Here is a 56,363-nt window from a genome sequence, read left to right as displayed (position 1 = left end):
ATGCCGGAGCCCGCGCCGACGATGAGTGCGCTCTCATAGGGAAAGTCGGTCATGATGTCTTCCTCGATGGATCGTCCCACAGGCGTAAGACGTCGGAACGACTTGCGCTACTGCCCGGCCGACACTTCGTTCTGCGATGGACAAGCAAGATGAGATGGCGTCTGCTCCTGCAGTGGTTCACCGCGGCGGATTCGTGCTCTCGATTTTTTTTCAAGAAAAGACGGCGCAACCGCAAAATTTGACGTTTACGCAAACGTCAATATTTTGTAAGACGGTGCCCAAGACCGGCGCTACCCGGTCAGCCGAATGGGAGGAATTTGAGAGATGCCAGTCTACAAGGCCCCGGTGAACGATACGCTCTTCGTCCTGAACGACGTGCTGGGTCTCGAACGCTATAACAATCTGCCGGGTTTTGCCGACGCGACCCCCGATATGATCGAAGCGATCCTCGGCGAGGCCGGAAGGGTTGCCGAGGAAGCTCTCTTTCCGCTGAACTATTCCGGCGACCAGGAAGGCTGCAACCGTCACGACGATGCCAGCGTCACGACGCCGAAGGGTTTCAAGGAGGCCTATAAAGCCTATCGCGAAGGCGGCTGGATCGGCCTTGCTGTGCCGGAGGAATTCGGCGGCCAGGGGCTTCCCTATACGCTGCATACCGCCGTCGGCGAATATACGTCGGCTGCCAACATGTCGCTGATGATGTATCCCGGCCTGACGCAGGGCGCGATCGCCGCACTCCTCGTCCACGGTTCCGACGAGCAGAAGGCCACCTATCTGCCGAAGATGGTTGATGGCACCTGGTCCGGCACCATGAACCTCACCGAGCCGCATTGCGGCACCGATCTCGGCATGCTGCGCACCAAGGCGGTGCCGCAGGCTGACGGCAGCTACAAGATCTCCGGCCAGAAGATCTTCATCTCCGCCGGCGAGCACGACCTGACCGACAATATCATCCATCTGGTGCTGGCCCGCATCGAGGGTGCGCCCGAGGGCACCAAGGGCATCTCGCTCTTCATCGTTCCGAAATTCCTCGTCGGCAAGGACGGCGCGCCGGGCGCCCGCAACGCTGTCTCCTGCGGCGCGATCGAGCACAAGATGGGCATCCACGCCAACGCCACCTGCGTGATGAATTACGACGAGGCGACCGGCTTCCTGATCGGCGCCGAAAACCGCGGCCTCAACGCCATGTTCGTGATGATGAACGAGGCCCGCCTGATGGTCGGCCTGCAGGGCATCGCCATTTCCGAGATCGCCTATCAGAACGCCGCCAGCTACGCCCGCGACCGCATCCAGGGCCGCTCGCTGTCCGGCCCCAAGGCGCCGGACAAGAAGGCCGATCCGATCATCGTCCATCCGGATATTCGCCGCACGCTGATGACCATCCGCGCTTTCAACGAGGCCGGCCGCGCCTTCCTGCTCTGGACCGCGCTCAAGTCTGATATCGCCCACCGCGCTAGCGACGAGAAGGAGCGCCAGACGGCCGACGATATTCTCGGCCTCGTCACCCCGATCCTCAAAGGCGTGATGACCGACAAGGGCTTCGATCACGCCGTCATGGCCCAGCAGGTCTTCGGCGGCCACGGCTATATCGAAGAACACGGCATGAGCCAGTATGTGCGCGATGCCCGCATCGCCATGATCTATGAGGGCGCCAACGGCATTCAGGCGCTCGATCTCGTCGGCCGCAAGCTCGCCTTGAACGGCGGCCGCGCCGCCATGGCCCTCTTCAAGGAGATCGGAGATTTCTGCGAGGAGAACCGCAGCAACGAAAAGCTCTCCTTCTTCACCAAGCATCTGAAGAAGGGCTTGAACGACGTCCAGGGCGCGACCATGTGGTTCATGCAGAACGCCATGGCCAAGCCCGACAATGCCGGCGCCGGCTCGACCGACTACATGCACCTCTTCGGCCTCGTCATTCTCGGCTATATGTGGGCGAAGATGGCCAAAGCCGCCGAGGACGGCCTTGCATCCGGCGATGCCGCCCGCGAGGATTACCTGAAGAACAAGCTGGTCACCGCCCGCTTCTTCATGGAACGCCTGATGCCGGAAACCGCGCTTCGCAAGGCCCGCATCGAAGCCGGTGCCGACACGATGATGGAACTGGCCGCCGAAGCGTTCTGACAGCGAACTCTCTTCTCCCCAGCGGGGAGAAGATGTCCGAAGGACAGATGAGGGGGTGCGCCGCAGGCGCGTCTTTCTTCTGGCTCCGGCTTTGCCGGAGATCCCCTCATCGCCTCGCTTTGCTCGGCACTTCTCCCCGCTGGGGAGAAAAGGGAAAAACGAAATTCACCGGCGCCGCCCGCGCCGTCAGGGAGACGAGACAATGACCGAGGTTTTCATTTACGACCACGTGCGCACGCCGCGCGGCCGCGGCAAGAAGGACGGTGCCTTGCACGAGGTGCCTTCCGTCCGCCTCGCGGCAAAGACGCTGGAGGCGATCCGCGACCGCAACGGGCTGGACACGGGCACGGTCGACGACATCATCATGGGCTGCGTCGATCCGGTCATGGATGCCGGCGCCGTCATCCCCAAGGCCGCCGCCTTCGAAGCCGGTTACTCCACGAAGGCGCCCGGCATGCAGATCTCCCGCTTCTGCGCCTCCGGTCTCGATGCCGTCAATTTCGGCGCCGGCAAGATCGCGCAAGGGGCCGACGATATCGTCATCGCCGGCGGCGTCGAAAGCATGTCCCGCGTCGGTCTCGGCATGTCCGGCGGCGCCTGGTTCATGGACCCTTCCGTGAATTTCCCGGCCTATTTCATGCCGCAGGGTGTCTCGGCCGATCTGATCGCCACCAAATACGGCTTCAGCAGAACCGATGTCGACGCTTACGCGGTCGAGAGCCAGAAGCGCGCCGCCCATGCCTGGGAAAAGGGCTGGTTCGACAAGTCGGTCATCCCGGTCAAGGACCAGAACGGCCTGACGATCCTGGCGAAGGATGAACACATGCGCCCCGGCACGGATATGCAGGCGCTCGCCTCCCTCAATCCGTCCTTCCAGATGCCCGGCGAGATGGGCGGCTTCGAGGCCGTCGGCATCCAGGCCCATCCGGAGATCGAGCGCATCAACTATGTCCACCATGCCGGCAATTCCTCCGGCATCGTCGATGGCGCCAGTGTGGTCCTGCTCGGCTCCAAAGCCGGCGGTGAGAGCATGGGCAAAAAGCCGCGTGCCCGCATCAAGGCTTTCGCCAATATCGGCTCCGATCCGGCCCTGATGTTGACCGGGCCAGTCGACGTCACCGAGAAATTGTTGAAACGATCAGGCATGAGCCTTGCCGACATCGACCTCTTCGAGTTGAACGAGGCCTTCGCTGCCGTGGTGCTGCGCTATATGCAGGCCTTCGACGTCGACCATGACAGGATCAACGTCAACGGCGGCGCCATCGCCATGGGCCATCCGCTCGGCGCCACCGGCGCGATGATCCTCGGCACGGTGCTCGACGAACTTGAACGCCGCGACCTCAACACCGCGTTGGTGACGCTCTGCATCGGCGCCGGCATGGGCACGGCAACGGTTATCGAGAGGGTCTGACGATGGGCTTCAACACCGGCACGATCGAAACCGAATATGCCGAGGTCACCGAGCACTGGTCGCCCCGCGTCATCGCCGATCTCAACGGCCAGAGCGTCAAGCTCGCCAAGGTTCAGGGCCAGCTCACCTGGCATTCGCACCGCGACGAGGACGAGCTTTTCCTGATCTGGAAGGGGTCGCTTACCATTGAATATCGCGACCGCCCGCATGTGCATCTGAAGGCCGGCGATTTTCACGTGGTGCCGAGGGGTGTCGAGCATAATCCTATTGCCGAAGAGGAATGCTGGATCGTGCTTTTCGAGCCGTCGCAGACCAAGCATACCGGCGATGTCGTCACCGAAAAGACGAAGACCTTAGACGCGCAGCGCAGCCATTTGCCGGCCTGATCGGGGAGGAAACCCAATGACCTACACCAATTTCACGCTCGAAACCGACGCCGACGGCATCTCTCTCGTCACCTGGGACATGCCCGGTAAATCGATGAACGTCTTCACCGCCGAGGTGATGGCCGAACTTGACGCGATCATCGACGCCACGACCGCCGATGCCGCCGTCAAGGGTGTCGTCTTCACCTCGGGCAAGTCCTCCTTCTCCGGCGGTGCCGATCTGTCGATGATCAAGTCGATGTTCAGTTCCTATCAGGAGGAGAAGGCAAAGAGCCCAGAGACGGCCGTGCAGAACCTCTTCGGTCTGGTCGGCCGCATGAGTGGCCTGTTCCGCAAACTCGAAACATCGGGCAAGCCCTGGGTGTCCGCCATCAACGGCACCTGCATGGGCGGCGCCTTTGAACTGTCGCTCGCCTGCCACGGTCGCGTCGCCTCCAATGCCAAGAGCGTCAAGATCGCGCTGCCCGAAGTGAAGGTCGGTATCTTCCCCGGCGCCGGCGGCACGCAGCGTGTGCCGCGGCTGGCGAACGCCCAGGATGCGCTGCAGATGATGACGACGGGCCAGTCGCTGACCGGCTCCCGCGCCAAGGCGATGAACCTCGTGCATCAGGTGGTCGAGCCGGATCAGCTCATCCCGGCCGCCAAGCAGATGATCAAGGATGGCCTGAAGCCGGTCGCTCCCTGGGACGAGAAGGGTTTCAAGGCACCGGGCGGCGGCATCTGGACGCCGGCTTCCGCCCAGCTCTGGCCGGCAGCCCCGGCAATCTTGCGCCGGGAAACATCGGGCAATTATCCGGCAGCGCTTGCCATTCTGAAATGCGTCTACGAAGGCCTGCAGGTCCCGTTCGACACCGGCCTGAAGATCGAGCAGCGTTACTTCACCGAGGTGCTGCAGACCCGCGAAGCCTTCTCGATGATCCGTTCGCTGTTCATCTCCATGCAGGAGCTCGGCAAGGGCGCCCGCCGCCCGGCCGGTCATGCGAAGACCGAGCTGAAGCATGTCGGCGTCGTCGGCGCCGGCTTCATGGGCGCCTCGATCGCTTATGTCACTGCCGCCGCCGGCATTCCGGTGACGTTGATCGACCGCGACACCGAAGCGGCGACCAAGGGCAAGACCGTCTCCGAAGGCCTGGTCAAGGATTCTGTCGGTAAGGGGCGTCTTACGCAGGATGAAGCAGCTGCACTGCTCTCCCGCATCACGCCCTCGGCGGACTATGCCGACCTTGCCAATGCCGATCTCGTCATCGAGGCGGTGTTCGAGGATCGCGAGGTGAAGAAAGCGGTCATCGAGGCGGTCGAAGCCGTGCTGCCGGAAGGCGCGATCTTCGCCTCCAACACCTCGACCCTGCCGATCTCCGGTCTTGCCAAGAATTCGAAACGCCCTGCCGATTTCATCGGCATCCACTTCTTCTCGCCTGTCGAGAAGATGATGCTGACCGAGGTCATCCTCGGAAGCGACACCGGCGACAGGGCGCTGGCCGTTGCTCTTGATTATGTCGCAGCCATCAAGAAGACGCCGATCGTCGTCAACGACACCCGCGGCTTCTTCGTCAATCGTTGTGTGCTGCGTTACATGTCCGAAAGCTACGACATGCTGATCGAGGGCGTGCCGCCTGTCATGATCGAGAATGCCGCCAAGATGGCCGGCATGCCGGTCGGTCCGCTGGCGCTGAACGACGAGGTCGCCATCGACCTCTCGCTGAAGATCCTCAAGGCGACGGTCGCCGATCTCGGCGAAAAAGCCATCGACCCCAGGCATATGGACCTCATCTCCCGCATGGTGGAAAAGGAAGGCCGTTTCGGCCGCAAGAATTCCAAGGGCTTCTACGACTATCCGCCGAAGCCGGCGAAGAAGTCCCTCTGGCCCGACCTCAAGACCTTCTACCCGCAGCAGCAGGCGGACGAGGTTGACGTCAACGTGCTGAAGCAACGCTTCCTCGTCACCATCGCGCTGGAAGCCGCCCGCACGGTCGAGGAAGGCATCGTCACCGATCCGCGCGAAGCGGATGTCGGTTCGATCCTCGGATTCGGCTTCGCGCCCTATACTGGCGGCGCGCTGAGCTATATCGACGGGATGAGTGCGAAGGTTTTCGTGGAACTGGCTGAAAAGTTAGCTGGTACTTACGGAAGTCACTTCAAGCCGACGCCGCTGCTGAAGGACATGGCAGCCACAGGCGAGACGTTTTACGGTCGGTTCGACCCCTATGCGAAGGTGGGGAAGGCGGCTTAGGCCGCCTTTAAAGCTGTGCAGCTTTTGCCGGGGTTCAAACGTTGAGTGGGGCAGGTGGCGATGGCAATCTGAACCGCAATCAACCCACGCTTCGCTGTCACTCGGACCGGACCGCCCATGCAACCGTCAACCGACATCCTCGCCTTCGCCGATCCGATGGAGTGGGAATCCTGGCTCTGCGTGCATCATGCGGCATCGACCGGCGCCTGGCTGAAGATCGGTAAGAAAAATCCGAAACGAACTCTCATCACCATCGACGAGGCGCTGGATGTGGCGCTCTGTTACGGCTGGATTGACAGCCAGCGCAAGGGGTTTGACGCGCATTCCTACCTGCAGCGTTATTCGCCCCGGCGCGCCAAAAGTCCGTGGTCCAAGCTCAATGTCGATCGTGTCGCAGCACTTGCAGAAACCGGGCGCATGCGGCCGGCGGGCCTTGCCGAAGTCGCTGCCGCCAAAGCCGACGGACGATGGGCTGTCGCCTACGCTCCGCAACGCGATGCCGGCCTGCCGGACGATCTGGCGGCGGCGCTCGCTGAGAACGCTGCCGCCGGCGCTGCCTTTGCGCGGCTCGACAAGACCGGCCAATATGCAATCGTCCTGCCGCTCCTGAAGGCAACGACCCCGGCAGTGCGGGTCGCCCGCCTCGGCAAGGCGATCACCAGATTGACGCAGGCCGAATAGACGGTATTTCAGCTTCTGCAAAAAATCTCGCCCTCGGTTTTCGGCGCAGCGCGGCAGGCAAAGACCCGTCCGCGGTGTCTGAAACGTCACCGATTTCCCTAGCTGCGGCCTTGTCACGGACACAATTTCCGATTACATATCCGCGCATCGATCTTGCTAGATGAACTTTGAAACGGCCTCGTGTCGTTCCTGGCGAACTTCCTCCAAAATCGGTTTTCATCGCCGCTTGGCATTTATCCGAGCTGCATTCTTCTATGAACGATTCGAAAAGGATATCGTCATGAGCACTGGTACCGTAAAGTGGTTCAACGCAACCAAGGGCTTCGGCTTCATTCAGCCGGATGACGGCGCAGCCGACGTTTTCGTCCACATCTCCGCCGTTGAACGCGCTGGCATGCGCGATCTCAAGGATGGCCAGAAGCTGTCTTACGAGCTCGTCCGCGACAACAAGTCCGGCAAGATGTCGGCAGACCGCCTCCAGGCGGCCTGAGCCTTCAAGGCTCTAAATATCATCTCCGGATCGTGACCACGGATGTACTGGCACGGTTCGTTGAGATAGCAGGGAAGGTCGGGTTAACCCGGCCTTTTTTTGTGTCTGGTTGGCTGATATTGTGCCCTTTCCCAAGAAATGCGTCCGCGACACCCCCCTCTGCCCTGCCGGGCATCTCCCCCACAAGGAGGGAGATTGGATCGGCGCGATGGTTTCCCCAAACAACTGGCCGTCACATGAATCGTAAATTGAGGGCGAGGCATGGCTTCTTGCCAATCTCCCCACCTGTGGGGGGTCCGAAGGACGGGTCGAGACGCGTGGCTCGACCCCGGGCCCGGCAGGGCAGAGGGGGGCGGCCACGGCACGACCCTAAAGAATCTTTGGTAAGTCCCTCAACCGCCAGCCGGCTCGCCACCCTCCAGCATCTCCATGACCCGCGCCATCACCGCCCGCGCCGCATCGAGTTCGGCTGACGTAAACGATGCGCCCAGCCCGTCGGCCCATCCGGCTTGGGCGATCTCGATGACGCCGAGCCGCGCCGCCCCTTCTTCCGTCAGTCGCACCAGCTTGGCGCGCTGGTGCTGCGGGTTGTCGGCATAGGCGATCAGACCTTCGCTCTCCAGCACGTCGGCAAGCCGCTGTACGCCCTGGCGGGCGAGGCCGAGCGCGCGGGCGATCTGCGCCACCGACATGCCGCCGCGTCGTGCCGCGGCCAGCACCTGCCAGCGCGCGCTGGTTTGTCCCGCCGGCTTTGCCAACTGGTCGCCCGCCGCCGTCAGATGGCCGGCGAGGCGAAGAGCGGTGATGGCGAAAGCGGAAAAGGCATCCCCCTCCATTGTCCGCTCCGGTCGATTTTGTTTGACAACATGTTGTCGATTTTGTATCTCATCCATAATGACAACATATTGTCATATGCGGATACTGAAGGCAACGCCGAAGGAGGAGAGCGCCATGAAGAAAACCTACAAGGGAAGCTGCCATTGCGGCAAAGTGCACTACGAGGTGGACATGGACCTCGAGGAGGGCACCGGCCGCTGCAATTGTTCGATCTGCGCCAAGCGCCGCTATTGGGGCGCCAACGTCAAGCCGGAGGATTTCCGGCTGATGTGCGACCGGGCGGAAACGTCCGACTATCAGTTCAACACCATGAGTGGTCATCACCGCTTCTGCCGCACCTGCGGTGTGCCGGCCTATGGCGACGGTTATGTCGAAGCGATCGGCGGCGCCTATGTCTCGATCAACATCGCCTGTCTCGACGATATTACCCCTGAGGAACTGGCAGCACTGCCGGTCCGTTACTCCGACGGCAGGCACGATGCCTGGTGGAACGAACCGGCGGTGACGAGTTATCTCTGACGCAATTCCAAAAGCGCGCAGTGGTTCTATCGCTAATGTCGGATCCTCGTCCTCCCCTTCGTCCTCTGTCCATAACGGAAAAAGGAGAACGACCGTGAAAGACGAAGCGAATGCGAAGATTGAGGAAGAGGCGATCATCGCCATGCTGATGATGCGGGCCAAGGCGCTGGGTGAGAAGAACGCCAGCGATGCGCTTTCCTACGAGACCGAGGATGAGATCGAATTTTCGCTGGCGCCACCGCTGGTCGGCAATGGCAAGGATGAGGCGAGCCTGCAGGCCTGGTTCGATACCTGGGAAGGCCCGATCGGCGGCGATGTACGCGATGCCAGACTGACGGTTGGCGAGGATGTCGCTTTCTGGAGCGGCCTCACGCGCATGACCGGGACCAAGACCGATGGCGCCGCCGTCGATCTCTGGTTCCGCCAGACGCTTGGCCTCGTCAAGCAGGATGGCCGATGGCTGGTTGCCCACCAGCACGCCTCGGTACCCTTCGCCATGGATGGCAGCGGCCGGGCGCTGCTCGATCTCAAGCCGTGAAGAATCTCAGGCAGCACTTCCCGCGATCTTCCGCCGGTCGGCGCGAATGCTCATCAATCCGACGCCCATCAAAAGCAGGATCGCCGTCGCATAGATATCGGTCGTCAATGCGTAACCGGCCGATTTCGCCAGGAACCCGGCCAGGATCGCCGGCAGGCTGAAGGCGAGGTAGCTCTGGACGTAGAAGGCCGATAGCAGCCCGGCCCGCTCGTCCGGTTTGGCAAGCGGCATGATGGTGCCGATCGACCCGAGGAAATTGGTGCCGAAACCGACGCCGGTAAAAATCGTGCCGACGAGCAGCAGCGGCACATTGGCAAGATGCACGCCGGCAACGACCGTCAGGATGCCGAGCGTCTTGGCCGACACGCCGAAAGTGAGATTGGCCGAGGCCGTCCTGCTGCGCCTGATATAGACGGCGATTGCTCCGCTCACCATCAGCGCGGTGACGACGGCCCCGCCCGTCAGCGGCGCCCGGCTGCCGGTTGTGCTGGCGACCAGCGACGGGACCAGCGAGAGATAGAAGCCGGCAAGCGTCCAGTTGGCGATATTGATCGGTGTCACCAGCGAGAGTGGCCGCTTCACCTGCTTGGGAATGGTGACCCGCGGTATCAGCGAGCCGAGCGCGCCCGGCCGCGTGCCACCGGTCTCGCCTGTCAGCCAGATGGCAGCCGCCTGCAGCATGAAGGCGACAAACAACAGCGCATAGACCAGATGCATCGGGAAGGGGCCGTATTGGATCAGGGCGCTGGTGCCGACTGCGCCCACCGCCATGCCGCAAAGCGGCGCGATCGAGTTGACGATCTGGCCCTTTGCCCGGTCGACATCGACGAGCGCCGCTCCGATCGAGGCGCCGGCGATCCCGGTTGCCAGCCCCTGCACGATCCGCGCCGCGATCAGCCAACCGGGACCGCTTGCGACAACAAAGAGCGCCATGGCGACGATTTCGAGCACGAGGGCGAAGAAGATCACCGGCTTGCGGCCGAGGTGGTCGGAGATCGAACCGGCGATCAGCAGCGCCGCCAGCAGCGCAAAGGCGTAGACCGCGAAGATCACCGTGATCAGCACCGGCGAGACGGAAAAGCTTTCCTGATAGACCCGGTAGAGCGGCGTCGGCGCCGCGGAGGCGCCGAAGAAGGTCGCGAGTGTCAGCGCATGAAAGCCGATCGAGGGGCGTGGCGAATTCTCGGTGGATTTGGCTGCGGCGAACATATATAAGCCTCTTAAAGCTAAGCCGTTGCGTTAGCTTATGTAGAGCAGGCATTTCGTAAAAGCAAATTCTTTGCATTAATAGGTCTGTCAAAGATTTTGAACCATTGGTGTCAAGGGGCGAAAGTCGGGTTGCACGCATGACAGTGAAAGAGAATCTCCGTCCGGGCGGCAGAAGCGCCCGGGTTCAGGCATCGGTGCACAAGGCGGTCCGCGAGCTGATGGCCGAGATGAGCCGCGCCGACGTGACGATCCCGCTGATTGCCGGCAAGGCGGGGGTAACGCCGTCGACCATCTATCGCCGCTGGCGTGACCTGCAGGAGCTTCTTGCCGATGTCGCCGTCGATCGGCTGCGGCCGGATATGCAGCCGATCGATGCCGGCAGCGGCAAGGCCGATCTCGAAACCTGGGCCGAGCAATATGCCGAGGAAATGTCCTCCGGCCCGGGCCGCGAGATGATCCGCGACGTGCTGGCGGCGCAGGCGGGCGCGAATGCCTGTAAATGTAGCGAATATACCCGCCAGCAGATCGACGTCATCGCCGAGAGGGCCAAGGCCCGCGGCGAGGCCTTTCCGGATGTCGAGCGCGTCATGGACCAGGTCGTGGCGCCGATCATGTACCGCATCCTGTTTGGCGATGTACCGGCGACAAAGCGTGTGCGCGATCTGGTTGCGCGTGTCATGAGCACGACGGACTAAGAGCAATTCCAGCAAAAGTGTGTAGCGGTTTTCCGTCTGGAACTGCGTGAAAACAAAGAGATAGAGCATCTCCGTGATCCAGAGAAAAACGGAAATGCTCTAAGTTTGCTCTTACTCCGCGGCGGCGCGCTTGATGCCGGAAATCTGGGTGATATAGGCGCGCAGCGCCGCCGGCCGCACCGGTTTGTGCTGAACGGCGATACCGTGTCGCTCGGCCTCGCTGCGCACCTCCGGCGTGCGGTCGGCCGTGATCAGCAAAGCGGGAATATCGGCGCCGAATTGCCGGCGCAGATGCAGGATCGCGGCAATGCCGGTGCCGTCGCCGAGATGGTAATCGGCGATGACGATGTCAGGCGGTCCCTCCTGGCCATCGACGGCGGTGACCTCGGCGAGGCAATTGAGCGACTCCGCCTCGCAGCCCCAGCCGCTGATCAAGAGCCGCATGCCTTCGAGGATCTTCGGCTCGTTGTCGATGCAGAGGATTTTCAACCCGCTCAGCGGCTGGCCGGGACGGTCGGCGGGCGCAACCGCTGCTGCGGCCGCGGCCGGGCGCGAGACGTCGAGCGGCATGGCAATGCGGAATTCCGTGCCCTTGCCATGCGTGGACTGCAGCTCGACCGGATGGTTGAGCACCCGGGCGATGCGGTCGACGATCGACAGGCCGAGCCCGAGGCCGGAAGCGGTTTTCGCGCCTTCGTCCAGCCGCGCGAATTCCTTGAACACGGTGCGGAATTTCGACGGCGGGATGCCGATGCCGGAATCGATCACCTGGATGATCACCTGGTTGCCGCGCCGCCGCGCCCCGACCACCACCTTGCCGGTGATGGTGTATTTGATGGCGTTGGAAACCAGGTTCTGCACCAGCCGGCGCAGCAGGTTGGGATCGGAGCGGACGCGTAGCGAAGTCGGCATGACCACCAGCTTCAGCCGCTTTTCGCGGGCGATCGGCGCAAAATCGGTCTGGATACGCTCCAGCAGGTCGGAGAGCGCGACGGAGGCGAGCCGCGGCCGCATGGCGCCGGTATCGAGCCTGGAGATATCGAGCACCGCGCCGAGAATGGTTTCGACCGATTCCAGCGCGGAATCGATGTTGCGCACGATCGGGCTGTTCTCGGATTGCGCCATGCGCTCGACCAAGGCCGAGGAATAGAGCCGGGCGGCATTGAGCGGCTGCAGGATATCGTGGCCGGCGGCGGCGAAAAAGCGTGTCTTGCCGATATTCGCCTCGTCGGCAGCGGCGCGCGCCTCGCCGAGCTCGCGATTGACGCGGGTAAGCTCGGCCGTACGTTCGGCAACGCGCTGCTCCAGCGTCTCATTTGCCTGTTTCAGCGCTTTGTCGGCACTGACGCGCTGGGTGATGTCGGTGAAGGTGGCGACGATGCCCTTGTCGGGCATGGCGTTGGAGCGCACCTCGATGATCCGCTCGCCACCGCCGAGCACCAGCGAGAAAGGTTTGTCGAGCGTCAGGAAATGCCGCACCGTCTGGCTGAGATCGCCGGGCGCGATATCGCCGCGCTGGCTGAGCGTGGTGACGATTTCGGACAAGGGAAAACCGACCTGGCCGGCATTCTCAGGCAGGTCCAGCAATTGCCGGAAACGCCGGTTCCAGATCGTCAGCCGGTTGGAACTGTCGAAGACCGCAATGCCCTGGTCCATCTGCGAAAGCGCCGTCTGCAGCATGTCCTGGTTATATTGCAGCGCCTCGCTCGCCTGGTCGAGCAGCCAGGCGGTGTCGGAAGAGGCATCCTCGATCTTCTGCAGGATCAATGACAGCACCAGCCGGGCCGAGGACGAGCCGATGGCGCTGCCGAGCAGCTGTTCGCTGAAATGGATGAGCGCCATATCGGCCGGCTGCTCGTCTTCCAGCTTGCGGCCGGAGCTTTGTTCGTAGGTCGTCAACGAGCGCTGCATGCGCTCTTCGCCGAGATAGCGCGAGATCGCCGCCTTGAGATCGCCGACGCTGATGCGGGTCTTCCAGCCGCGCGTGGCAAATTGCGAGCGCGAATGCCGCTTGACGAAGATGCCGGCCTGGATGCGCTCCAGCGGCTTGGCGTTGCGGGTGAGCGAGCCGACGACGAAGAAGGCGCTGTTGACCAGCAGGCTCATCGCCGTCGCATTGACCAGCGGATCGGCGTCGGGCGCGGTGAACAGCGTGGTCCCGGGAAAGATGAAGCCGAGCACTGCGCTCGCCACATAGGAATAATCGGGGCCGCCGAGCGAGGGCAGGAACAGCAGGTAGATCCAAATGACGAAGCCGGAGGTCAGCCCGAGGATCGCGCCGCGCGCGTTCGCCCGCCGCCAGATCAGCCCGCCGAACATCGCTGGGGCGATTTGCGCGATCGCGGCGAAGGAAAGAAGGCCGATCGAGGCAAGGCCGGCGGTGCTGTCGGTCGAGCGGTAATAGGCGTAGCCGAACAGCAGCACCGCGAAGATGGCGCTGCGGCGGATGTTGAGCAGCGTCTTGGCGAAATTGTCGCGCTGGCCGGCGCGGCCGGCGAGTTTGCGCCTGAGGAAGATCGGCATGATGATGTCGTTCGACACCATGATCGACAGTGCGACGGAATCGACGATGACCATCGCCGTTGCAGCGGAGAAACCGCCGATGAAGATGATCAGCGAAATAACGGGCATCTGGCCGGCAAGCGGCAGCGACAGCATGTAGAAATCGGCATTGCCGGTGCCGCCGAAGGTCAGCAGCCCGCCGATCGCCACCGGCAGCACGAAGAGATTGATGGCGATGAGATAGGTGGGAAACAGGAAGCCTGCGAGTTTCAGCTGTTTCGGGGTTCGGTTTTCGACAACCGTCACGTGGAATTGCCGCGGCAGCAGGATGATCGCAAAGGCCGACAAGACGATCAGGGTGATCCAGCGGCTGATCGGCGTATGGTAGCTGAGCGCCGACATAACCAGCTCGTTGTCGACGGTCTTGCGCCAGAGATCGGTCGGACCGTCGAACAGAAACCAGATGACGCAGACGCCGGCCGTCAGGAAGGCGACGAGCTTGACCACGGATTCCATCGAGACGGCGAGGATCAGGCCATCCTGATGCTCCGTCGCATCCGTATGCCGCGTGCCGAACATGATGGCGAAGCAGGCAAGCACCAGAGTTGCGGCGAGCGGCAGGTCGAGGAAATAGAGATTGCCGCTGCCGATGCCGTAATCGGACGGATTGACCATGGCGCTGACGGTGCTGGAGATCGCCTTGAGCTGCAGCGCGATATAAGGAATGGCTCCGATCAGCGAGATCAGCGCGACGATCGTGGCGACCGTCGGGTTCTTGCCGTAGCGCGCGGCGACGAAATCGGCAACCGAGGTGAGCTTCTCCGCCTTGGCGAGCTCTATGATGCGGCGAAGCAACGGCATGCCGAGCGTGAAGACCAGGATGGGGCCGATATAGATGCCGGCAAACTCCAACCCGCGCTGCGCCGCAAGCCCGACGCTGCCGAAATAGGTCCAGGAGGTGCAGTAGATCGCAAGGCTCAGCGCATAGACCACCGGCCATCCGCCCAGAGTGCCCTGGCCGCCTTGCGGCGTGCCCGGGCCGCCTTGCGGCGTGCCCTGGCCGCGGTTCTTGCGGTCGCCATAGCTTGCCACGGCGAAAAGCAGGAGCAGATAGCCGAAGGCAGACGCGAATATAACCCAGCCTGGAAGCATTGACCCTCCGCCGGCGGAAAACCCGCCGGGACCTCCCGCAACGTGGGCAGCTTAAGTCATTTCAGAAGCTTTGAAAATTCCTGGCCGTCTAGGCCTTAAGTCAAAGACCGCACGGGGTATCCCCAAACAATTACGATTGCCGATTGATTAATTGCGATGAAGATGTAGCTAATAAATTCCATTGCATATCTTTGAAATGGATCGAAGGGAGACGGATCCGATGCTCAATGAGTTCAAGGCCTTTATCGCCCGCGGCAATGTCATGGATCTTGCAGTCGGCGTCATCATCGGCGGCGCCTTCGGTGGCATCGTCAAATCTTTGGTGGATGACCTTATCATGCCGATCGTCGGCGCCATTTTCGGCGGTTTCGATTTTTCGAATTACTTCCTCCCACTGTCGTCGGCCGTCAACGCACAGTCGCTTGCCGCCGCCCGCGAGCAGGGAGCGGTGTTTGCCTATGGCAGCTTCCTCACCGTGCTCATCAACTTCCTCATTCTCGCCTGGATCATCTTTCTGATGGTCAAGGGCGTGAACACCCTGCGCGCCCAGGTCGAGCGCCAGGAAAAGGTGGCACCGGAAGAGCTGCCAGCGCCGCCGGCAGATGTTCAGCTGCTGACGGAAATCCGCGATCTTCTCGCCACGCGCCCGACGGCTTGATCCGGGCTGGAGCCCGTCCGCTTCGGCCGGGCTCATTCATCACGAAAATCGATATGCCATCACTGGATGTCATGGGATTTGCCGGCGCAAATCCGCTATGAAGGCGGAAACCGGAGATATGCATGTCGATCGTCAGCAGCCTTAGCCCGCGCGCCCTGGCGGCGCCCGAAAGCGGGATCGTGGAACTCGTCAACTATGCCCGTGGCCGCGAAGGCCTGCTGCCGCTCTGGGTGGGTGAGGGCGATCTGCCGACCCCCGATTTCATCAGCAGGGCGGCGATGGATGCGCTTGCTAGCGGCGAGACCTTCTACACCTGGCAGCGCGGCATTCCGGAGCTTCGCCAGGCGCTTTCGGATTATTACGACAGACATTTCGGAATCCGGCTTCCGGTCGAGCATTTCTACGTCACCGGTTCCGGCATGCAGGCGATCCAGATCGCCGTGCAGGCGCTGACCTCGCCGGGCGACGAACTGGTTTACTTGTCGCCTTCCTGGCCGAACATTGCCGCCGCTCTCGAGATAGCAGGTGCGCGCTCGCTCAGTGTCGAGCTGCAGTTCGAAGGCGGCAAATGGGCGATCGATCTTGACCGCATCGAATCCGCGATCACCCCGAAGACCAAGGGCATCTTCATCAACACGCCGTCGAATCCGACGGGTTGGACGGCAACGAAACAGGACCTTGTCGATATCCTGGCGCTTGCCCGCAGGCACGACCTCTGGATCATGGCGGATGAAATCTACGCCCGCTACTATTTTGCCGGCGGCCGCGCGCCCTCTTTCCTCGATGTGATGGACGAGGGCGACAAGATCATCTTCGTCAATTCCTTCTCGAAGAACTGGTCGATGACCGGCTGGCGCGTCGGCTGGATCGTAGCACCGCCTGAAATGGGCCAGGTGCTCGAAAACCTCATCCAGTATTCGACATCGGGGGTAGCGCAGTTCATGCAGAAGGGCGCCGTCGCAGCCCTTGATCAAGGCGACGATTTCGTCGCTGCCAATATCGCCAAGGCGGCCCGCTCCCGCGATATTCTCTGCGATGCGCTTGTCGCCACCAACCGCGTCGAGACGCTGAAGCCGGATGGCGCGATCTACGCCTTCCTGAAGATCGACGGCGTCGCCGACAGCCGCAAGGCAGCGCTCGACATCGTCGACAAGACAGGCGTCGGCCTTGCTCCCGGCACCGCTTTCGGACCGGGCGGCGAACTCTTCCTGCGCGCCTGTTTCCTGCGTGATCCCACGCAGGTGGCGATCGCGGCCGAGCGCCTCTGCGACTATATCCTCAAGCTCTGAGAACCATCGGCCGCAAGAGCTATCGTTGCGGGTGGCCGGATCCATTTTGTGCCGCAATCGCCGGATCGATAAAACTCTAGCAAAGCCCGAAATCGGCCTCTAACCACGACTCCAAACATACCCGTTCAAAGGCCTTCCAAAGGCCGTTCGATAAGAAAATTGGAAAGAAAAACCGGCGCCTGATGCCCCTGCTTATAAAAACGAAAGCAGGGATGCGGGACATGGCGGTTTTGGTGACGGGCGGGGCCGGTTATATCGGCAGTCACATGGTTTGGGCGCTGCTCGATGCGGGCGAGGATGTGGTCGTGCTCGACCGCCTCTCCACAGGCTTTCGCTGGGCCGTGGCGCCGGCGGCGCGTTTCTATCTCGGCGACGTTGCCGATCCCGACATATTGAAAAAAGTCTTCATCGAAAACGACATCGAGGCGATCATCCATTTCGCCGGCTCCGCCGTCGTCCCGGTTTCGGTCGCCGATCCGCTCTCCTATTACGACAACAATTCCGGCAAGACCCGGGCGCTGCTGAGCGCTTCGGTCAAGGCCGGTATCCGCAACTTCGTCTTCTCCTCGACGGCGGCCGTCTACGGCCAGCAAAAGACCGATCTGCCGGTGAAGGAGACGGCCCCCCTCAATCCGGAAAATCCTTACGGCCAGTCGAAGCTGATGACCGAGTTCATGCTGCGCGACGCCGCCGCCGCCTATGATTTCAACTATGTCGCGCTTCGCTACTTCAACGTCGCCGGCGCCGACCCGCACCACCGTGCCGGCCAGTCGACCTCAGGCGCCACGCACCTCATCAAGGTCGCCTGCGAGGCAGCGCTCGGCAGGCGCGACAGCGTCAACGTCTACGGCATCGATTATCCCACCCATGACGGCACCGGCGTGCGCGACTACATCCATGTCGGCGATCTCGTCGATGCACATCTGAAAGCGCTGCAGCATCTGCGCAGAGGCAAGGGCTCGCTCGTTGCCAATTGCGGTTATGGCAGCGGCTATTCCGTGCTCGACGTGCTGAACATGGTCACCCGCTTGCATGGACATTCCTTCAAGATCCACATGGCGCCGCGGCGCGCCGGCGATTCGGCAAGCGTCGTCGCCGACGCTTCGCTCGCCCGGCAGGTGCTCGACTGGAAGCCCAGATACGATTCGCTGGAAACCATCGTCCAGAGCTCGCTCGATTGGGAACTGTTCCTGTCGAACAAGAATGTCGACGACCTGCACAGCATCCACCGGGCACTCGCCGCCGCTTCGTTCTGATCCAGGAGCCCGTTTACCATCCCCGCGCCTGCGGGGTCTGCATGCGTAACGTGAATAAGGAAAAATCAAGCTTTCTCTGGCTGGCTCGGGCCAACGGAAAAGAGACGATGAAGAACTTTCTGGCCTCATTGCAGCTGCAAAAAGACAATCCGACGCTTCTGCTGGCGCAGTTCAGGGCCCTGTCGTCGCAGATCCCCATTCTCTATGTCCTGCTGATCATCAACGCCCTTGCGGTGGCGATCACCCACCTCAAATCCGCGCCGCTTTGGCTTTCGCTCTACATTCCCGTGGCCCTGAGCGTCGTCTGTGTCTTCCGTCTCTGCTGGTGGGAGATCCGGGGCAAGGAAGATGTGACCGCCGATCGGGCCTACAGGCTGATGAAGGTGACGATATCGGGGGCCGGCATCCTGGCCGTCGCTTTCGGCGGCTGGGCGATCGCGCTTTACCAATATGGCGATGCTTCCCAGCAGGGTCAGATTGCCTATTTCCTCGTCGTGACGGGCATTTCCTGCATCTTTTGCCTGATGCACCTGCCGATGGCGGCAGCGCTGACCACGGTCATCACCTTCTCGGCCATGGTCGCGACCTTCTTGTTCTCAGGCAATCCCGTTTTCGTGGCGACGGCCATCAGCGGCCTCTTCCTGATCCTGCCCTTCCTCAGGGTGATCAACAGCTATTTCCAGAATTTCGTCGGTCTGGTGCAATTGACCGAAGAACTGAAGAAGAAGCAGGCGGAGGCCGAGGAACTGAACCTCGTCAACAGCCGCAATGCGCTGCATGACCAGCTGACAGGCCTTGCCAATCGCCGCAGCTTCTTTCTCTCGCTGGAAAAACGGCTGCAGAAGGATCCGTCCTCGCCACCCGTCCTCGGCATTCTCGATCTCGACGGCTTCAAGCCGGTCAACGACGTCTTCGGCCATGCCGCCGGGGATCTCGTGCTCAAGGAGACGGCCCGCCGCTTCGTCGCGCTGGTCGGCGAAGAGGGCATCGTCTCCCGTCTTGGCGGCGATGAGTTCGGCATCATCTTCCCCTGTTCGATGACACGCAAGGCGATCGCCGATCTCGGCCTGGCGCTCTGCGCGGCCGTCCGTGACCCTTTCGAAATTCCCGACGGCTCCGTCCGCGTTTTCGGCTCCTGCGGCATCGTCTATCCCGATATCGGCACATACACCGCCGAGGATCTCTACGAGAAGGCGGATTTCGCCCTCTACCAGGTCAAGAGCAAGCGCAGCAGCGGCGTCGAGTTCTTCTCGGCCGACCACGAGAAGATCCTGACGCAGCGCTACCTGATCGAACTCGAGCTGCAGGCGAATGATTTCGCCAAGGAATTGAAACTCGAGTATCAGCCGATCGTCGAATTGAAGAGCGGCCGCGTCGTCGCCTACGAGGCGCTCGCCCGCTGGGACAGCGCCCGCTTCGGCCGCATCAGTCCAGACGCCTTCATTCCGGCGGCCGAGCGCACGGCCGTCATCGGCCGCATGACGCGCATCCTTTTCGCCAAGGCGCTCGAAGCGCTGGCGATCATTCCACGGCATTTGAGGCTGTCCTTCAATCTCTCGGCGCGCGATATCTGCGACCACGAGACCTCGATGGCGCTGCTGGCCATGATCACCCGCTCCGGCATCGATCCCAGGCGTATCGAATTCGAGATCACCGAGACCGCGCTGCTCTCCGATTTCGACACCGCCGACCAGGTGATCACTATGCTGCGCGCTGCCGGCATCTCGATCGCGCTCGACGATTTCGGCACCGGCTATTCGAGCCTCAGCCATATTCATCGTCTCGGCTTCGACAAGCTGAAGATCGACAAGTCCTTCGTGATGAATTTCGATCGTGACGCCCGTTGCATGAACATCACCCGCTCGGTCGCCAATCTCTGCCAGAATCTCGGCATCGCCTCCGTCGCCGAAGGCGTCGAAAGCGAAGAGATCGCCGAGGGATTGAAGGCGATGGGCGTGCGCCTGGCGCAGGGCTATCATTTCTCGCGGCCGCTGCCGCTGGAACTTGCCATCGACTACGCTCTCAGGTGCGAGGCCGAAGCCTCTGCCCGCAATTCGCTGTCTGCCTGAACCAATCTCCCGACCGGTCTTGAATCGACTGGAGCGAAGCTACGTCGTCGTCTATTCATGGTCGTAACAGATGAGGTGAACCATGCAGGACGGCGAAGTCATCATTGAGCGGAGGGGGACTGCTGCTATCATCCGTCTCAACCGGCCGCGGGCGCTGAACAGCCTGACGCTGCCGATGATCCGCACGATCACTGCGACCCTTCACGACTTTGCCGGAAGTTCCGAAGTGGCGAGCGTCGTGATGATGGGGGAGGGCGAACGCGGCTTCTGTGCCGGCGGCGATATCCGCGCCCTGCATGAGAGCGCCCGCGCCGGCGATGGCCTCGCGGCAAGCTTCTGGCGTGAGGAATTCCGCCTCAACCATCTGATTGCCACCTACCCCAAACCCTATGTCGCGCTGATGGACGGCATCACCATGGGCGGTGGCGTCGGCCTGTCGTCGCACGGCCGCCACCGCATCGTCACCGAGCGCACGCGGCTTGCCATGCCGGAAACCGGCATCGGCTATGTCCCGGATGTCGGCGCCACCTGGCTGCTGCCGCGTGGCCCCGGCGAAGCCGGAACATGGCTCGGCCTGACAGGGCTCGATATTGGTGCGGCCGATGCGATCCACGCTGGGCTTGCCGACCTTCAGATCGCCTCGTCGCGGCTCGGCGAAGCGATCGATGCTCTCTCCGCCCTGCCGCGCGCCAGCTCGTCCGGCGATGTCGATGCCGTGCTGCAGGCGCTTTCTGAGCCTCAGGGAGAAAGCCGGCTCAGGCAGAACGCGGCGACGATCGATCGCGCATTCCGTTTCGACAGCGTCGAGGAGATCCTGGCAGCGCTTGCCGAGGAGGAAGGCGAATTCGCCGCCGAGACGCGCCGGGTGCTGCTGACGCGTTCGCCGACCAGCCTGAAGCTCGCTTTGCGGCTGCTGAGAGCCGGCCGTCGCAGCGCCTCGCTTGCCGAATGCCTCGGCCGCGAACTCGGCGCCTGCCTGCAGATGCTTGATAATCCCGATTTCTTCGAGGGTATTCGCGCCGCCGTCATCGACAAGGACCGCAATCCGAAATGGTCGCCGGCGTCAGTCGATGCCGTGGAGTCAGCAAGGGTCGAATTTTTCCTGAAACCGGCCGAGCCGCCGCTTTCACTCTGAACTCTATCCGGTTATCGCCACATGCCGCGCATGCGGGCGCCGACATCGATGCGCACCTGCCGCGCTTGGGCTTGAGCGGCCTCCGATTTCCCCTGCGGCCAGCTGCAGGCCTCGAAGAACTGCAGCAGGGTCGCGGGAATGAAGCGGCTGCGTGAGGCATAGACGTGCCGGTCGCCCTGTGAATTCTGCCCGTAGGTGAAGAAGCGTTGCGGCACGACGAGGTCGAGACCATCCCGGGCGCGCGTCATGGCGACATAGAGCAGCCGGCGTTCCTCTTCGATTTCAGCGGTGGTGCCGACGGCGAGATCGCTCGGTATGCATCCGTCGACGACGTTCAGCATGAAGACCCTCGTCCATTCCTGGCCCTTGGCGGAATGGATCGTCGACAGGATGAGGTAGTCTTCGTCGAGAAGCGGCACGCCCGCCTGGTCGCTGGTCGCATCCGGCGGATCGAGCGTGAGCTCGGTGAGAAAGCGCTCGCGCGAGGCATAACCGCTAGCGATCTGCTCGAGCTGCAGCAAGTCGGCCTGCCGCGTCGCTGCGTCCTCGTGCAGCCGTTCCAGATGCGGCGCGTACCATTGCCGTGCCAGGCCGATTTCCGCCGGCCAGCCGGCCTTGCCGGACTTCAGCTCCTGCAGCATCGAAACGAACATTGTCCAGTCCTCGCCGGAGCGCGGTGGCGCCGGCATGGCGGCGAGAGCAGAGATCGGACTGGCATCCTCGGCCATCAGATCGAGCGTCTTCTGCGCCGTCGACGGCCCGACGCCCGGCAGGATCTGCATCAGCCGGAAGCCCGCCACCCGGTCGCGCGGGTTCTGCGCGAAGCGAAGGGCGGCCAGCATGTCCTTCACATGCGCGCTGTCGAGAAACTTCAGCCCGCCGAACTTGACGAAGGGAATGTTGCGCCGGGTTAGCTCGACCTCCAGCGGCCCGCTGTGATGCGAGGCGCGGAAGAGCACGGCTTGCTGCTTGAGCGTGAGGCCTTCCTCGCGGTTGTCGAGCACCATGTCGGCGATGTAGCGGGCCTGCTCGGCCTCGTCGCGCACCGTAACCAGGCGCGGCCGCTCAGACGATTGCCGCTCGGTCCAGAGGTTCTTGGTGAAGCGCTCCGAGGCGAGATCGATGACGGCGTTGGCGGCGGCGAGGATCGGCTGCGTCGAGCGGTAGTTGCGGTCGAGCGTGACGATATTGGCGGCCGGGCTGAAGGCGGCGGGAAAATCGAGGATGTTGCGCACGGTCGCGGCACGGAAGGAATAGATCGATTGCGCATCGTCGCCGACGACGGTCAGCCCCTGGCCTTGGGGTTTCAGCGCCAGCAGGATCGAGGCCTGCAACCGGTTGGTATCCTGATATTCGTCGACCAGCACATGGTCGAAGCGGCTGCCGATATCCTCGGCAATTATCACTTCGCCAACCATCTGCGCCCAGTAGAGCAGCAGATCGTCGTAATCGAGCACGTTCTGGCTCTGCTTGGCCTCGACATAACTGGCGAAAAGTTCGCGCAGCTGTTTCTCCCACGTCGCGCACCAGGGAAAGACGTCGCGCAGCACGAGGTCGAGCGCGGTTTCCGAATTCACCGCCCTGGAATAGATGGCAAGGCACGTGCCCTTTGTGGGAAAACGGCTTTCTGTCTTCGAGAAGCCGAGGTCGTGCCGGATCAGGTTCATCAGATCGGCACTGTCTTCGCGGTCATGGATGGTAAACCCAGGATCGAGACCGATCTGCTCCGCATAGTCGCGCAACAGCCGCGCGCCGATGCCGTGGAAGGTGCCGGACCAGGAAAGCGCATCCGCCATGACGCCGGCATTCGCACCAAGCACATCGCGGCAGATGCGCTCGACACGCCGCGCCATCTCGGCGGCTGCCCGGCGCGAGAAGGTCATCAGCAGGATGCGGCGGGGATCGGCGCCCTTGACGATCAGATGGGCGACCCGATGCGCCAAGGTATTCGTCTTGCCGGAGCCGGCGCCGGCAATGACCAGCAGCGGCCCGGCAATATGGCTGCCGTCGATGAGCGTGCCGTGCTCGACGGCCATGCGCTGCTGCGGATTGAGCTTTTCGAGATACATCCAGCCGTCCGGTTGGGCTCCCGCAGAATCACTGCGGAAAGATTAGATGTTCCTTGAATGTTCGCGATTGCGGCCTCTGTCAAGCGCTGCGGCGCGCGAGCAACATCTCAGTCGGGGAAATCCGGACCGATCTCGCGCCGCACCAGCTTCAGGCTACGGTCCGGCTGAAGAATATAGGTTTCCTCCACACGCTGGCCCGTCCCGTTGTAGAACTGGTTGTAGACGGCGCTGCCGACCGGCGACTTGCTGAGCTTCGTTCGCGGCTGGCCGCCATAGGTAATGCTGCCGGGAATGGGTTCCAGCGCCGGCGTATCGGCCGAGGAGCAGCCGGCAAGCATTGCCCCTGTTAACAAGGCGGGCAGAAGCGCTTTCATCGTCATCATCCCTCTTTCGACTGCCGCCAGATATGGAAGCCGCAGCGCCTTTCGCCAAGGGTCGTCCATGCCACCGCGCAGGTATCACTGTCGAACAGGCTCTTCTTTTCCGGGGGACGCAACGAAATGCGTCCCTGCGGCGTTAACAGACATCAACCAACATTAGGAAACGTTCACGGTGCTCGGCTTTCCAGCATTCACGGGGCATGGCGAGCCCGGCCGCCAGGGCCACAGCGATGCCGCGACGCGCGCCTCGGTGGAAAGCGCCCTTCATGCCGCCGCCGATGTCGAAGCCGGCGAAATCACCGTCAGTTTCGTGCGCCGGCGGGGCGATGTCGAGCGGGCGATCGAGATCGCCGAGGGCGTCGTCGGCCGGGGCTATGTGCGTGCTCGCTTGCTGCGACGCTAATGCATGTCGCCTAAAAGTGTGCAGCGGTTTTAGGACAACGACATGCATCAAATAAAAGTCCGGCGCCGGGCTCGCGCTCATCTCTTTGCGATGCATGAAGGGAACCAAAATGCTCTCTCGCGTGTTGAAAGGCCGGACCTAAACGCTGGAGACTCTCATGCAGTTGCTTCCTCGCCTCTGGGCAACCACCTTGATCGTGGGTTGCGGTGTCTTTGCCGGCTCCGCCCATGCCTCGCTGGAAACCGGCACGAATTATTCCGCTTTGCCGAAGGACCAGATCGCCCTCAACGAATATACCGGGACCGTCGCCTGCCAGCCGGTAGAGCCTCACTATCTCCCCTCCTTCATCCGCGCGGCAGATGGCACCATCATCGGTGTCGGTTATGTCGAGATCGAGAATGAGAGCGGCGCGGATTGCTGAGGCATCCGCTTTGCTCGGACGAGGCTCGCCTGCGTTTCCGCAGAGGTGACGAGCCTCTAACCATCATCATGATGGCTGGTCATCTTCTATTGATGCACCTGTACCAGGCGCAACGCCCTTTACACCAAAACCCGGCAGGCACTTAATTGCAGGGTTAAATCAAAATTAAAGCCCAAAATTAAAGCGTTGTCCCGTTCCGGCACGCTTGCGCGCCCAGAAGGCGAAAATCGCCCGAAATTCCTTGCCGAAGTGCTAATGCAGCTTCAGCTTCGCCTCTTCGGCGGCCGCCAGGAACTCGGCTCTTGCTTCTTCCACGCTCTTGCGCCCATCGAGCGCCGCCCGGCAGGCGCTGCGGGCCTTGATATAACGAAGCCCGCGCATACTCGGCCACAGATCCGCTAGGCACTTCAGCGCATCGAACGGCCCATTGACCGTTCGCGCATCGGCACCTTCGAAACCAACCTTGACCGGGCTGTTCCATCTTTCAGTTGCCATCAACGCTCCTCCACGATTTTCGACAGAAACGAAGCGCAGCACCTCCCAGTTCCTCCGGGGAGACTTTGCGATAGTTAATACTCTAGCGTGATTTTTGCCGTCAGCAATGGCGGAATGCATTGCGGCTGATGAGGCGAAATGTCCTCTTGATGAGATTCACCAAGCGACCGGTGGGCGCGGGCCAGGAATTCCGTTGGAATTTGCAATCATGACACCTCAACGCGAGGAGAATTTTTGGAGGGTGCAACCAATCCCATGGCGCCGGCGCGGGATCATCGCTAACATGCTCTCGAAGCTGAGGGCTCCACATGGGTTTAGGTCGAAATCTGATCCAGGCTGCTTTTCTCTGCGGAGCGCTGGCAATGGCAGCCCTTGCTCGTGGCGCAGAGATATCAGCCGAAGACGCTTTCCTTACTCGTCTCTCCATTGGCGCCGTCCCGAGACTGCAGCGGGAATATTTACGGCTTGCCCTTGGGCGGCTGGGGGGAGAAAGGACGACGATAGATCTCGATGCCTATGTCTTGGCAGAGGTTTTTGAGCGGTGGTATGTCGAAGGCGTATACGATGGGATTCCTTCGTTGCCTCATGAACCAATTCCAGGTGAAGACTTGGTGGTAACCGGAAAATTGATTGAACAGTGGCAACTATCCCCGTTCATGCCCTATTATCTCGAAGTAACCGAAATTCCCAGTTGCGCTAACAGCAGCATACTGCTTCCCAATTGTCGCTAGCGACGCCGAGCGCGCGGGAAGTGAGGTCAGGTTCTTACGAGAAAACTGGTGCTGCCGAGTGGGATTGAACCACCGACCTCACCCTTACCAAGGGTGTGCTCTACCACTGAGCTACGGCAGCAGGACCAGGACCCGTGCGAGCCGTGTGGCTCAATCGCGAGAACGGGGGGCTATTGCCACAGCTTGGCGGCAAGCGCAAGCCGCAAATTCCAACTTCGTATGGATTGAGGCAAAGGGCCTTTTGGATTGGCGCGAATTCGGCTAATCCTGTCGCATGAACGAAAAGACCGAAACCGGCCAGCAGAGCCGCAAGCAAGCGATCGAGGCACAGGCGAAACTGCGCCGCGAGCGCGCCGGCGAAAAGCTCAGGGAAAATCTGGGGCGACGCAAACAGCAGGTCCGCGCCCGCCGTTCGGGCCAAGCCGACGAAACAAATGGGCTGCCCGCCGCAAAAATGGACGAATCGTAATGTTCTGTCCGTCGCGAATTGAAGCGTGTCGAGAAATCCCCTAAACACCTCACTCCTTATTCCAAGGCAGAAATTTCAGGAAAGGCGGGCTCGGCCCGTAAGCGCACATGGATCGTATCAGAATCGTCGGCGGTAATGAGCTGAATGGCATCATTCCGATTTCCGGCGCCAAGAATGCCGCACTGCCGCTGATGATCGCCTCGCTTCTGACCAGCGATACGTTGACGCTCGAAAATGTGCCGCATCTGGCCGATGTTGAGCTGCTGATGCGCATCCTCGGCAATCACGGCGTCGACGTCGCCGTCAACGGTCGCCGCGAGCGCCAGGAAGACGCCTATTCGCGCACGATCCATTTCACCTGCCGCACCATCGTCGATACCACCGCATCCTATGAACTGGTCTCGAAGATGCGCGCCTCCTTCTGGGTCATCGGCCCGCTGTTGGCGCGCGAAGGCCATTGCCGCGTTTCGCTGCCGGGCGGCTGTGCCATCGGCACGCGCCCCGTCGATCTCTTTATCGAGGGCCTGACGGCGCTCGGCGCGACCATGGAGATCGATGCCGGTTATATCAATGCCAAGGCGCCTGCCGGCGGCCTGATCGGCGCCCGCTACACTTTCCCGAAGGTTTCCGTCGGCGCCACCCATGTGATGATGATGGCGGCAACGCTTGCCCGCGGCACGACTGTGATCGGCAATGCCGCCCGCGAGCCTGAGGTCGTCGATCTCGCCAACTGCCTGAACGCCATGGGCGCCAAGATATCGGGCGCGGGTACTGCGACGATCACCATCGAAGGCGTCACCTCGCTCTCCGGCGCCCGCCACCGCGTCCTGCCGGATCGCATCGAGACCGGCACCTATGCGATGGCCGTCGCCATGGCCGGCGGCGACGTCGTGCTCGAAAATACCGATGTGGCGTTGCTCGAAACCGCGGTGGAAACGCTACGCCGCGCCGGCGCGGAAATCTCGTCGACCAACAACGGCATGCGCATCAAGCGCAATGGCGCCGGCATCAGGCCGGTCGATATCGTCACCGATCCCTTCCCGGGTTTCCCGACCGACCTGCAGGCGCAGTTCATGGCGCTGATGACCCGCTCCTCCGGCGTCTCGCATGTCACCGAGACCATCTTCGAAAACCGTTTCATGCATGTGCAGGAGCTTGCCCGCCTCGGCGCCAGGATCTCGCTGTCCGGCCAGACGGCGAAGATCGAGGGTGTCGAGCGCCTGCGCGGTGCGCCTGTCATGGCGACCGATCTGCGCGCCTCCGTCTCGCTCGTCATCGCCGGCCTTGCGGCCGAGGGCGAAACCACGGTCTCCCGCGTCTATCACCTCGACCGCGGCTTCGAGCGGCTCGAGGAGAAGCTGACCCGCTGCGGCGCTATCGTCGAGCGCATCAGCGAGTAAGCACCGTTCATCCCGGTTGCGTAATTGGTCGCCGCGCCTTATTTCCCTTGTCTGACGCATCGCCATTCCGGCGGTGCCCGGCCTAGGCCGGTAATGGGATGAGGCTGAATGACCGACCTGAAACTTGTTGCGCTCGATAACGAGGATCTTGCGATCATGTCCGCGCATATGCAGGACAGCGTCTTCAAGGTCGGCGACATCGACTGGTCGCCGCGTGACGCGCAGTTCGCGCTTGCCGCCAATCGTTTCGTCTGGGAAGGTGCCGAGCGCAAGCGCAAGGGTTTCGAGCGCCGCCGGGCTGCCCTGGTCTTCAAGCGCGTGCTTGCCGTCCGTTCGCTTGGCATCGATCGTGGAAAACGCGATGAGGTGCTGTCGCTGCTGGCGCTGCGCTTCGAGCAGAAGGGCGAGGGGCCGGAGGGCACGGTCGAGCTGTCGCTGTCCGGCACGGCCTCGATTGCGCTCGATGTCGAATGCATCGAGGTCCAGCTGGCCGATATCGGCGGCGCCTGGGAGGCTTCCTCCAAGCCTCGCCACCGCTAATGCATGTCGCCCGGAAGTGTGCAGCGGTTCCGGGATAACGACATGCATAAAACAATGAGTGTTTGACGCCCTAAAGTTTGAACATCGCAGTTTCAAGTTGAGAAGGAATATCGGCCTTGGCAATCTGGCTGGATCAGGCATCGGAAGGTTTCGAGCAGCATTTTGCCGCCTTCCTGACGACGAAGCGCGAAGTCTCCGAGGATGTGAACGTGGTCGTTCGCGCCATCATCGATGACGTGCGCGCCCGCGGTGATGTGGCGCTGGCCGAATATTCGCTGAAATTCGACGGCATCGATTACGCTACCGTCCCGATGCGCGTCACAGCTGAAGAGATCGACGCCGCCGTCGAGGCGGTGCCTTCGGAAGTGCTGGGCGCGCTGAAGCTCGCGGCACTGCGCATCGAATCCCACCATCGCCGGCAACTGCCGAAGGACGATATCTATGAGGACGACATGGGCGTCAGTCTCGGCTCGCGCTGGACGGCGATCGAAGCGGTCGGGCTCTATGTTCCGGGCGGCACCGCGAGTTATCCGAGTTCGGTGCTGATGAATGCGGTGCCGGCCAAGGTCGCCGGCGTCGATCGCATTGTCATCGCCGTTCCTGCCACAGGCGGCGCCGTCAATCCGGCGGTGCTTGCCGCCGCCAAGCTTGTCGGTGTCACGGAGATTTATCGTGTCGGCGGCGCCCAGGCGATCGCGGCTCTTGCCTATGGCACCGAGACGATCGCTCCGGTCGCCAAGATCACCGGCCCCGGCAATGCCTATGTCGCCGCCGCCAAGCGTCATGTCTTCGGCACCGTCGGCATCGATATGATCGCCGGCCCCTCCGAGGTGCTTGTCATTGCAGACAAGGACAACAATCCGGATTGGATCGCAGCCGACCTCTTGGCCCAGGCCGAGCACGATGTCAGTTCCCAGGCGATCCTGATCACCGATGATGCCGCATTTGGCAAGGCGGTGGAGCAGGCGGTCGACCGCCAGCTGAAGACGCTGAACCGCGCCGAGACGGCGGCGGCAAGCTGGCGCGATTTCGGCGCGGTCATCCTGGTTGCCGATCTGAAACAGGCCATTCCCTTGGCAAACCGCATCGCCGCCGAGCATCTGGAGCTCGCCGTCGTCGATCCGGACCGGTTTCTCGACGGCATCCGCAATGCCGGCGCGATCTTCATCGGCGCCCATACGCCTGAGGTGATCGGCGATTATGTCGGCGGTTCGAACCATGTGCTGCCGACGGCGCGGTCGGCGCGTTTCTCATCCGGTCTTTCGGTGCTCGATTTCGTCAAGCGCACCTCGATCCTGCGCCTCGGCCCGCAGCAGCTCCGCACCCTCGGCCCGGCGGCGATCGCCCTTGCCGTTTCCGAAGGCCTCGATGCCCATGCGCGATCGGTCGCGATCCGCCTCAACCTCGAAAGGTGAGGGCATGGCGAAGGGCGAATTCCGGCTTTGCGACGTCGTCCTTGACGATACGATCGGCCGTTCGACGCCCGATGTCGAGCATGAACGCGCTGTCGCCATCTTCGATCTGATCGAGGAGAACAGGTTCGAGCCGCTCGGCCATGTCGGCGGACCTTACCGGCTGAACATCTCGCTGGTCGATTCGAAACTGGTTTTCGCCATCACCACCGAAGAAGGCGGCGGCGTCGCCACCCATATCCTGTCGCTCACGCCCTTCCGGCGGATCGTCAAGGATTACTTCATGATCTGCGAGAGCTATTACGAAGCGATCCGTTCGTCGACGCCGAGCCGCATCGAGGCGATCGACATGGGCCGGCGCGGCATCCACAATGAAGGCTCGCAGACGCTGAAGGATAGGCTGGCCGGCAAGATAGAGGTCGATTTCGACACCGCCCGGCGCCTTTTCACGCTGGTCTGCGTGCTCTATTGGCGCGGATGACGGCAATGGAGCGCGCCGTCGACGTCGAGGAGGGAAAGCGGCCGGGCGCCATCCTCTTCATGTGCGGGATGAATGCCATCCGCTCGCCGATGGCCGAAGCGATCGCCCGTAGCATTTTGCCGGCCAATACCTATATCAAGTCTGCCGGCGTACGCGCCGGCGAGCGCGATCCCTTCGTGGATGTCGTGCTCGAGGAGATCGGGCTTTCCCTCGGGCGCCGCCAGCCGCAGACGCTGGAAGAGCTCGAGGACGATTACTTCGATCTGATCATCACGCTGTCGCCGCAGGCCCATCACGCAGCACTTGAGCTGACGCGGTCGAGTGCGGTCGATGTCGTCTACTGGCCGACCATGGATCCGACGGTTGCAATCGGAACGCGCGAGCAGATTCTGGAAAGCTATCGCGAGGTCCGCGATCACCTGGGCGGCCTCATCGAAAGCCGGCTACTCAAACGAAATGGCATTGCCGCGCAATCGGCATGAAAACAAATAAAGGAAAGCCTGATCAACGAGGTTCACAAACCTTCGTTGATTGTGTAGTTTCCGCCCAAATTTTAAAGGCGCGCGCTGCGCTGCCTATTCAACCCACAGGAAGAAAACACTTATATGCCTAAAGAAGAAGTCCTCGAATTCCCGGGCATCGTGACCGAACTTCTGCCGAATGCGACGTTCCGCGTGAAGCTCGAAAACGAACACGAGATCATCGCCCACACCGCCGGCCGCATGCGCAAGAACCGCATCCGCGTTCTCGCCGGCGACAAGGTGCTTGTTGAAATGACGCCTTACGATCTGACCAAGGGCCGTATCACCTACCGTTTCAAGTAAGTTTGCCCGAAGGTCCCCGCAAGGGTTTTTGCTCCCGTCTGACGATGGTCGAGGTTCCATGGCGCTGAAATACAAGCTCATTCTGGCCTCGGGCTCGCCCCGTCGCGTTGACCTGCTCAACCAGGCCGGCATCGAGCCTTCGCGCCTGATGCCGATGGATATCGACGAAGCGCCGAAGAAGTCGGAGCATCCGCGTTCGCTCGCCCGCAGGCTTTCGGCCGAGAAGGCGGAAGCCGCCCTTGCCGCCATCAAGGGCGATATCACCTGGAAGGGCAGCTATATCCTGTCTGCCGATACGGTGGTCGCTGTCGGCCGGCGCATTCTCGGCAAGGCTGAGTTCGCCGACGAGGCGTTGAACTCGCTGCATCTCTTGTCGGGACGCAACCATATGGTCTACACCGGCGTTTGCCTGGTGACCCCGGATCGCAAGGTCCGTCAGAAGATCGTCGAGACCAAGGTGCGCTTCAAGCGTCTCTCCGGCTTCGAGATCGAGAACTACCTGGCCTCCGGCCAGTGGCGCGGCAAGGCAGGCGCCTACGGCATCCAGGGCCTCGCCGGCACCTTCGTACAGAAGATGGTGGGCTCCTACACCAATGTCGTCGGCCTGCCGCTTTATGAAACCATTCTGCTTTTGACCGGCGAAGGCTTCGATGTGCATAGCCGGTGGCCCGAGGGCTGAGCCCGACGGCCGATCCTATAGGACGGACCGATTATGCCTGAAGAAAAGAAAGCGGCCGCCAAGGTCGAACCGCTGCGCAAGACGCGCCCTTGCCCCGAATGCGGCAAACCTTCCCACCGCGAACATTACCCCTTCTGCTCCAATCGCTGCCGCGAGGCCGATCTCTCCCGCTGGCTGACCGGCGCCTATGCCATTCCGGTTGCCGACGATGAGACGAAGGCCGAATATCCCGATGAGGAAAACTAGAGAATTTCGCCTGCGAAGCTCTTATTTTTCCTCATGAATCCGCAAAGCCGGCAAGACCGTCAAAAAAGAGTCATTTGACGCTTGCCATGGGCGAACAAGATGCTATAACCCCGCTCGCTTCCGGGGTGAACCAAGGCCCCGCGGTTCCTTTTCTGAAAGGGACCATTGGAAGCAGGTTAGCCCAGGTAGCTCAGTTGGTAGAGCAGCGGATTGAAAATCCGCGTGTCACTGGTTCGATTCCGGTCCTGGGCACCACTGTCATCCACGATGTTTTCATTTCATTTTTTATATCCGCATCATCGATGCGTGCGGGCATCCGATCGAAAGAACCTGCAGAATTTCACAAATATCGCCAGTGGCAATATTATTGTTGAAAAATAATTCGCTTTCAGCTATATTTACCCATGAAAAAGATCGCCTACAGCAAGGCTGCCGCGAAGGCACTCCGCAAGATGCAGCCGAAGCGCGCCGCGGCGATCGTCGCCAGGGTCGAAGCCTTCGCCAACGGTGAGTCGGTCGACCTCAAGAAGCTGCAAGGCAGCGAATTTTTTCGAATTCGTGTCGGGCAGGACCGCGTCATCATCGACGATCAGACCATGCAGGTCCTCGTCATCAAGGCCGGCCCACGCGGCGACATCTATAACGAATAGGAGACCACCATGGGTGAAATCCAGAAACTAACCATCGACGGCAAGGGGTACGTGCTGCTTTCCGAAGACGACTATCAGGACCTTGTCGACATCAGCGAGGCGCGCGCCGCAAAGGCGCGTATCGACGCTGGCGAAGAGACCTGGCCTGAAGACGTCGTCAAGGCGCTGATCGCCGGCGAAGATCCTGTCCGGGTGTTCCGTAAGCATCGCGGCATGAGCATCAAGGAGCTGGCTGAAAAGTCCGGGCTCTCCCAGCCCTATCTTTCCGAAATCGAGACCGGAAAGAAGGAGGGCTCCCTGGACGCACTCAGGTCGATCGCCAGCGCGCTGGACGTCGACCTTGACGATGTGGCTTGATGTATACGCATCCCAAGGCGGCCAGGTTGTGATCGAGCTTGCTACCTTTCGAGCCGTATCCCTTTGCCCCACTGGGAAGGCTCCCTCGTCCAAATATGATGCCGCGCGCCCGATATGCGGGGCCAGAAGGCGGCCAACAAACTCCTCTGTTTAGAGGTTAGTGTCGCCCTTTCGATGTCTTCGCCAGCATCTCGCTCAGTGTTGCCGCCGAGAGCATGGATTCGGCCAAAAGCCTCTTGAGCTTCTGGTTCTCTTCCTCCAGTGCTCTCAACCTTTTGGCATGGAGACCGACATTTCCGGACTGCAAGGATTGCCACCGATAGAAGGTCGGCTCGCTGATGCCGTACCTGTGGCAAACATCTGCCACCGTCACCCCGGCTTGGTGCTCCTTCAGAATACCGGTAATCTGGTTGTCGTCGAATTTTCGCTTGCCCATCACCGCCTCAGTCCTCGCGAAATGCTCTGTTGAAACTGTCGAGGAGTGGTCTGACGGCATAGAGCGCCACGCTGCTTTTGCCCGTTTCGATCAGTGTCTGTGCGGGCATCCCCGCGACCAGTTCGACATCGCTCATTTTCGCCAACCGCTCGTCCGTTACACGGATCGTCGCAGCAAAGTAGGGCTGGCCGCTCTGCGGATCGGTGAGACGGTCCGCTGATACATACTCGACCCGACCTTTCAGGAGTGGAATGCGCCGCTGATTGTATGGAAGGAGGTGGACCTGTGCCTCGAGCCCGGCGCGGACGAGATTGATGTCTTCCGGTCTGACGTGGGCAGACACGACAAGACGATCGGAGCGTGGCAGAAGATCGACGAGCGGTTCACCCGCGCCGATCACTCCACCTGATGTGTGGACGCGCAGGTTCATGATTGTTCCATCTTCGGAAGCACGGATATCGGTCCTTGAGAGTTGGTCGTCGATCGCCCGCAGGCGCTCGCGCAGTTGCATGATCCGGCTCTCCGTATCGCGCATGCCTTGGGCGACTTCGCTCAACCGGTCGCTCTCAAGCTTTGCGAGATCGGCCTGCGATCCGCTGATCACCTGGTAGGCGCGAGAGATCTGGGCCTCCACTTGACCTTGCTGGCCATCAAGGTCTGCTTTTTCCCGCTGGAGGTTGAGAAGTCTGCTCCTTCTTTCCAGTCCTTTGGCGCTGAGGATCGTAACCTGATCCAGTTCTTGGCTCGAGATTGTCGCTCTGTCGGCCAGTGCTGCCTTCTGTGCGCCAAGTCCGACGATTTCCTGCCGCACCTGCGCGATCTTTTCATTGGCGATCTGAATTTCGGCCTGCATGACCCGACGACGGGCTTCGAAGATTTTCTGTTGCCCGATCAGAATTGCGCTGACTGAAGGGTATTTGTCCATTGCTGCCCTGAGATCCTCAGGATAGGCGACATGGTCGCCGCCCGTCTGCTCCGCAAGCAGGCGGGCGCGGCTTCCTTCGGCGTCCCAAAGTTGCCCTTGAATGCTGTCGCGCTCCGAGCGGGACTTCGTATCGTCGAGCTCTATCACGATTTGCCCGCCCATGACCGCATCGCCGTTTTTGACGAGTATCCGTCGCACAATCCCGCCTTCCAGGTGCTGAATGGTCTTGCGGCTGGACTCCGGTTCGATGACGCCCGATGCAATTGCAGCGCTTTTCAGCGGCGCCAGAACCGACCAGGTTCCCAATCCGACGATGAAGACCAGGATCAACAGGTTCCCCGTCCAGACAACACCTCTGAGCCCCGGCATGGGCGAGGAGGGCGCGGGTCCGCGCCGTTTCGACTCGATTACCGGCAAATAGGCCGTCTGTTGCCTGGCTGTCGCGCTCGATCGTTGAGCCAGCTGCCGACCCGTCCTTGGCGAATTTGAAAATCTCGCCGGCGTTGCGTCCAGTTGAACAAGGGCCATGGCAGCGTTTCTCCCTACGTTCCTGTTCGAGACGGTGGTTGAAGATAAGTTTCGTAAATCCGCTCGCTGTCGCCGAAGGCAGCCACCGTCCCGTTACGCATGATGGCAATCTTGTTGGTGACCGGCAGGATCCCCATCCGATGAGTCATGATAACGACGGTCATCCCCCTGGATTTCATGCGCTCGATTGCCGTGAACAGCATGCGTTCGCCCTCATAATCCAAGCTCGAATTCGGATCGTCGAGAACGATAAGAGACGGATTTCCGTAGGCAGCCCGTGCCAGTCCGAGCTGTTGGCGCTGCGCCCGAAGGAGCAGGTTTCCCCCTTCACCGATATCGGTCTCGTAGCCCTGCGGCAGCCGCATGATCGCTTCGTGCAAGCCAACCAGCTTCGCAGCGTCGATCGCTTTACCGGGATCTCCTCCGTCCAGCCGGCCGATCACATCCTTGATCGCTCCGCCGAAAAGTTCGATGTCCTGCGGCAGGTATCCGACGTGGCGGGTCCCGCCGCAAAGGCGCAGAGCCGAGATATCGACCCCGCCGAGAAGAGCACATCCGCTCGTTGCTTGCACAACGCCTGCTATGACGCGACCCAGTGTCGATTTTCCCGATCCCGACGGACCGATGAGCGCTATGCAATCGCCTGGGGCGAGGCGTAATGTGATGCCCGACAATATCGGCCGATCGGCGAATGGCTTGATATAGCTGACGTTATCGAGAACGAGGCCATTGGGTTCCGGTAGCGGCACCATTCGGGCATCGTGTTCAGATGCAACTGATATCAGCATTCTGTTCAAGCGATTGAAGGCATTGCGCGCAAACGTAAGGGAGCGCCATGCACCTATTGCGCCCTCGATTGGTGCGAGCCCGCGCCCGAGCAGCAAGCTCGCAACGAAGATGATCCCGGGACTGCCATTGTTCGCGAGTACCTGCCAGGTAGCGGATCCCATCATCAGGATCTGCGCGAGTGTGCGGATCGATTTGGAGAAACCAAGAATGATCTCCGTCCGATGCATCGCGATGTCCTGCGCCCTTCTTGCCATTTCCGCATCGCGATAGACGATCAGCGCTGCGCCATCCTGCATGCCCATAGCCCTGATTACCTCGATGTTTTTGAGGGCGGTCGCAAATCGCAGATAGCTCCTCGAAAGGGCAAGATTGGCGTGGGCAAGCGGCTCTCGCGTCGCCAGTTCCGTCATGAACGCAAACAGCAGAAGTGCAAGCGCGCTCAGAAGACCGATGGTCCCAAGCAGCGGATGAACAAGAAAGAGCAGGAGCAGGAATGCCGGTGCCCAGGGAACGTCAAAAAAAAGCGAGCTAGCCGGTGAATCGAGGAACTGGCGTAGTGCGGCCAGGTCCCTGTAGCATTCCGTGGCGGCTCCCGTATCGGCGCGAGCGGCATATTCGAACGATGCTGTCAGCACCAGGGGCCGTAGCCTGTGATCCAGCCAGCTGCCGATGCGCGAAAGAGCTGCCCTGCGTACGATATCCAGCGTGGACCCGACCACCACGCCGATGGCGATGATCATCGTCAGCATCAGGAGCGTGTCAGCGCTTCGGCTCGACAGGACCCTGTCATAGATCTGCAGGAGATAGATGGAAGGCGCGAGAAGAAAGAGATTGTAGCCGCAGCTGTAGAGGAAGACCAGCCCGAAGGCTCCGGCACAAGCCCGGAGCGCAACAACAAGCTGTGTCTGCGGGCGCGGTGACTTTATGGAAATCGTCGTCATTATCAGATCTCGCTGCACTTGATACTGACAAGAAGAGGCTGCTTACCCAAGGGCCGCCGGCCGAAACCAGCGGCCCTTGATGTCTGAGTTCAGGAGCCGAGATGGTCGACGTCGATATGGCCGAAGGCGTTTATGAAGTGATCGAGAGAATTGTTCACCGTCGTCGTTTCGGGATCCGTGTGAACCAGAGCTGACGAGATATCGCCGCCCAGAGCGTTGTTTCCGTTGCCGCCGTTGCCGCCGACGCCTGCGAGGATGGTCGCGTGCTGATCGGCCACAAGCTGCGTATATTGTGTCGCGGTCGTAGCCGCATTCACGGTGGCCGTGTCGCCACCGCTCGAGTTTCCTTGGCTGCCGTTGGAGTTTGAATCTCCCCCCGCGCCGCCGTCGCCGCTGTTCTTGACCGCCGCCAGGAAGCCGTTCTTGGCCTGAGCAAAGCCACCGTCTCCGCCACTGCCGGCGTCCCAACCTGCCTTCTGCCAAACGTGATCGCCATTGTGCAGATCGGTCGTTGCCCCGTAGACCGTTTGCACGGGGTCTACATATGCAACCGGGTTGTAGTTGATGTTCCCATCGTTGTGGCCATCTCCGCCGTTGCCGGCATTCGCGTCACCCGCATCCGGGTTGTTGAGATGAATCGTGTCGGATATCTGTGGAATAGGCATTGATGTCACTCCTTCTACTTCGTTTCATCAGCGTTACTTTTACGGCGTGGGTATCCAGCATGTCACCGCCAGCCAATACAACCGCGGGCAAATACTGCCTGCGATTTAATCTGCGAGCCATCTAGATATTCGGCGACATTCATTCGGATGTATACTTCGAGGCGGCGAAGCGTTATTTGGATTGGTACTTAGTGCTTTGGCGTCGGATGGCATGACCACGATCATGTCTGCGACCTCGTCGAAGCAGCGCCGCCTTTTGAAGCAACGCCCGCCCAAGAAAACCGCCTGTATCCGGGTTTCTCATCAGGTTTGCGCATGGCAAAGACGATCCTGTTCGGGGCTGAAAACGTTTATGTGCCATCGCGCGAAAGATGCGGGACCTCTAATCCAAAAGCGGATTGAGTGCTCGCAAACTCGCACAACGGGTGCTGCGGTCATGACAGCCAAATGGCTACAGTCCTAGCCGACGGGATGTAGACGAATTGCAGGCTCTGCTTTTCTGACGTTCGGATGCACAATGCCTGAACAATTGAGGCTGCATGGCGCCGCACGCTCGGTGGACGTGCGGTTGAGCGCGGAATGGAGACGGCAATGGTGGAAACTCGTTCCTTATTGGAAGACTTGCCCAAGGCGGGCACCGATCAACACCTCGCCTCCAATGTGGCCGCGGGACATCTGGCGCTGGTGCCGACTTGGCTTCCATTGGATGTCGCTTCTGGTCCGAGCTCTAATTCAGCCGGCAGCGGTGGTGACGGAATAAGCGAAGGCGTGATCGGCAGCAACGCGTTGGCCGTTTTCATGCCGTCCAATGCCGCTATTGCGGGACCTCATTCGGGTGCCGACGCTTTCCAGGGCAATGATGCGCTCATCAATCAGCATCCCACCGAAATGGCCGGGATAGGCGGGAATGGCGGAAGCGGCAATGTTGCCATCGGCGGCGGCGATGGCGCCAATCATGCCGGCAGCGGGGGCAATGGGCTTTTCTACGGTGGACTCGTAAGCACCGAAGTCGCGCTGTTTGCCCCCGTGAATACTGCTGTGGCTGCAGGCCCTGGCGCGACGGCTCACGCTGAGCAATCGAACAACGCACTGTTCCTGCAGGGCGCAACCCAGATCGGCGGCATGGGTGGCTCGGGCGGAGACCATAACGTCGCGGGCCATGGCCCGTCGATGAGCCCAGGAACGGCGCTCACATTGACCGGCGACTATTATGCAGGCCACGGCGGCGACGGATATTTCGTCGGCAGCATGGTCGACGTGAGTATCGCCATCTTCTCGCCGATCAACATCGCCATCGGCGCCGCCGGCGGATCGGCGGAGGCTCATCAGACAAACAATGTCATTTTCGATCAGGGCACTGTGCAGATCGCAGGCATCGGCGGCAATGGCGGTGGCTTCAACCTGTCGTCGGATACGATTTTTACCGGCAACCATGCGCTCGGCGGCGGCGGCGGCGGGGTCGGATCGTCAACCGGCAGCATGGTAGACGTCAATTTCGCCTATTTCCATCCCATCAACATTGCCGTTCCCGCCGGTGGGACGGCGGACGCCCAACAGACCGATCATGTTCTCTATGATCAGCAAGCGCTTCAGTTGGCCGGCATCGCGGGCCACGGCGGAGACGGTAACCTCACGGACGCCCATTCGGCTCTCGTAGACGACATTCTGAGCTTCATGCATAGCTAGAGCCTTTCCGGGTTAGATTGAAGCATTCTGTTGGCTCAAACGGAGTCGGATGGTCGACCGGCCGGCGCGCGTCGTAGCCAAGCTCTACGGCCAAGCCGGCCGGTCGATCAGCCGGCCCGTTTCAGCCAACCCGAAGGGCCGGGCATCTTCCCGCCAGGATCAAAGGCGATCGGCTCGGACGTACCAAGGGGTATGCCCTTCGCCAATCGCCTTTGCCCTGACGAAAACCTGCTCCGGCAGAATGCTTCAATCTAACCCGGAAAGGCTCTAGAGCATGATGCCGAAAGTGTGAGCGGTTTTCGGAGGACATCCTGTCCTCGCGGATAGACTCCCCACTTGTGCGGTGGCTCAACTGCACGAAACCGTTCTTCGTGCGATCTTTCAAGCCATATGTTGAATTGTTTCCTCCGCCCGGCATTCGGCTCCTTGGCCGACATGGCACTGAACGGCGGGCTCACTGAGATCCCGAACATTCCAACATGACCTCATCCGCATTGTCGCCGATTTCGGCCGCCAGAGCCGTGACCTCTGACCGGCATCTGGCAGTGCCGGCACAGTGCTGCCGGAGTGAAAACGGTGCCAACTGGTATTAATGCGTCGATAGAGCGCAGTTTTCACTAATCATAACGGGTAATCAGCGATCTTGTACTTTTGTTGCTTTTGGCGTTTGCCGTTTTGCTGTCGAGGCCCGTGACTGCTTTGAATTGAGATATGGAAACAAAGCCGAGCCGATCGGCAGCTCGTTATATCCAATGGCGCTTTCCGAAATGGGTCTGTAGCAGATTGGTCGCCTTTTCAGTGCCTTTGTAAGCTTTGTTGACCCGCTTGCCGTACGTGAATTCGGCGAAGGCTGGAAAGTCTACGGCGACAAGTCGAACCAGCAGGCCTTCATGAAAAATCTCTTCAATATGCTCTGCGGGCCAAGTTACATCTCGTTGATATCTTATAGACTATAAGAATTATGATGAGAGATCAGACTATTAATATATGAGATACACTCACTTTTTATCATGACATGTAGTGAGAACAGGAATAATATGAATAGCTGTTGCGTTGCAAATATTCTGGGGGAGCACGCAAGTGTCCGACATTACTGGAACTAGGCGCCGTATGGGCCGCAATGCACCAACTGTGATCATCATCGAGCATTCTACATTGGCGCGCACGACCGTGGTGAAGCTTCTTGAGCGTGAACTCGCCGGGTGGAACGTTGTAGATTTGATCTCGACCGAGAGTCTCGATAGTGCTCTTGGAGCTGAGGTGCGTTTGATTGTATTGGGTCTGGCCGGCAGAAGTGTTGAGAGCACCAGCCTGCGTGATGATCTCGCGGCGATTGCTGCACGTTTTCCTGAGGCCCCTGTCACGTTGCTCTCAGGTACGGATGACGCCATCATAGCCCGTCAGGCACTCAAGATGGGCATCCGCGGCTTTTTCTCGACCTCACTTCCCGTTGACATTGCTCTTGCCGGTCTTCGTCTCGTTCTGGCAGGAGGAACTTTTTTCCCGCAGCTATTGGGAGCTGTTACAGCAGGCTCAAGCGAGCATCCTCCGGCCAGAAGTGAAGCCGAAAAGAGCTTGGATGATAGGACGCAGTACCTGGCGATTGCTGATTTCACTCCCCGGGAAGCGGATGTCCTCGCAGAGCTGCAATGCGGCTGCTCAAATAAGGTCATTGCAGGAAAACTCAATTTGTCCGGGCATACGGTGAAGATGCATTTGCAACACATCATGCGCAAGCTGCAGGCGCAGAACCGCACTGAAGTGGTTGCCCGCTTAATTCAAAGAGCCGCCGGTGGGGCTTGACGTCTCGCCGAGTTAGGCGGTGTCGCCAGTATCGGCGTTCATTCGTTCGTTTCAACGGGTCTCATATCGTGATGGCCGGGAACGGGGAAGACCCGACCACCTCGCGTGACGACATCATCGATATCGCACGCTCGCTGGTGCCGCCGGCCAGGTGAGCGCATGGAACGTGAGCCGTTTCGCCGGGTCGGCCTGTTCACCTTGACCTTGATCTACGCGTTACATTGTGGACGAGTTCGCTGATGGTCGCGAACTCACCGAACAAGGCAGTAAGCTTGGCTTGCTCCTTGCCATCCAATCGGTGCTGCGAGCAGAAGTCCGCGATGCACCAGACCTTCGCCGCTACGATAGGCTCGGCAGTATTCGAATCAATGTGTTGCATTGTAGTCCTCCCGCAAAGGAAGCTAACGAAGTTCAAATTAGCTTTCAATGAAATAAGAGGTCTTCCGAAAGCTGTGGTTCCCATTGCCCGGCGCGCCGCCTCTTCAGCGACTGGCGGACGTGCGGCTTCTCCACTGATTGCAGCGTCGAGCAGCCGCTCTCGTTTCTACGCCGTGAAACGGCGTGCAGCCTTGTCGGATGCCTTCCGATCGGCTCCATATTGCGCGATGATCTTTTCTGCGTCTTCGACGCTGCCGCCGGTTCCTGACATCGAAGACAGAGTGCGGGACGTCTGGGGTCGCGCGGTGCCACGGATCGGCAGACTTCTCAATTCTCAGAGGTCCTACGATATTCCGTCGGTGCGCAGCCAACCGCATTTTTAAATTGGCTGGAAAAATGGAAGGCGGAATGAAAGCCGAGCAGGCCGGCGATTTCTTTTACCGATTTGTCGGTGTTCACGAGGAAATCGCGTGCTCGCTGAATGCGGACGTTCATTTGATATTGTTTCGCCGACATCCCGGTTTGCTCACGAAACAGCCGGCGAAAATAGGGGTAGCTCACCCCCATCTCTGCCGCGAGATCCTCGACCGATTGTGAGGTTCCGCAGCGTTCCATCAAGATCATGCGCGCCCGATCGACAAGGCGCGTGCCGGCGCCGGTTGCCAGATCGTCCGGCCGGCAGAGCAGCGCAAGGAGCTGCAACCCGAGCGTGGATATCACCAGCTGATGAAGCACGGGATCCTGCCGCGCCAGGTCATGGATGGAGGCGAACACATGATTGATCTCATCGCTTGCCGGGTTGAGCGGGCGTTCGACATGCAGGAGGCCAGCATCCACCGCAAAATCGAAAGCGGTTCCCCGGCACTCTATCCAGTGCTCGGTCCAGCCGGTTCGACGATCGGGCGCGAACCTGTGCCACACGCCCGGGAACAGAAGAAAAATTGATCCTTCGGTGACGCGCACCTGTCGGCGCAGGTTTCCGAATTCGAGCTTCCCGTTGCCGGCGCTGATCAGCACGACCTGAAAGGCCTGGAGGATGCGGCCTCGAGACCAGCTGAAATGGTGGTCGTCCGGATGACGGCTCGGAGGGTAACTGGAGTGCGGCGCAATGACCGAATAGCCCGTCGAGACAGCGGTGCAGCCCCATGCTGCAGAAATTCTGTTGTCAGGCATGTAGACGAAGTAGTTTTCCGTCATTTGACGTCGCCCTTTTAGGATCATTTTTTGTATGCAAATGATCACTTTTGTGGATTTTGGCGTCGTGTCAACAGGTGGGGCCGATGGTACCGTCATCAGGTCAGGGCAAAGTCGATCGAATTTTGCCGAAACGCTGATTGCATCAGCTATCGCCGCTGCCGGGGAGGGTAGCGGCTGGGAGGAGAATAAACATGAAAACTCATGCCAGACTGCTGGTCGCAGCCGCTTGTCTCGCCGCATCTGCTGCCTATGCCGATGATTTCCACGGGTTCGATCCCGCGAAGTTCGACGGCAATATGCTTTCGGCCGAGGCTCTCAAGGCTATGGCCGCCGACGCGTCGAAAGTGACGCCTCCGAAAAACGGCAGCAAGTACAGCATCGGCTTCGCCAATCTTCAGCGTGACATCGCTTTCGGCGTGCTCGTCGAGAAAGGCATCCAGGCAAACGCCGATGTTGCCGGCGTGGAACTCGTCGTCGCCGACAACCGACTCGATGGGCCGACCGCGCTTGCCAATGCCAAATCTTTTGCCGAACGCAAGGTTGACTACGTCATTGAGTTTCAGACCGACGCAAACTTCGGTCAGACCGTGATGGACGTGTTCAAGCAAGACGGCACCAAGGTCACGGCAATCGATATCCCCATGCCCGGTGCAAGTTTCTTCGGCGTGAACAATCCGAAGTCCGGTTTCATGGGCGGGTCCTACCTTGCAACGGCTGCGGCAAAACAGTTTGGCGCGGGCACGGTAAAAGGCGGCTATCTCGTCATCGGCGCACTGCCCCAGTCGGGCGTCATCCCGCGCATGCGCACGGAAGGTCAGCGCGCCGGCTTCCTGGCCCTGACCAAGGATTTCCCGGCCGACCACATCATCGAGATCGATACGAAGAATACGCTGCAGGAATCCTATACCCAGATGAACAACGTGCTCGGCCGCATTCCGCCAGGAGCGCCGATCATGATCATCGCGATCAACGACCAGGCGACCATGGGCATGCTGCAGGCCGTCCGAGCAGCCGGACGTGTTGATCAGGCCATCGCCGTCGGCAACGGCGCGGATGAAGCCGAGGCGCTTGCCACGGACCCGAAACTCGTGGCGGCGACGGGTTCGTTTCCAGGCAGCTACGGGAATTATCTCATTCCGATTGCACTGTCTGCGCTCGCCGGCAAGGCCGTGCCGGAGGCAACCTTCGTCACCCATCAGATGGTAACCAAGGCAAACATCTGCAAATTCTACAAGGAATTCGCGTGCGCCGGCGAAGCCGACGGTTACACGTTTCCCGAGGCAGAGTTCGCAAGCTATCTCTCTGGTCTGAAAAAAGAGGATTGGTTGAAGGGGTACGAGGCAATTCTCCCCAAGCAATGATCTGGGGTCGGAGGCGATTCTGATGCAGACTGTATCGAGCACGGAGAGCCGCGTGGCGCGGCTCCAAATCACCAACGTCACCAAGTCCTTCTCCGGCGTGCAGGTCCTGAAAAACGTCACCTGTTCGGCCGATGCTGGCGAGGTCGTGGCGCTGCTCGGGGCTAACGGTGCAGGCAAATCCACGCTGATGAAGATCCTGTCCGGCGTCTATTCCTGCGATGCCGGACAGATACAGATCGATGGGGCCGCAGTCGACATCACGTCGGCACGTGCGGCCATAGCATCGGGTATTCGCTTGATGCCGCAGGAACTGTCCGTGCATCCGGACTTGTCGGTCGCGGAGAACATCGCGTTGGGATCGATGCCCCAGCGCAAGATCGCCGGCATAAGTTTCGTCGACCGTGCCGCCATGCAGAGGCAAGCGACGACGCTGCTCGGCCGACTGAAGCTCGGTCATGTCTCTGCGAGCCGGAGAATGGGATCGCTATCGCTTCCGGAGCAGCGGATCGTCGAGATCGCCCGGGCATTGGCCGGCCAGGCTCGTATTCTGATCATGGATGAACCGACCGCTGCACTCGGAGAAGCAGATGCCGAAACCCTGTTCGGGGTGATCGATGCGCTTCGCGCCGACGGCGTCACGATCATCTATATCTCCCACTACCTCGACGAGGTGTTTCGCCTCTCCGACCGGATCGTCGTGTTGCGGGACGGCGAGGTACGCGGCCAGTTCCAGACGAGCGCCACCAGTCACGACGAGGTGCTGCGGGCGATGCTGGGAGGCGATCTCGGCGATCTTTTTCCGGCAAAGCCGCAATCCCTGGCGGACGAGACGATCCTGACTGTCGAAGGACTGTCGCTGCCAGGCTGGCTCAGCGACGTGTCCTTTTCGGTGCGCCGCGGCGAGGTCCTGGGTGCGTTCGGCCTGATCGGCTCCGGGATTGAGAAGGTCGGCAGAGCCATTTATGGGGCGGAGCCCAAGGCGAAGGTCCGTTCAATCCGGATGGGGACAGTCGAAACGGCGTTGTCGAATCCGCGGTCAAGCATTCGAAGCGGTATCGGTTTCGTTGCAGCCGAGCGCAAGCGGCAAGGCCTGATCGCCAACCTCACCGTCCGTACCAACACGACCCTTCCTTACCTCACGCGCTTTACGCGCTTCGGGCTCGTCGATGACAATCGGGAGCGGGCAATGTCGCAACACTGGATCCGCACCCTGCGCGTCAAGACGACGGGCCCGGAGCAGGAGATAAGACTCCTTTCCGGCGGCAACCAGCAGAAAGTGTGCCTGGCGCGATGGCTGCTCGGCGACCCCAAGCTGCTCATTCTCGAGGAACCGACCCGCGGGGTCGACCTCGGCGCTCGACGAGAGATTTATGAGGAGATCCGCCGGTTGGCAGCGAACGGATTGGGCATACTCCTCGTCTCATCGGACGCTGAGGAAGTCGCCGGTCTTGCCGACCGAGCGATCGTCTTCGAAGAGGGCCGGGCCGTGGCCGCACTGGGAGCCAATGCATCGGCCGCCGAGCTGATGCAGGCGGCGGAGTCGCACTCGGTGTCTGCTGCGAACGAATTGGAGAAAGCATGAACAAGTCAAACTCGATCGTTGCGAGCGAACCCAAGCCGACCAGCCAACGCCAGTCGATGACGGAGATCCTTGCCAGACCGGCCGCCGGGATCGTGGTTCTGCTGGGCTTCTATGTCATCCTTCTTGCGGCTTTCGCTATGCTGTCACCGTTCTTTCTGTCGGTGAGCAATCTTGCCAATATCGGCACGAACATGGCCTTCATCGGGCTCATGGCCGCAGCCGGAACGCCGCTGATCATTGGCGGTGGACTCGACCTGTCGGTGGCTGCCGTTGCCGGACTGGCCGGTGTCATCGTCGCATTGATGCATTCCAACGGGATCAATATCTGGGTTGGATGCCTGACAGCCTTGGTCATCGGCGCCGGGGTCGGAATTTTGAATGGCGTGATCGTCACCAAGCTGCGCCTCAATCCCCTGATCGTGACACTCGGGACGATGAGCATCTTCTCGGGCCTGTCGATGGTCATGACGGGTGGCTTGAGCAAGCCGCTCTTCGTGCCGGCCTTCAATTGGCTTGGTTCAGGCCGCATCTTTTCCGTGCCGTTTCCCGTCATCGTCATGCTGATCGTCTTTGCCGTCCTCTGGCTCGTGCTTGCCAAGACGCCGTTCGGACGGTTTGTGTACGCAACCGGCGGCAATCCCGAGGCCAGCAGCCTTCTCGGCGTGCCTGTCGAGCGCACCCAGATGATCCTCTACGTGATCTCAGGCATTTCAGGCGCTGCCGCTGGTATCATTCTTGCAGCAATGCTCGGTGCGGCAGCCCCGAATGCAGCAAGTCAGCATCTGCTGACGATCATCGCCGCTATCATTCTCGGAGGCACGAGCCTCTTTGGCGGGCGGGGAAGCGTCTGGGGTACGCTGATTGCGGTGCTGATCCTCGGAACTCTGAACAACGGCCTGACCCTCATGAACGTGTCCAGTTTCTGGCAGGATGTCACGCGCGGTGTCGTGTTGCTTCTGGCCGTGGGCCTCGACCAGCTTCGTGTCCGCCTGCAGGGCTGACCCCGCTATAATTCCAGGAGAAAATGGAATGTCTGATCGCCCTTTGAAGGCCGGCCTGTTCGGTATCGGTCTGGAGGCCTATTGGCCGCAGTTTGACGGTCTCGAAGCAAGGCTGCGCGGGTATGTACATGTCGTCGCGTCCAAGCTGGAACGGCCCGGGGTCGAAGTCGTCAATCTTGGCCTCGTCGATACGCCGGAGAAGGCCGTCGATGCCGGCCATCTGTTTCGTCAGGCCGATGTCGATATCATTTTCCTTTACATCACCACCTACGCTCTATCGTCGACCGTCTTGCCGGTTGTTCGGCGTGCAAAGGTGCCGGTCATTATTTTGAATCTGCAGCCGGCTGGTGCGATCGACTACGCGTCCTTCAACGCACTCGGCAACAGGACTGCCATGACCGGCGAGTGGCTGGCGCACTGCGCTGCATGCCCGGTGCCCGAGATTGCCAATGTGTTCACTCGAGCGGGCATTCGGTTTCACCAAGTAACAGGCGTTCTCAACGATGACCCGTTTGTCGACAACGAGATCGAGGAGTGGATCGAGGCCGCACGGGTAGCCCACGTCATGTCGCATAATCGCCTTGGCGTCATGGGGCGCTATTACAACGGCATGCTCGATATCTATTCCGATCTCACAGCCCAAAGCACGGCATTCGGGACACACATCGAAGTCGTGGAGATTGACGAACTAGCACGCCTCAGACGCGATGTTGGCGAGGCGGAAGTGGCGGCCTGCTTGGACAGAATCCGAACGGAATTCGACGTGCAGCCGGATTGCGATCCGGACGAACTGGCGCGGGCGGCAAGAACTGCTGTCGCGCTGCGCAAACTCGTCGACGCGAAGCGTCTCGGCTCGCTCGCCTATTATTATGAATCGGTGTCCGGGCATGAATACGAGGACGTCATCACGTCGGTAATCGTTGGTTGTTCGATGCTCACCGCCGATGGCATACCGGTTGCTGGCGAATATGAGATCAAAAACGCGCAGGCCATGAAGATCATGGACAGCTTCGGCACCGGAGGTTCCTTCACCGAATATTATGCAATGGATTTCGATGCAGATGTGGTCCTGATGGGCCATGATGGCCCAGGCCATACCAAAATTGCAGAGGGTCGAACCAAGATCCGTCCTCTGGAGGTCTATCACGGCAAGGTCGGCTCCGGCGTGAGTGTCGAAATGTCGGTTAAGAATGGCCCGGTAACACTGCTCTCCGTGGTGGAGTGCGCCGGAAAAGTGAAGCTGTTGTGCGCCGAAGGACAATCGGTGCCCGGACCGATCCTGGAGATTGGAAACACCAACAGCCGCTATCAATTTCCAATCGGAGCGCGCGCGTTCGTCGAGAATTGGAACGCCGAAGGACCGGCGCATCATTGCGCAGTCGGCGTCGGACACATTGGGAGCAGCATCGAAAAATTAGGAAAGCTGTTGGAGGTCGAGTTCGTGAGAATTTGCTAATTGTCAAAAATATTTCTCGCTGCGGGAACTGCTTGACGAATAAAAAGACCCGTCAAAACGATCGCAGCTCCTCTGCCTATCTTGCCGGCGTTGCTCTCATCAAATCCCAGACGACTGCCCGTTCTTGCCGCCTCAGCGAGGGCATAAAAGCAGTTCGGTCCGCGCGATGGCGGGCCGTCTATCGACGGGGCGTTCGTTTCAATGGGTCTCATATCGTGATGCCCTGATGGGAACCGCGACTCCGCCTGTCCGTTATCTTTTGAGCAACGGAGGAAATGGACATGCGCAAGAAAAAAGCCATCGTCGAGGCGGCGCTCGAGTCCGAGTATGAGCGCCAGGCACTGGGGATCATGAATACGGAGCAAGCGCTGAAGCTTGAGGATTCCGACGGTCTTGTCTTCAGTCATCCGGATAAAGAGGCTGGAGTGACGGATCATTTTGTCGATCAAGATGAGCTGCGCCGATTGGTGCGGCGGTCAACGCCGCCGCTTCCCGTATTGCAATCGCAGGATCGTACTACTCGGCAGGGTCGTACTGCACGTTAGTCCGGAACCTCAAGCAATCATATAGCCGCCGTCCACCGGCATCGATATGCCGTTCACCATGGCAGCCTGATCGGACAGCAGGAAAAGAACAACCTCGGCAATGTCTGCCGGCTCAGCGAAGCGTCCGACCGGAATCCGCTTCATCATCCCCGCGGCCTTCTCGGGATCGCTCCATGCCTTCACCGCCATTGGCGTCAACGTCACCGTTGGGTGGACGCCGTTTGCGCGGATGCCGTGAGGCGCGAGCTCCTTTGCCATAACCCGCGTCAAGCCGTCCAATCCACCTTTCGACGCACAATAGGCAGCGTGGTCGGGGATGCCGACGAAGGAGGCGACCGACGATACATTGACGATGGCGCCTGGACGGCCCTCCTTGATCAGTGAGCGGGCATATTCCTGGGCGACGATCATCGGAGCACGCGTGTTGACCGCGACGAGACGATCGAATGCTTCGACGGTTGTCTCCAGGAATGGCTGAAGTTCGGTCGTGCCGGCGCAGTTGATAAGGAAATCGGCGGGAAGGGCAGCAATTGCCGCCTCTCTGGTCGCATCGGCGTCCGCGAGATCGACCTGGATTGCCCGGCAGCCGAATTCCCCTCGCAGCGCTTCGACATCGGCGCCGCTGCGGGTCAGGGCCACGACCTGCGCACCCCGTTCGGCGAGCATCCTTACAATTTCGCGTCCAATCCCTTTGCCGGCGCCGGTCACGATCACCGTCTTTCCTTTGAACTCCATGGGTCGATCTCCTAAAGTCTCTGGCCTGTTTCCCGATCGAAGATATGCGCACGTCGGGGATCGATGTGGAAGTACATCGTCCGTCCGGGGTCGACCTCGATACGCTCACGGATCAGGGCGTCGATCGGCACGCCTCCCGTGCGGCCGAAGATCAATGTCTCCGAACCCGTCGGCTCGAACACCGATACCTCGACCGGAACGCCTTCTTCGCCGATCGTGATGTGCTCCGGTCGAATGCCGTAGGTAACGGCTCTTCCTTCATCCGCATTTGTGTCTGCCATCGGAAGGACGATGCCCTGGTCGGTGACGACGATCTTCCTGCCGTCGCTTGTGGCTATGCGGCCCTGAAGGAAGTTCATCGATGGGCTGCCGATGAAGCCGGCGACGAAGAGGTTGACGGGGAAGTCGTAGAGATCGAGCGGCTTGCCGATCTGCTCGACCCTGCCGTCGCGCATCACCACGATCTTGTTGGCCATCGTCATCGCCTCGATCTGATCGTGCGTGACGTAGACGGTGGTGGTCTTCAGCCGCTGATGAAGCTCCTTGATCTCGACGCGCATGGTGACGCGGAGTTTGGCGTCGAGGTTCGACAACGGCTCGTCGAACAGGAAGACCTGCGGATCGCGGACGATGGCACGACCCATCGCCACGCGTTGACGCTGTCCGCCGGACAGTTGCTTCGGATAGCGGTCGAGATAACGCGTCAGGTCGAGGATCTCGGCTGCCCTGCCGACCTTCTCGGCGATCTCCGCCTTCGGACGCTTGGCCATTTTCAACGGAAAGCCCATATTCTCGGCGACGGTCTTATGGGGATAAAGCGCGTAGCTCTGAAACACCATCGCGATGTCACGGTCCTTCGGGGGAGCATTGGTGACGACACGGCTGCCAATCCGGATATCTCCGCTGCTGACCGTCTCCAGCCCGGCGATCATCCGGAGCAGGGTGGATTTGCCGCAGCCGGATGGACCCACCAGCACGACGAATTCGCCGTCCTCAATGTCGACGCTGACGCCATGCATGACCTGAAGAGAGCCATATTTCTTGGTGACGTCGCTAACCTGTACGTTTGCCAATGTCGTTCCCCCTAAAGCAGCACGATTTGTGACTTGATGTCGTTGACGGAATTCATCATCTCATCCCTTCCAGACGATATAGGCGCCAAGGACTGCCGAGATTGCCGCTGCGAACCATACGGAAAGCCCGAACGGCTCGATGAACCGCATCCAGAACAGCGAGAGCGCGACCCAGATCACGATCGAGATGAAGAGCCGGTCGAACCAGTTCGTTTCGATCGGCAGAAACCCCGGCTTGGGTTCGTTATTTCCTGATTGAGATGTCATCGTTTCATCCTTTCACGGCGCCGAAGGTCAGGCCGGCGACGATGTGACGCTGGACCACCGAAAAGACGATGAGCGCCGGAACCAAGGTCAGCATGGAGATCGCGGCCATGATGCCCCACGCCGTCCCCGTCGTCGTCACATATTCCGACAGGCCGGTGGTGAGTGTCCGCGCATGGAAGTTGGTGAGCGTCGCCGCCAGCAGGTATTCGTTCCACGCAAACACCCAGGTCAGGATCAGCGTCACCGCAAGTCCGGGCCGTGCCAAAGGAAAGATGATATCATAAAGCACGGTCCATGGGCTCGCGCCGTCCATATAGGCCGCCTCGTCCAATTCCTTCGGAATGCCTTCCACGGTCGGGCGCAGCGTCCAGATGGCGAAGGGTAGATTGAAGGAGCAATAGACCAGGATCATGCCCAGCTTGGAGTCGGCGAGCGAGAAGTCGCCGATCCTGTAGACCTGCGTCAGCAGCAGGAAAAGCGGCAGCAGGAAGACCGCCGGCGGCGCCATGCGGTTGGTGATCGTCCAGAAGAAGATGCTTTCCTTGCCTGCGAGGTCGAAGCGCGTCAGGGCGTAGCAGGCAAGGAAACCGAGCGTCGTGACGAGCAGCGCGTTGCCCGACGAAATGATCAGCGAGTTGAGCATGTATCCGCGCAAGGTCGGATTGGTCAGCACGTCCTGATAATTCTTCCAGAAGAAGCTCCGGAGAATGACATCGGGCGTCGAGAACAGGTCGAAGGGCTGTTTCACCGATATGACGAAGAGCCAGTAGATCGGGAAAAGGGTCGCGAGGCTTATCAGGGTCCAGAGGACGACCGGAAGCCAGGGAAAACGGGTCTTCATCGCTTCAACCTCTCTTCACGCGGGGTGCAATCAGGCCGACGTAGAGCAGCCAGCAGACGACGATGGTGAGATAGAGGACGATGACGGAGATCGCCGAACCGTAGCCGTAATTCGTCTTGGGAAAGACTTCCCTGAAGATATGGACGCCGATGTAGCGCGTCGATGAACCCGGACCGCCGCCGGTCAGCATCAGGACTTCGTCGACGGTGCGCAGCGCGTCCATCAGCCTGATGAACACAGTGGCGAGCAGGGCCGGGCGGATCAAGGGCAGCGTGATGTGCCAGAAGATCTGGCTTTTGCCGGCGCCGTCGATCTGCGCCTGCTCGAAGGGGTCTGATGGAAGCGAGACGAGTGCGGCGATCAGCGAGAGGGTGACGAGCGGCGTCCAGTGCCAGATGTCCATGATGACAGTGACGGTGAAAGCCGCGACGGCGCTCTGGCCGATATTCAGATCGTAGCCGAACCAGCTCCTCAGAAGATAGGGAATGATGCCGATGGACGGGGTGGTCATCAGCTTCCAGACTGAGCCGACGATGATCGGCGCCATGATCAGCGGCAGCGTATGGATCGTGCGAAACACCGCTTTTCCGGGAAAGTCCTTGAGCAGCGCCTGGGCGAGGATGTAGCCGAGGACCAGCTCCGACACGACCGCGAAGAAGACGAATGTCAGGGTTATGCCGAGCGATGCCAGAAACTGCGGGTCGAAGACGAGCCGCCGATAGTTCTCAGCCCAGTTGAAGATCATGCCCGGATTGGCCGCGAACGGGTTCCATGAATGGAAAGAGACCCAGAGGACGTAGATGAACGGAAAGATCCCGAACAGTCCGAGGATCACTATGGTCGGTGACAGCAACAGCCACCCGAGCTTCTGCGAATGCATCGCCTATCCCCCATTGAACACTATGTGGATGTCCGCTCCATCTGGGAACGGAAGATGACGGGTCGTCGGAACGACCCGTCAAGTTGGGGAGGATGTTTTATTTGCGATAGCCGAGCGAGGTGAGCTCTTCTTCGGCCTTGGCCGCCATCTGGTCGAGACCTTCATCGGGACCGATCTTGCCGGTCAGGATGTCGTAGAAGATAGGCGCGGTCGCTTCACGCACCTGTGCATGGAAGGGGTAGGGAGGAGCGCCGGCGAAGAGCTTGCCGTCGTCCTTCAGCATCGTGTAGAAGCCGCCGAGCTTGACGTCCATCTCCTTCACCTTCGGATCGTCGAACGTCGCCGTATTGGTGATGCGTGGTGCGGCGATGGCCCAATCGGGCTGCACTTCGTTCTGGCCAATGAATTCGAGGAACAGCAGCGACGCTTCCTTGTTCTTGGACGTGACCGGCACGCCGAAGGCGCCGCCATCGTAGTAGCCGATATAGCCCTTTCCGGCTTTCGCGTCGTCCAGCACGCCCGGCTCGAGCGGCGGCAGAGCGAAACCGACCTGGCCGACCACTTTCGACTGCGCCGGATCGCTTGCGATCCAGGCGGCGTTCTCACCGTAGATCAGCCCCTGGGCGACACGGCCTGCGGCGAAGGTCGTTGCAGTTTCCGTCCAGGTTGACTGCGTCGATTCCGGAGGAGCGATGTCGCGCAGGTGCAGCCAGTACTTCAACGCGGCCTTTGCCTTGTCGCCGTTCATCGCGCCGCCATGTTCGACCGTCGCCGCATAGTTGTTCTTGGCGTCGATGCCCCAATTGTAGACGCCGAAGGTCGGCGCGATGGACTCGAAGAATTCATACCAGGACGCCGGATGGCCTGTATGTGCCTGAGCGGTCGTGCCCCAGAGCTCCATGCCGTTGTCCTTGCCGTACTTCGTGAAGAAGTCGGCGATCTCGGTGTATTCCGCGTGTGTGGTCGCCGGCTTCAGGTCCTTGCCGGTTTCCTTCTTGAAGGCTTCCTTGATCTTCGGATCGTCGAAGAGGTCCTTGCGATAGAGATACGCCTTCAGGAAGGCTTCCATCGGAACGCCGAAGAGATCGCCGCTCGAGTCCTTGAAGTAGTCGGCAAAGCTGGTGAAGTTGGCGTCGTCGTAGGTCGGCGCCTTCAGATCCGGCTGTTCTTTCAGCGTTTTCGTGATGTCGACGAGGAAATTCCTGGCGAGATAGGAGTAGATGATGTCCTGCTCGATGTAGACCATGTCATAGATGCCGGTCTTGGCTTCCATGTCCTTGATGGCCTTGTCGTACATCTGATCCCAGGACGTCGTCTCGATGTCGACCTTGATGCCGGTCTTCTTTTCGAATTCCGGAGCGAGCACGTTCCTGATGTAGTTCGATGGCGGGGTGCTTTCGGTGACGCCGTGCAGTGTCACGCCCTTGAATTTGGCGCCGGCGTCGGACCAGAAGTCAGCCCAGGCCGGCGAAGCAGTGGTGGCGAGGCCGAGCGTCAGCGCAAGCGCGCTAGCCTTCAAAGCATAGTTCATTTTCAATCCTCCCAAAGTGCAGCGAGATCATTTCGCCGGTCCTTTGTGTAGGCTAAAAAAACTGACGACGCAACATTTGTTGTCTAAACATGCAAATAGAGGATCTATCCCTTTGATTTTTGCAGAAACTAATTTACGGGCGGAGGGTGCGATGCAATGGTAAGAAGGGTAATATATTGCGTTGCAAGGTAATTTTGCAAAGCAGCAAAAAAATTGCAGCCAAAATTATTTGTTGTCTTGCCAAACTAAATGGCATAGCACTGTCCGCAGCCAAAGGCATTTTTTGGAGGAAAAGGCTATGCGTCGATTGGGTATCCATTCATTTGTATGGACAGGCGGCCAAACGCAGGAAGGGCTGGAAATGGCCCTCAACAAGACGGCCGAACACGGATATCGCACCATCGAATTTGCCTATCTGCGCCCCGAGAAATTCAATCTCGATCGATTGGCAAAGCTTGCGCAGTCGCTTGACGTGGAAATTGGCGTGACGATGGGTCTGCCGCTCGACAGGGACGTCTCAAGCGAGGACGCTTCTGCGGTGTCTGCCGGCAAGCAGACGCTGGCCGACGCCGTTCGGGCGGTCCGCGATATCGGCGGCAACAAGCTCGGCGGGATTCTCTATTCCGCGCACACCAAGTACAATCGCCAGCCGACGAAGAAGGGCTGGGACAACAGCGTCGCCGCGATCGCCGCGACTGCCGAAGTCGCGAGACAAGCGAACGTCGACCTCGTGCTGGAGGTTGTCAACCGGTTCGAGACGAACCTCTTGAATACGGCGGCGCAGGGGCTGAAGTTCATCGCCGAGACCGGATCGGAGCATGTCCGTCTCCACCTCGACACATTCCATATGAACATCGAGGAAGCCAATCCGGCCGCGGCGATCCGCCTGGCCGGCGACAAGATCGGTTACTTCCACATCGGCGAGAGCAACCGCGGCTATCTCGGCGACGGCGTCATCAACTTCGATCTGATCTTCGACGCTCTGCTCGACATCGACTACAAGCGCGACATCGTGTTCGAAAGCTTCTCGACGACGGTCGTGGACGAAGGCCTGTCGCTCGCCTGCGCGATCTGGCGCGACACCTGGGAGGATAATGATCCGCTTGCGGCGCACGCGAAGCGCTATATCGAGCTGAAATATGACGAGGCCAAGCGCCGCCGCGCTACAAACGCGCGGCCCTGATTATCCCTCTGACAGCCTGTTCCAGTCGTGTAAGGGTTGGGCCGACTGAAGGGAATTGAAATATGAACGACACCGTCTCCATCGGAAGTTCGCCGCGCAGGATCCGGCAGAACAATATCGTCGCCGCCTTGCAGACGATCTATGCCCACCGAAGCCTCAGCCGGGCGGATCTCGCCCGGAAGCTCGGGATGAATCGCTCATCCTCGGGGGAGATCGTCGCCGAACTGACGGAAGGTGGGTTCGTTCAGGAGTCGGACGAGAGCGGCAAGCAGCGCCTGGAACATTCCCGTGCCGGGCGTCCTGGTATCATGCTCGAACTGGTCCCCGATGCGGCATTCTTCGTCGGGATCGAAATTGGCGTCGAGCATATATCGGCTGCAGTTGTCGATCTTTCCGCCGAAGTCCGGGCATGTCGGAAAATCGCGTTCGACACCATGTCGTCGACCGTGGAGGAGGCCGTGGCGCGGGGTGTCGAGCTGATCGTCGGCGCGATGGCGAAGGGGATGATCGGACGCTGCAAGGGTCTCGGCATATCGGCGCCGGCCCACATCCGGCCGGACGGAATTGTCACCCTCGCACCCATCATCGGCTGGCGGGAGGTGTCGTTGAAGGAGATTGGCCGATCCGCCTTCCTGGCCGCCTTCCCGGCCGCCGTCCCGATCGCGGTTGAAAACGACGCCAACGCGTTTGCGATCGGCGACAGCTATCGTCACGGCGTCTCTGGCGTGACGCTGTTCCTGCTGATGGAAACGGGCGTCGGCGGCGGCATCATGATCGATGGCAAGCTGTTCCGGGGCGGCCACGGCCTGGCGGGAGAAATCGGCCACACCCTGGTGCCGGGAAGCGGCGGTCAGAAGTTTGAGCAACTGATCGGTCGCGAAGTGCTGATCAGGCAGTATCGCGAGGCTATTGGACGTAAGCACGTCGATCTGCAGGAGTTCCTTGGCGACGTTCATGACCGTGTCCCGGCCGCGGTCAATATCGCCGAAACCTGGTCGCGCCATCTCGCATACGCATTGCTGCAGGCCTGTCGGCTGCTCGACCCCGACAGGATCGTGCTGGGTGGCTCCGTGGCAACCCTCTACCCGATGGTGGCGGCCCGGGTGGCGGTCCACATGTCGGAGGGACAGACTATACCTTTCCCCATGCCGGAGATCGTCGTGGACGATGATGCGGAGTTCGGTTCCGCCTTCGGGGCGGCGTGCATGTTGCACCAGCGCTTTCTGTCATTGGAGAGCGAGGAGTTCGGCGGCGAGGACGGTGCGCCGGTCCAGTCGGCGACGAGTTGATGACAAGAACGATCGAAAGCAGGATTGCAAATGACTTCAGTACTGGCTCCGGACCGGCTTGGTCCCACGGTTTGCGTAGGGGAGATCCTCGTCGAGATCGTCGCCACGACGGTCGGAGACGGTTTTCTTGAAGCCCAGCCGCTCGTCGGTCCGTTCGCGAGCGGAGCGCCGGCGATCTTCATCTCGCAGTGCGGGCGCCTCGGCGGCAAGGCCGCCATGGTCGGCGCCGTCGGCGATGACGATTTCGGTCGTGTCAATACCGATCGCCTCAAACGCGACGGCGTCGATGTTTCGACGATCTCGATCGATCCGGACTATCCCACGGGAAGCGCTTTCGTTCGCTACCGCAAGGATGGCTCCCGGGATTTCGTCTACAACATCGCCACATCAGCAGCCGCGCGTTTCGGCTGGTCTCAAACGGTCGGCGATCTCATCCATCGGAGCGGGCATCTTCACGTGATGGGTTCCGCTCTGTCGGTCCCCAGCGCGCGCGTGGTGATCGACAAGGCGGTTGACATCGTCAAGGCGCGGGGGGG

56 protein-coding genes and 2 tRNA genes (2 of these 58 only partly in view) are annotated in these 56,363 nt (G+C 60.5%); 39 read left to right on the top strand and 19 right to left on the bottom strand.

Annotated features, from left to right (window positions below):
- Positions 1-53 carry the 5' portion of an SDR family NAD(P)-dependent oxidoreductase gene (locus tag GR198_RS28230; RefSeq protein ID WP_029875771.1) on the bottom strand. 649 nt of this gene lie to the left of the window's left edge, so 53 of the gene's 702 nt are visible here — the first part of the coding sequence; it begins with the start codon at positions 51-53; its stop codon lies off the left edge, out of view.
- Between the two features lie 271 nt (positions 54-324).
- Between GR198_RS28230 and GR198_RS28225 the strand changes: the two genes are divergently transcribed.
- The 6 genes from GR198_RS28225 (at position 325) to GR198_RS28200 (ending at position 7,319) form a co-directional block, all read left to right on the top strand.
- Entirely contained in the window at positions 325-2,121 is a 1,797-nt protein-coding gene (locus GR198_RS28225; protein WP_164069871.1) for an acyl-CoA dehydrogenase C-terminal domain-containing protein, read from the top strand.
- 202 nt (positions 2,122-2,323) lie between these two features.
- Positions 2,324-3,532, top strand: a complete 1,209-nt coding sequence (locus GR198_RS28220; RefSeq protein ID WP_164069870.1) for an acetyl-CoA C-acetyltransferase — start codon at positions 2,324-2,326, stop codon at positions 3,530-3,532.
- A 2-nt stretch (positions 3,533-3,534) separates the two neighbouring features.
- Positions 3,535-3,918, top strand: coding sequence for a cupin domain-containing protein (locus tag GR198_RS28215; protein ID WP_029875767.1), 384 nt, complete (start codon positions 3,535-3,537; stop codon positions 3,916-3,918).
- A gap of 16 nt (positions 3,919-3,934) precedes the next feature.
- A complete protein-coding gene (locus GR198_RS28210; protein ID WP_164069869.1) occupies positions 3,935-6,148 on the top strand; it encodes an FAD-dependent oxidoreductase in 2,214 nt (737 codons plus the stop codon).
- A 117-nt stretch (positions 6,149-6,265) separates the two neighbouring features.
- Positions 6,266-6,829, top strand: coding sequence for a YdeI/OmpD-associated family protein (locus GR198_RS28205; protein WP_164069868.1), 564 nt, complete (start codon positions 6,266-6,268; stop codon positions 6,827-6,829).
- Positions 6,830-7,109: 280 nt separating this feature from the next.
- The gene (locus GR198_RS28200) at positions 7,110-7,319 is read left to right on the top strand and encodes a cold-shock protein (protein ID WP_003545273.1); all 210 of its coding nucleotides are present in this window, start codon (positions 7,110-7,112) and stop codon (positions 7,317-7,319) included.
- A gap of 392 nt (positions 7,320-7,711) precedes the next feature.
- On the opposite strand, the gene GR198_RS28195 is transcribed toward GR198_RS28200, so the two are convergent.
- On the bottom strand, positions 7,712-8,212 hold the full coding sequence (locus GR198_RS28195) for a MarR family winged helix-turn-helix transcriptional regulator (protein ID WP_204328619.1): 501 nt from the start codon (positions 8,210-8,212) through the stop codon (positions 7,712-7,714).
- Positions 8,213-8,270: 58 nt separating this feature from the next.
- Here GR198_RS28195 and GR198_RS28190 point away from each other — a divergent pair, with 58 nt between their 5' ends.
- Together GR198_RS28190 and GR198_RS28185 are read left to right on the top strand one after the other, a co-directional pair.
- Positions 8,271-8,675: a GFA family protein gene (locus GR198_RS28190; RefSeq protein ID WP_164046948.1), complete on the top strand. Its 405-nt coding sequence runs from the start codon at positions 8,271-8,273 to the stop codon at positions 8,673-8,675.
- Between the two features lie 94 nt (positions 8,676-8,769).
- Positions 8,770-9,213 carry a YybH family protein gene (locus tag GR198_RS28185; protein ID WP_164046949.1) on the top strand — a complete coding sequence of 148 codons (444 nt, stop codon included), beginning with the start codon at positions 8,770-8,772 and terminating at the stop codon, positions 9,211-9,213.
- Between the two features lie 6 nt (positions 9,214-9,219).
- Here the strand turns inward: GR198_RS28185 and GR198_RS28180 are convergent, their stop codons facing one another.
- Positions 9,220-10,422 carry an MFS transporter gene (locus tag GR198_RS28180; protein ID WP_164069867.1) on the bottom strand — a complete coding sequence of 401 codons (1,203 nt, stop codon included), beginning with the start codon at positions 10,420-10,422 and terminating at the stop codon, positions 9,220-9,222.
- A gap of 137 nt (positions 10,423-10,559) precedes the next feature.
- Here GR198_RS28180 and GR198_RS28175 point away from each other — a divergent pair, with 137 nt between their 5' ends.
- Positions 10,560-11,117 (top strand): TetR/AcrR family transcriptional regulator, encoded by a 558-nt coding sequence (locus GR198_RS28175; protein ID WP_164069866.1) that lies wholly within the window; start codon positions 10,560-10,562, stop codon positions 11,115-11,117.
- A 111-nt stretch (positions 11,118-11,228) separates the two neighbouring features.
- On the opposite strand, the gene GR198_RS28170 is transcribed toward GR198_RS28175, so the two are convergent.
- Positions 11,229-14,771, bottom strand: coding sequence for a PAS domain-containing hybrid sensor histidine kinase/response regulator (locus GR198_RS28170; protein WP_164069865.1), 3,543 nt, complete (start codon positions 14,769-14,771; stop codon positions 11,229-11,231).
- Positions 14,772-14,991: 220 nt separating this feature from the next.
- On the opposite strand from GR198_RS28170, the gene mscL reads away from it, so the two are divergent.
- From mscL to GR198_RS28145, 5 genes are all read left to right on the top strand, one after another.
- Positions 14,992-15,429 (top strand): large conductance mechanosensitive channel protein MscL, encoded by a 438-nt coding sequence (gene mscL / locus GR198_RS28165; protein WP_012755977.1) that lies wholly within the window; start codon positions 14,992-14,994, stop codon positions 15,427-15,429.
- Between the two features lie 122 nt (positions 15,430-15,551).
- On the top strand, positions 15,552-16,718 hold the full coding sequence (locus GR198_RS28160) for a pyridoxal phosphate-dependent aminotransferase (RefSeq protein ID WP_164069864.1): 1,167 nt from the start codon (positions 15,552-15,554) through the stop codon (positions 16,716-16,718).
- A 221-nt stretch (positions 16,719-16,939) separates the two neighbouring features.
- Positions 16,940-17,974 (top strand): UDP-glucose 4-epimerase GalE, encoded by a 1,035-nt coding sequence (galE, locus tag GR198_RS28155; protein WP_027666308.1) that lies wholly within the window; start codon positions 16,940-16,942, stop codon positions 17,972-17,974.
- Between the two features lie 107 nt (positions 17,975-18,081).
- Positions 18,082-20,043, top strand: a complete 1,962-nt coding sequence (locus tag GR198_RS28150; protein ID WP_164069863.1) for a putative bifunctional diguanylate cyclase/phosphodiesterase — start codon at positions 18,082-18,084, stop codon at positions 20,041-20,043.
- 82 nt (positions 20,044-20,125) lie between these two features.
- The gene (locus GR198_RS28145) at positions 20,126-21,178 is read left to right on the top strand and encodes an enoyl-CoA hydratase/isomerase family protein (RefSeq protein ID WP_164069862.1); all 1,053 of its coding nucleotides are present in this window, start codon (positions 20,126-20,128) and stop codon (positions 21,176-21,178) included.
- An 11-nt stretch (positions 21,179-21,189) separates the two neighbouring features.
- Here the strand turns inward: GR198_RS28145 and GR198_RS28140 are convergent, their stop codons facing one another.
- Positions 21,190-23,247, bottom strand: a complete 2,058-nt coding sequence (locus GR198_RS28140; RefSeq protein ID WP_164069861.1) for an ATP-dependent helicase — start codon at positions 23,245-23,247, stop codon at positions 21,190-21,192.
- A gap of 107 nt (positions 23,248-23,354) precedes the next feature.
- Positions 23,355-23,621: a hypothetical protein gene (locus tag GR198_RS28135; RefSeq protein ID WP_164069860.1), complete on the bottom strand. Its 267-nt coding sequence runs from the start codon at positions 23,619-23,621 to the stop codon at positions 23,355-23,357.
- Positions 23,622-23,799: 178 nt separating this feature from the next.
- Between GR198_RS28135 and GR198_RS28130 the strand changes: the two genes are divergently transcribed.
- Complete coding sequence (locus GR198_RS28130) at positions 23,800-24,030, top strand: hypothetical protein (protein WP_164069859.1); 231 nt, start codon at positions 23,800-23,802, stop codon at positions 24,028-24,030.
- 157 nt (positions 24,031-24,187) lie between these two features.
- Positions 24,188-24,451, top strand: coding sequence for a hypothetical protein (locus GR198_RS28125; protein ID WP_012755985.1), 264 nt, complete (start codon positions 24,188-24,190; stop codon positions 24,449-24,451).
- 252 nt (positions 24,452-24,703) lie between these two features.
- Here GR198_RS28125 and GR198_RS28120 read toward each other — a convergent pair whose 3' ends face one another.
- The gene (locus GR198_RS28120; RefSeq protein ID WP_011650393.1) at positions 24,704-24,946 is read right to left on the bottom strand and encodes a DUF982 domain-containing protein; all 243 of its coding nucleotides are present in this window, start codon (positions 24,944-24,946) and stop codon (positions 24,704-24,706) included.
- 308 nt (positions 24,947-25,254) lie between these two features.
- On the opposite strand from GR198_RS28120, the gene GR198_RS28115 reads away from it, so the two are divergent.
- Positions 25,255-25,677: a hypothetical protein gene (locus GR198_RS28115; RefSeq protein WP_164069858.1), complete on the top strand. Its 423-nt coding sequence runs from the start codon at positions 25,255-25,257 to the stop codon at positions 25,675-25,677.
- Positions 25,678-25,723: 46 nt separating this feature from the next.
- On the opposite strand, the gene GR198_RS28110 is transcribed toward GR198_RS28115, so the two are convergent.
- Positions 25,724-25,798, bottom strand: a tRNA-Thr gene (locus tag GR198_RS28110).
- Positions 25,799-25,951: 153 nt separating this feature from the next.
- Here GR198_RS28110 and GR198_RS28105 point away from each other — a divergent pair.
- The 12 genes from GR198_RS28105 (at position 25,952) to GR198_RS28050 (ending at position 32,735) form a co-directional block, all read left to right on the top strand.
- Positions 25,952-26,146 (top strand): hypothetical protein, encoded by a 195-nt coding sequence (locus GR198_RS28105; RefSeq protein ID WP_164069857.1) that lies wholly within the window; start codon positions 25,952-25,954, stop codon positions 26,144-26,146.
- A 107-nt stretch (positions 26,147-26,253) separates the two neighbouring features.
- Positions 26,254-27,546: a UDP-N-acetylglucosamine 1-carboxyvinyltransferase gene (murA, locus tag GR198_RS28100; protein WP_018072483.1), complete on the top strand. Its 1,293-nt coding sequence runs from the start codon at positions 26,254-26,256 to the stop codon at positions 27,544-27,546.
- 108 nt (positions 27,547-27,654) lie between these two features.
- Positions 27,655-28,086, top strand: coding sequence for a DUF2948 family protein (locus GR198_RS28095; RefSeq protein ID WP_003545314.1), 432 nt, complete (start codon positions 27,655-27,657; stop codon positions 28,084-28,086).
- Between the two features lie 116 nt (positions 28,087-28,202).
- Positions 28,203-29,501: a histidinol dehydrogenase gene (gene hisD, locus GR198_RS28090; RefSeq protein WP_164069856.1), complete on the top strand. Its 1,299-nt coding sequence runs from the start codon at positions 28,203-28,205 to the stop codon at positions 29,499-29,501.
- Between the two features lie 4 nt (positions 29,502-29,505).
- Positions 29,506-29,979: a UPF0262 family protein gene (locus GR198_RS28085; protein ID WP_018493697.1), complete on the top strand. Its 474-nt coding sequence runs from the start codon at positions 29,506-29,508 to the stop codon at positions 29,977-29,979.
- Positions 29,976-30,461, top strand: coding sequence for an arsenate-mycothiol transferase ArsC (locus GR198_RS28080; RefSeq protein WP_204337251.1), 486 nt, complete (start codon positions 29,976-29,978; stop codon positions 30,459-30,461). The genes GR198_RS28085 and GR198_RS28080 overlap by 4 nt, the downstream gene beginning before the upstream one ends.
- A 123-nt stretch (positions 30,462-30,584) precedes the next feature.
- Positions 30,585-30,803 carry a translation initiation factor IF-1 gene (infA, locus tag GR198_RS28075; RefSeq protein ID WP_003545338.1) on the top strand — a complete coding sequence of 73 codons (219 nt, stop codon included), beginning with the start codon at positions 30,585-30,587 and terminating at the stop codon, positions 30,801-30,803.
- A gap of 58 nt (positions 30,804-30,861) precedes the next feature.
- Positions 30,862-31,482, top strand: a complete 621-nt coding sequence (locus GR198_RS28070) for a Maf-like protein (protein WP_003545339.1) — start codon at positions 30,862-30,864, stop codon at positions 31,480-31,482.
- Between the two features lie 33 nt (positions 31,483-31,515).
- The gene (yacG, locus tag GR198_RS28065; RefSeq protein ID WP_029875647.1) at positions 31,516-31,728 is read left to right on the top strand and encodes a DNA gyrase inhibitor YacG; all 213 of its coding nucleotides are present in this window, start codon (positions 31,516-31,518) and stop codon (positions 31,726-31,728) included.
- 179 nt (positions 31,729-31,907) lie between these two features.
- Positions 31,908-31,983: transfer RNA gene (locus tag GR198_RS28060), tRNA-Phe, on the top strand.
- Between the two features lie 149 nt (positions 31,984-32,132).
- Positions 32,133-32,378 carry a type II toxin-antitoxin system RelE family toxin gene (locus tag GR198_RS28055; protein ID WP_164069854.1) on the top strand — a complete coding sequence of 82 codons (246 nt, stop codon included), beginning with the start codon at positions 32,133-32,135 and terminating at the stop codon, positions 32,376-32,378.
- A 9-nt stretch (positions 32,379-32,387) separates the two neighbouring features.
- Positions 32,388-32,735, top strand: a complete 348-nt coding sequence (locus GR198_RS28050; RefSeq protein ID WP_138388143.1) for a helix-turn-helix domain-containing protein — start codon at positions 32,388-32,390, stop codon at positions 32,733-32,735.
- 157 nt (positions 32,736-32,892) lie between these two features.
- On the opposite strand, the gene GR198_RS28045 is transcribed toward GR198_RS28050, so the two are convergent.
- The 4 genes from GR198_RS28045 to GR198_RS28030 all read right to left on the bottom strand — a co-directional run bounded on the left by GR198_RS28045 (position 32,893) and on the right by GR198_RS28030 (position 37,019).
- Positions 32,893-33,171, bottom strand: a complete 279-nt coding sequence (locus tag GR198_RS28045) for a transposase (protein ID WP_164069853.1) — start codon at positions 33,169-33,171, stop codon at positions 32,893-32,895.
- 7 nt (positions 33,172-33,178) lie between these two features.
- A complete protein-coding gene (locus tag GR198_RS28040) occupies positions 33,179-34,624 on the bottom strand; it encodes an HlyD family type I secretion periplasmic adaptor subunit (RefSeq protein ID WP_164069852.1) in 1,446 nt (481 codons plus the stop codon).
- A 14-nt stretch (positions 34,625-34,638) separates the two neighbouring features.
- Complete coding sequence (locus tag GR198_RS28035) at positions 34,639-36,354, bottom strand: type I secretion system permease/ATPase (RefSeq protein ID WP_164069851.1); 1,716 nt, start codon at positions 36,352-36,354, stop codon at positions 34,639-34,641.
- Positions 36,355-36,443: 89 nt separating this feature from the next.
- Positions 36,444-37,019, bottom strand: coding sequence for a hypothetical protein (locus tag GR198_RS28030; RefSeq protein ID WP_011650405.1), 576 nt, complete (start codon positions 37,017-37,019; stop codon positions 36,444-36,446).
- A 591-nt stretch (positions 37,020-37,610) separates the two neighbouring features.
- On the opposite strand from GR198_RS28030, the gene GR198_RS28025 reads away from it, so the two are divergent.
- Together GR198_RS28025 and GR198_RS28010 are read left to right on the top strand one after the other, a co-directional pair.
- Complete coding sequence (locus GR198_RS28025; RefSeq protein ID WP_164069850.1) at positions 37,611-38,705, top strand: hypothetical protein; 1,095 nt, start codon at positions 37,611-37,613, stop codon at positions 38,703-38,705.
- A 1,053-nt stretch (positions 38,706-39,758) separates the two neighbouring features.
- Positions 39,759-40,508 carry a LuxR C-terminal-related transcriptional regulator gene (locus GR198_RS28010; RefSeq protein ID WP_164069849.1) on the top strand — a complete coding sequence of 250 codons (750 nt, stop codon included), beginning with the start codon at positions 39,759-39,761 and terminating at the stop codon, positions 40,506-40,508.
- A gap of 705 nt (positions 40,509-41,213) precedes the next feature.
- Here the strand turns inward: GR198_RS28010 and GR198_RS28000 are convergent.
- Positions 41,214-42,083, bottom strand: a complete 870-nt coding sequence (locus GR198_RS28000; protein WP_246711130.1) for a helix-turn-helix domain-containing protein — start codon at positions 42,081-42,083, stop codon at positions 41,214-41,216.
- A gap of 191 nt (positions 42,084-42,274) precedes the next feature.
- On the opposite strand from GR198_RS28000, the gene GR198_RS27995 reads away from it, so the two are divergent.
- The 5 genes from GR198_RS27995 (at position 42,275) to GR198_RS27975 (ending at position 48,028) form a co-directional block, all read left to right on the top strand.
- A complete protein-coding gene (locus GR198_RS27995; protein ID WP_164069847.1) occupies positions 42,275-43,444 on the top strand; it encodes a sugar ABC transporter substrate-binding protein in 1,170 nt (389 codons plus the stop codon).
- A 22-nt stretch (positions 43,445-43,466) separates the two neighbouring features.
- Positions 43,467-45,026 (top strand): sugar ABC transporter ATP-binding protein, encoded by a 1,560-nt coding sequence (locus GR198_RS27990; protein ID WP_164069846.1) that lies wholly within the window; start codon positions 43,467-43,469, stop codon positions 45,024-45,026.
- Positions 45,023-46,027: an ABC transporter permease gene (locus GR198_RS27985; RefSeq protein WP_164069845.1), complete on the top strand. Its 1,005-nt coding sequence runs from the start codon at positions 45,023-45,025 to the stop codon at positions 46,025-46,027. Before GR198_RS27990 ends, GR198_RS27985 begins: the two co-directional genes overlap by 4 nt.
- A gap of 28 nt (positions 46,028-46,055) precedes the next feature.
- A complete protein-coding gene (locus GR198_RS27980) occupies positions 46,056-47,483 on the top strand; it encodes an L-arabinose isomerase family protein (protein ID WP_164069844.1) in 1,428 nt (475 codons plus the stop codon).
- 275 nt (positions 47,484-47,758) lie between these two features.
- Complete coding sequence (locus GR198_RS27975) at positions 47,759-48,028, top strand: hypothetical protein (RefSeq protein WP_029873990.1); 270 nt, start codon at positions 47,759-47,761, stop codon at positions 48,026-48,028.
- A 9-nt stretch (positions 48,029-48,037) separates the two neighbouring features.
- Here GR198_RS27975 and GR198_RS27970 read toward each other — a convergent pair whose 3' ends face one another.
- The 6 genes from GR198_RS27970 to GR198_RS27945 form a co-directional block, all read right to left on the bottom strand.
- Entirely contained in the window at positions 48,038-48,763 is a 726-nt protein-coding gene (locus tag GR198_RS27970) for an SDR family oxidoreductase (RefSeq protein WP_025393103.1), read from the bottom strand.
- A gap of 11 nt (positions 48,764-48,774) precedes the next feature.
- Entirely contained in the window at positions 48,775-49,836 is a 1,062-nt protein-coding gene (locus GR198_RS27965) for an ABC transporter ATP-binding protein (RefSeq protein WP_131707950.1), read from the bottom strand.
- 60 nt (positions 49,837-49,896) lie between these two features.
- Positions 49,897-50,103: a DUF2160 family membrane protein gene (locus GR198_RS27960; protein WP_018447078.1), complete on the bottom strand. Its 207-nt coding sequence runs from the start codon at positions 50,101-50,103 to the stop codon at positions 49,897-49,899.
- Positions 50,104-50,107: 4 nt separating this feature from the next.
- The gene (locus GR198_RS27955) at positions 50,108-50,944 is read right to left on the bottom strand and encodes a carbohydrate ABC transporter permease (protein WP_029873993.1); all 837 of its coding nucleotides are present in this window, start codon (positions 50,942-50,944) and stop codon (positions 50,108-50,110) included.
- A gap of 4 nt (positions 50,945-50,948) precedes the next feature.
- Entirely contained in the window at positions 50,949-51,824 is an 876-nt protein-coding gene (locus GR198_RS27950) for a carbohydrate ABC transporter permease (RefSeq protein ID WP_003545408.1), read from the bottom strand.
- A 97-nt stretch (positions 51,825-51,921) separates the two neighbouring features.
- Positions 51,922-53,355 carry an extracellular solute-binding protein gene (locus GR198_RS27945; RefSeq protein ID WP_029873994.1) on the bottom strand — a complete coding sequence of 478 codons (1,434 nt, stop codon included), beginning with the start codon at positions 53,353-53,355 and terminating at the stop codon, positions 51,922-51,924.
- A 298-nt stretch (positions 53,356-53,653) separates the two neighbouring features.
- On the opposite strand from GR198_RS27945, the gene GR198_RS27940 reads away from it, so the two are divergent.
- The 3 genes from GR198_RS27940 to GR198_RS27930 form a co-directional block, all read left to right on the top strand.
- A complete protein-coding gene (locus GR198_RS27940) occupies positions 53,654-54,538 on the top strand; it encodes a sugar phosphate isomerase/epimerase family protein (RefSeq protein WP_003545411.1) in 885 nt (294 codons plus the stop codon).
- 62 nt (positions 54,539-54,600) lie between these two features.
- Complete coding sequence (locus GR198_RS27935; protein WP_164069843.1) at positions 54,601-55,827, top strand: ROK family transcriptional regulator; 1,227 nt, start codon at positions 54,601-54,603, stop codon at positions 55,825-55,827.
- Between the two features lie 30 nt (positions 55,828-55,857).
- On the top strand, positions 55,858-56,363 hold the 5' portion of the coding sequence (locus GR198_RS27930; RefSeq protein ID WP_029873996.1) for a tagatose kinase. 472 nt of this gene lie beyond the right edge of the window; 506 of the gene's 978 nt are visible here — the first part of the coding sequence; the start codon lies at positions 55,858-55,860; its stop codon lies beyond the right edge, outside the window.

Origin of the sequence: Rhizobium leguminosarum, from assembly GCF_010668065.1 — a bacterium.
GTDB classification, from domain to species: Bacteria; Pseudomonadota; Alphaproteobacteria; order Rhizobiales; family Rhizobiaceae; genus Rhizobium; species Rhizobium leguminosarum_S.
The sequence above is the reverse complement of the archived record's forward strand: the minus strand, read 5'-3'. Positions and strand labels throughout refer to the sequence as shown.

Bases quoted from the DNA above. Each gene is read 5' to 3' on its own strand.
- GR198_RS28040 (WP_164069852.1), bottom strand. From the start codon at position 34,624: ATGGCCCTTGTTCAACTGGACGCAACGCCGGCGAGATTTTCAAATTCG.
- GR198_RS27950 (WP_003545408.1), bottom strand. From the start codon at position 51,824: ATGCATTCGCAGAAGCTCGGGTGGCTGTTGCTGTCACCGACCATAGTG.
- GR198_RS27985 (WP_164069845.1), top strand. From the start codon at position 45,023: ATGAACAAGTCAAACTCGATCGTTGCGAGCGAACCCAAGCCGACCAGC.
- GR198_RS28140 (WP_164069861.1), bottom strand. From the start codon at position 23,247: ATGTATCTCGAAAAGCTCAATCCGCAGCAGCGCATGGCCGTCGAGCAC.
- infA (WP_003545338.1), top strand. From the start codon at position 30,585: ATGCCTAAAGAAGAAGTCCTCGAATTCCCGGGCATCGTGACCGAACTT.
- GR198_RS28025 (WP_164069850.1), top strand. From the start codon at position 37,611: ATGGTGGAAACTCGTTCCTTATTGGAAGACTTGCCCAAGGCGGGCACC.
- GR198_RS28190 (WP_164046948.1), top strand. From the start codon at position 8,271: ATGAAGAAAACCTACAAGGGAAGCTGCCATTGCGGCAAAGTGCACTAC.
- GR198_RS28035 (WP_164069851.1), bottom strand. From the start codon at position 36,354: ATGACGACGATTTCCATAAAGTCACCGCGCCCGCAGACACAGCTTGTT.
- GR198_RS28115 (WP_164069858.1), top strand. From the start codon at position 25,255: ATGGGTTTAGGTCGAAATCTGATCCAGGCTGCTTTTCTCTGCGGAGCG.
- GR198_RS27995 (WP_164069847.1), top strand. From the start codon at position 42,275: ATGAAAACTCATGCCAGACTGCTGGTCGCAGCCGCTTGTCTCGCCGCA.
- GR198_RS28120 (WP_011650393.1), bottom strand. From the start codon at position 24,946: ATGGCAACTGAAAGATGGAACAGCCCGGTCAAGGTTGGTTTCGAAGGT.
- GR198_RS28070 (WP_003545339.1), top strand. From the start codon at position 30,862: ATGGCGCTGAAATACAAGCTCATTCTGGCCTCGGGCTCGCCCCGTCGC.
- GR198_RS28080 (WP_204337251.1), top strand. From the start codon at position 29,976: ATGACGGCAATGGAGCGCGCCGTCGACGTCGAGGAGGGAAAGCGGCCG.
- GR198_RS28050 (WP_138388143.1), top strand. From the start codon at position 32,388: ATGGGTGAAATCCAGAAACTAACCATCGACGGCAAGGGGTACGTGCTG.
- GR198_RS27945 (WP_029873994.1), bottom strand. From the start codon at position 53,355: ATGAACTATGCTTTGAAGGCTAGCGCGCTTGCGCTGACGCTCGGCCTC.
- GR198_RS28095 (WP_003545314.1), top strand. From the start codon at position 27,655: ATGACCGACCTGAAACTTGTTGCGCTCGATAACGAGGATCTTGCGATC.
- GR198_RS28030 (WP_011650405.1), bottom strand. From the start codon at position 37,019: ATGCCTATTCCACAGATATCCGACACGATTCATCTCAACAACCCGGAT.
- GR198_RS28215 (WP_029875767.1), top strand. From the start codon at position 3,535: ATGGGCTTCAACACCGGCACGATCGAAACCGAATATGCCGAGGTCACC.
- GR198_RS27955 (WP_029873993.1), bottom strand. From the start codon at position 50,944: ATGAAGACCCGTTTTCCCTGGCTTCCGGTCGTCCTCTGGACCCTGATA.
- GR198_RS28135 (WP_164069860.1), bottom strand. From the start codon at position 23,621: ATGAAAGCGCTTCTGCCCGCCTTGTTAACAGGGGCAATGCTTGCCGGC.
- GR198_RS28180 (WP_164069867.1), bottom strand. From the start codon at position 10,422: ATGTTCGCCGCAGCCAAATCCACCGAGAATTCGCCACGCCCCTCGATC.
- GR198_RS27975 (WP_029873990.1), top strand. From the start codon at position 47,759: ATGGACATGCGCAAGAAAAAAGCCATCGTCGAGGCGGCGCTCGAGTCC.
- GR198_RS27960 (WP_018447078.1), bottom strand. From the start codon at position 50,103: ATGACATCTCAATCAGGAAATAACGAACCCAAGCCGGGGTTTCTGCCG.
- GR198_RS27935 (WP_164069843.1), top strand. From the start codon at position 54,601: ATGAACGACACCGTCTCCATCGGAAGTTCGCCGCGCAGGATCCGGCAG.
- GR198_RS28105 (WP_164069857.1), top strand. From the start codon at position 25,952: ATGAACGAAAAGACCGAAACCGGCCAGCAGAGCCGCAAGCAAGCGATC.
- GR198_RS28145 (WP_164069862.1), top strand. From the start codon at position 20,126: ATGCAGGACGGCGAAGTCATCATTGAGCGGAGGGGGACTGCTGCTATC.
- GR198_RS28205 (WP_164069868.1), top strand. From the start codon at position 6,266: ATGCAACCGTCAACCGACATCCTCGCCTTCGCCGATCCGATGGAGTGG.
- GR198_RS28150 (WP_164069863.1), top strand. From the start codon at position 18,082: ATGAAGAACTTTCTGGCCTCATTGCAGCTGCAAAAAGACAATCCGACG.
- GR198_RS28195 (WP_204328619.1), bottom strand. From the start codon at position 8,212: ATGGATGAGATACAAAATCGACAACATGTTGTCAAACAAAATCGACCG.
- GR198_RS28210 (WP_164069869.1), top strand. From the start codon at position 3,935: ATGACCTACACCAATTTCACGCTCGAAACCGACGCCGACGGCATCTCT.
- GR198_RS28220 (WP_164069870.1), top strand. From the start codon at position 2,324: ATGACCGAGGTTTTCATTTACGACCACGTGCGCACGCCGCGCGGCCGC.
- yacG (WP_029875647.1), top strand. From the start codon at position 31,516: ATGCCTGAAGAAAAGAAAGCGGCCGCCAAGGTCGAACCGCTGCGCAAG.
- GR198_RS28085 (WP_018493697.1), top strand. From the start codon at position 29,506: ATGGCGAAGGGCGAATTCCGGCTTTGCGACGTCGTCCTTGACGATACG.
- galE (WP_027666308.1), top strand. From the start codon at position 16,940: ATGGCGGTTTTGGTGACGGGCGGGGCCGGTTATATCGGCAGTCACATG.
- GR198_RS28200 (WP_003545273.1), top strand. From the start codon at position 7,110: ATGAGCACTGGTACCGTAAAGTGGTTCAACGCAACCAAGGGCTTCGGC.
- GR198_RS28175 (WP_164069866.1), top strand. From the start codon at position 10,560: ATGACAGTGAAAGAGAATCTCCGTCCGGGCGGCAGAAGCGCCCGGGTT.
- GR198_RS28045 (WP_164069853.1), bottom strand. From the start codon at position 33,171: ATGGGCAAGCGAAAATTCGACGACAACCAGATTACCGGTATTCTGAAG.
- GR198_RS28225 (WP_164069871.1), top strand. From the start codon at position 325: ATGCCAGTCTACAAGGCCCCGGTGAACGATACGCTCTTCGTCCTGAAC.
- GR198_RS27990 (WP_164069846.1), top strand. From the start codon at position 43,467: ATGCAGACTGTATCGAGCACGGAGAGCCGCGTGGCGCGGCTCCAAATC.
- GR198_RS27980 (WP_164069844.1), top strand. From the start codon at position 46,056: ATGTCTGATCGCCCTTTGAAGGCCGGCCTGTTCGGTATCGGTCTGGAG.
- GR198_RS28055 (WP_164069854.1), top strand. From the start codon at position 32,133: ATGAAAAAGATCGCCTACAGCAAGGCTGCCGCGAAGGCACTCCGCAAG.
- GR198_RS28160 (WP_164069864.1), top strand. From the start codon at position 15,552: ATGTCGATCGTCAGCAGCCTTAGCCCGCGCGCCCTGGCGGCGCCCGAA.
- GR198_RS28170 (WP_164069865.1), bottom strand. From the start codon at position 14,771: ATGCTTCCAGGCTGGGTTATATTCGCGTCTGCCTTCGGCTATCTGCTC.
- GR198_RS28000 (WP_246711130.1), bottom strand. From the start codon at position 42,083: ATGACGGAAAACTACTTCGTCTACATGCCTGACAACAGAATTTCTGCA.
- GR198_RS27940 (WP_003545411.1), top strand. From the start codon at position 53,654: ATGCGTCGATTGGGTATCCATTCATTTGTATGGACAGGCGGCCAAACG.
- GR198_RS28125 (WP_012755985.1), top strand. From the start codon at position 24,188: ATGCAGTTGCTTCCTCGCCTCTGGGCAACCACCTTGATCGTGGGTTGC.
- mscL (WP_012755977.1), top strand. From the start codon at position 14,992: ATGCTCAATGAGTTCAAGGCCTTTATCGCCCGCGGCAATGTCATGGAT.
- murA (WP_018072483.1), top strand. From the start codon at position 26,254: ATGGATCGTATCAGAATCGTCGGCGGTAATGAGCTGAATGGCATCATT.
- GR198_RS27970 (WP_025393103.1), bottom strand. From the start codon at position 48,763: ATGGAGTTCAAAGGAAAGACGGTGATCGTGACCGGCGCCGGCAAAGGG.